This is a genomic window from Shewanella sp. SP2S2-6 (genome assembly GCF_031931965.1).
GTDB lineage: Bacteria > Pseudomonadota > Gammaproteobacteria > Enterobacterales > Shewanellaceae > Shewanella > Shewanella baltica.
Genome location: NZ_JAUOEQ010000025.1, coordinates 1 through 57,671, shown reverse-complemented (window position 1 = coordinate 57,671; position 57,671 = coordinate 1). Strand labels below are relative to the sequence as shown.

General features: G+C 48.5%; 50 protein-coding genes, 1 rRNA gene and 2 pseudogenes (1 of these 53 running past the window's edge). 31 read left to right on the top strand and 22 right to left on the bottom strand.

The features are described from left to right. Both Q4Q57_RS15985 and Q4Q57_RS15980 read left to right on the top strand, forming a co-directional pair. Nucleotides 1–4,519, top strand: the 3' portion of a protein-coding gene (locus Q4Q57_RS15985) for a VCBS domain-containing protein (RefSeq protein WP_311891355.1). It extends 12,551 nt beyond the left edge of the window; 4,519 of the gene's 17,070 nt are visible here — the last part of the coding sequence; its start codon lies off the left edge, out of view; its stop codon occupies nt 4,517–4,519. 259 nt (nt 4,520–4,778) lie between these two features. Beyond that, nucleotides 4,779–5,939, top strand: coding sequence for a putative sulfate/molybdate transporter (locus Q4Q57_RS15980; protein ID WP_311891353.1), 1,161 nt, complete (start codon nt 4,779–4,781; stop codon nt 5,937–5,939). Nucleotides 5,940–6,059: 120 nt separating this feature from the next. Here Q4Q57_RS15980 and Q4Q57_RS15975 read toward each other — a convergent pair whose 3' ends face one another. The 3 genes from Q4Q57_RS15975 to Q4Q57_RS15965 are packed head-to-tail and all read right to left on the bottom strand — an operon-like array spanning nt 6,060 to nt 8,823. Continuing rightward, nucleotides 6,060–7,052, bottom strand: coding sequence for a polysaccharide deacetylase family protein (locus Q4Q57_RS15975; RefSeq protein WP_006087074.1), 993 nt, complete (start codon nt 7,050–7,052; stop codon nt 6,060–6,062). Beyond that, the gene (locus Q4Q57_RS15970; protein WP_261272954.1) at nt 7,049–7,687 is read right to left on the bottom strand and encodes an ester cyclase; all 639 of its coding nucleotides are present in this window, start codon (nt 7,685–7,687) and stop codon (nt 7,049–7,051) included. The genes Q4Q57_RS15975 and Q4Q57_RS15970 overlap by 4 nt, the downstream gene beginning before the upstream one ends. Next, nucleotides 7,687–8,823, bottom strand: a complete 1,137-nt coding sequence (locus tag Q4Q57_RS15965; RefSeq protein WP_311891352.1) for an alkene reductase — start codon at nt 8,821–8,823, stop codon at nt 7,687–7,689. Before Q4Q57_RS15965 ends, Q4Q57_RS15970 begins: the two co-directional genes overlap by 1 nt. A 111-nt stretch (nt 8,824–8,934) precedes the next feature. Here Q4Q57_RS15965 and Q4Q57_RS15960 point away from each other — a divergent pair, with 111 nt between their 5' ends. Beyond that, on the top strand, nt 8,935–9,846 hold the full coding sequence (locus Q4Q57_RS15960; protein ID WP_311891351.1) for a LysR family transcriptional regulator: 912 nt from the start codon (nt 8,935–8,937) through the stop codon (nt 9,844–9,846). A gap of 35 nt (nt 9,847–9,881) precedes the next feature. Here the strand turns inward: Q4Q57_RS15960 and Q4Q57_RS15955 are convergent, their stop codons facing one another. Beyond that, on the bottom strand, nt 9,882–11,693 hold the full coding sequence (locus Q4Q57_RS15955; RefSeq protein ID WP_311891350.1) for a PhnD/SsuA/transferrin family substrate-binding protein: 1,812 nt from the start codon (nt 11,691–11,693) through the stop codon (nt 9,882–9,884). Between the two features lie 206 nt (nt 11,694–11,899). Here Q4Q57_RS15955 and Q4Q57_RS15950 point away from each other — a divergent pair, with 206 nt between their 5' ends. From Q4Q57_RS15950 to Q4Q57_RS15915, 8 genes are all read left to right on the top strand, one after another. After that, nucleotides 11,900–12,502 carry a response regulator gene (locus tag Q4Q57_RS15950; protein WP_311891349.1) on the top strand — a complete coding sequence of 201 codons (603 nt, stop codon included), beginning with the start codon at nt 11,900–11,902 and terminating at the stop codon, nt 12,500–12,502. Between the two features lie 414 nt (nt 12,503–12,916). Beyond that, entirely contained in the window at nt 12,917–13,192 is a 276-nt protein-coding gene (locus tag Q4Q57_RS15945; protein ID WP_259541889.1) for a hypothetical protein, read from the top strand. A gap of 15 nt (nt 13,193–13,207) precedes the next feature. Further along, the gene (locus tag Q4Q57_RS15940; protein ID WP_311891348.1) at nt 13,208–13,759 is read left to right on the top strand and encodes a dihydrofolate reductase family protein; all 552 of its coding nucleotides are present in this window, start codon (nt 13,208–13,210) and stop codon (nt 13,757–13,759) included. A gap of 180 nt (nt 13,760–13,939) precedes the next feature. Further along, nucleotides 13,940–14,515, top strand: a complete 576-nt coding sequence (locus tag Q4Q57_RS15935; protein ID WP_263256006.1) for a type II secretion system protein — start codon at nt 13,940–13,942, stop codon at nt 14,513–14,515. Between the two features lie 146 nt (nt 14,516–14,661). Then, nucleotides 14,662–15,186, top strand: coding sequence for an ATP-dependent protease subunit HslV (hslV, locus tag Q4Q57_RS15930; protein ID WP_006083300.1), 525 nt, complete (start codon nt 14,662–14,664; stop codon nt 15,184–15,186). Between the two features lie 19 nt (nt 15,187–15,205). Next, a complete protein-coding gene (gene hslU, locus Q4Q57_RS15925; protein WP_105251238.1) occupies nt 15,206–16,534 on the top strand; it encodes an HslU--HslV peptidase ATPase subunit in 1,329 nt (442 codons plus the stop codon). Between the two features lie 194 nt (nt 16,535–16,728). After that, nucleotides 16,729–17,115, top strand: a complete 387-nt coding sequence (locus tag Q4Q57_RS15920; protein ID WP_063883307.1) for a gamma-butyrobetaine hydroxylase-like domain-containing protein — start codon at nt 16,729–16,731, stop codon at nt 17,113–17,115. 119 nt (nt 17,116–17,234) lie between these two features. After that, nucleotides 17,235–17,819 (top strand): DUF4375 domain-containing protein, encoded by a 585-nt coding sequence (locus Q4Q57_RS15915; protein WP_311891347.1) that lies wholly within the window; start codon nt 17,235–17,237, stop codon nt 17,817–17,819. Between the two features lie 34 nt (nt 17,820–17,853). Here the strand turns inward: Q4Q57_RS15915 and Q4Q57_RS15910 are convergent, their stop codons facing one another. After that, nucleotides 17,854–18,330, bottom strand: a complete 477-nt coding sequence (locus Q4Q57_RS15910; protein WP_311891346.1) for a hypothetical protein — start codon at nt 18,328–18,330, stop codon at nt 17,854–17,856. Between the two features lie 520 nt (nt 18,331–18,850). On the opposite strand from Q4Q57_RS15910, the gene Q4Q57_RS15905 reads away from it, so the two are divergent. From Q4Q57_RS15905 to Q4Q57_RS15895, 3 genes are all read left to right on the top strand, one after another. Then, the gene (locus tag Q4Q57_RS15905; RefSeq protein ID WP_311891345.1) at nt 18,851–20,416 is read left to right on the top strand and encodes a cryptochrome/photolyase family protein; all 1,566 of its coding nucleotides are present in this window, start codon (nt 18,851–18,853) and stop codon (nt 20,414–20,416) included. Between the two features lie 144 nt (nt 20,417–20,560). Then, nucleotides 20,561–21,268, top strand: a complete 708-nt coding sequence (locus tag Q4Q57_RS15900) for an SDR family oxidoreductase (RefSeq protein ID WP_311891344.1) — start codon at nt 20,561–20,563, stop codon at nt 21,266–21,268. A gap of 612 nt (nt 21,269–21,880) precedes the next feature. Further along, entirely contained in the window at nt 21,881–24,217 is a 2,337-nt protein-coding gene (locus Q4Q57_RS15895) for a M4 family metallopeptidase (protein WP_311891343.1), read from the top strand. 210 nt (nt 24,218–24,427) lie between these two features. On the opposite strand, the pseudogene Q4Q57_RS15890 reads toward Q4Q57_RS15895, so the two are convergent. The 5 genes and pseudogenes from Q4Q57_RS15890 to Q4Q57_RS15870 all read right to left on the bottom strand — a co-directional run. After that, nucleotides 24,428–24,526, bottom strand: a pseudogene (locus tag Q4Q57_RS15890) (helix-turn-helix domain-containing protein); the annotation flags it as partial. Nucleotides 24,527–24,533: 7 nt separating this feature from the next. Next, a pseudogene (locus Q4Q57_RS22115) lies at nt 24,534–24,632 on the bottom strand (helix-turn-helix domain-containing protein); the annotation flags it as partial. Between the two features lie 7 nt (nt 24,633–24,639). Continuing rightward, entirely contained in the window at nt 24,640–25,191 is a 552-nt protein-coding gene (locus Q4Q57_RS15880) for a response regulator transcription factor (RefSeq protein WP_220591845.1), read from the bottom strand. After that, nucleotides 25,188–26,498 carry a sensor histidine kinase gene (locus Q4Q57_RS15875; RefSeq protein WP_012196589.1) on the bottom strand — a complete coding sequence of 437 codons (1,311 nt, stop codon included), beginning with the start codon at nt 26,496–26,498 and terminating at the stop codon, nt 25,188–25,190. The genes Q4Q57_RS15880 and Q4Q57_RS15875 overlap by 4 nt, the downstream gene beginning before the upstream one ends. Before the next feature lie 8 nt (nt 26,499–26,506). After that, nucleotides 26,507–27,421, bottom strand: coding sequence for a dTDP-4-dehydrorhamnose reductase family protein (locus Q4Q57_RS15870; RefSeq protein ID WP_259567003.1), 915 nt, complete (start codon nt 27,419–27,421; stop codon nt 26,507–26,509). Nucleotides 27,422–27,599: 178 nt separating this feature from the next. On the opposite strand from Q4Q57_RS15870, the gene Q4Q57_RS15865 reads away from it, so the two are divergent. After that, nucleotides 27,600–29,450 carry an alkaline phosphatase D family protein gene (locus Q4Q57_RS15865; RefSeq protein WP_311891354.1) on the top strand — a complete coding sequence of 617 codons (1,851 nt, stop codon included), beginning with the start codon at nt 27,600–27,602 and terminating at the stop codon, nt 29,448–29,450. A gap of 4 nt (nt 29,451–29,454) precedes the next feature. Here Q4Q57_RS15865 and Q4Q57_RS15860 read toward each other — a convergent pair whose 3' ends face one another. From Q4Q57_RS15860 to Q4Q57_RS15830, 7 genes are all read right to left on the bottom strand, one after another. Continuing rightward, nucleotides 29,455–29,844: a hypothetical protein gene (locus Q4Q57_RS15860; protein ID WP_311891342.1), complete on the bottom strand. Its 390-nt coding sequence runs from the start codon at nt 29,842–29,844 to the stop codon at nt 29,455–29,457. Between the two features lie 160 nt (nt 29,845–30,004). After that, complete coding sequence (locus Q4Q57_RS15855) at nt 30,005–31,060, bottom strand: HlyD family secretion protein (protein WP_311891341.1); 1,056 nt, start codon at nt 31,058–31,060, stop codon at nt 30,005–30,007. Beyond that, the gene (locus Q4Q57_RS15850) at nt 31,060–32,388 is read right to left on the bottom strand and encodes a glycosyltransferase (RefSeq protein ID WP_311891340.1); all 1,329 of its coding nucleotides are present in this window, start codon (nt 32,386–32,388) and stop codon (nt 31,060–31,062) included. Before Q4Q57_RS15850 ends, Q4Q57_RS15855 begins: the two co-directional genes overlap by 1 nt. A 2-nt stretch (nt 32,389–32,390) precedes the next feature. Further along, entirely contained in the window at nt 32,391–33,779 is a 1,389-nt protein-coding gene (locus Q4Q57_RS15845; RefSeq protein ID WP_220591840.1) for a hypothetical protein, read from the bottom strand. Nucleotides 33,780–34,134: 355 nt separating this feature from the next. Further along, the gene (locus Q4Q57_RS15840) at nt 34,135–35,046 is read right to left on the bottom strand and encodes a pseudouridine synthase (protein WP_311891339.1); all 912 of its coding nucleotides are present in this window, start codon (nt 35,044–35,046) and stop codon (nt 34,135–34,137) included. Nucleotides 35,047–35,099: 53 nt separating this feature from the next. Next, nucleotides 35,100–35,675: an LON peptidase substrate-binding domain-containing protein gene (locus tag Q4Q57_RS15835; protein ID WP_106649247.1), complete on the bottom strand. Its 576-nt coding sequence runs from the start codon at nt 35,673–35,675 to the stop codon at nt 35,100–35,102. A gap of 200 nt (nt 35,676–35,875) precedes the next feature. Continuing rightward, nucleotides 35,876–36,931 carry a hypothetical protein gene (locus Q4Q57_RS15830; protein ID WP_012196582.1) on the bottom strand — a complete coding sequence of 352 codons (1,056 nt, stop codon included), beginning with the start codon at nt 36,929–36,931 and terminating at the stop codon, nt 35,876–35,878. A 317-nt stretch (nt 36,932–37,248) separates the two neighbouring features. On the opposite strand from Q4Q57_RS15830, the gene Q4Q57_RS15825 reads away from it, so the two are divergent. The 4 genes from Q4Q57_RS15825 (at nt 37,249) to Q4Q57_RS15810 (ending at nt 42,140) form a co-directional block, all read left to right on the top strand. Then, a complete protein-coding gene (locus Q4Q57_RS15825) occupies nt 37,249–39,642 on the top strand; it encodes a TonB-dependent receptor (protein ID WP_311891338.1) in 2,394 nt (797 codons plus the stop codon). Nucleotides 39,643–39,790: 148 nt separating this feature from the next. Then, on the top strand, nt 39,791–40,252 hold the full coding sequence (locus Q4Q57_RS15820; protein ID WP_006087102.1) for a YhcH/YjgK/YiaL family protein: 462 nt from the start codon (nt 39,791–39,793) through the stop codon (nt 40,250–40,252). A gap of 143 nt (nt 40,253–40,395) precedes the next feature. Further along, on the top strand, nt 40,396–41,316 hold the full coding sequence (locus Q4Q57_RS15815; RefSeq protein ID WP_006083317.1) for a manganese-dependent inorganic pyrophosphatase: 921 nt from the start codon (nt 40,396–40,398) through the stop codon (nt 41,314–41,316). Between the two features lie 209 nt (nt 41,317–41,525). After that, entirely contained in the window at nt 41,526–42,140 is a 615-nt protein-coding gene (locus Q4Q57_RS15810) for a DedA family protein (protein ID WP_259214080.1), read from the top strand. Nucleotides 42,141–42,184: 44 nt separating this feature from the next. Here Q4Q57_RS15810 and Q4Q57_RS15805 read toward each other — a convergent pair whose 3' ends face one another. The 4 genes from Q4Q57_RS15805 to Q4Q57_RS15790 form a co-directional block, all read right to left on the bottom strand. Next, the gene (locus Q4Q57_RS15805) at nt 42,185–43,651 is read right to left on the bottom strand and encodes a thioesterase (RefSeq protein WP_311891337.1); all 1,467 of its coding nucleotides are present in this window, start codon (nt 43,649–43,651) and stop codon (nt 42,185–42,187) included. Nucleotides 43,652–43,793: 142 nt separating this feature from the next. Then, complete coding sequence (locus tag Q4Q57_RS15800) at nt 43,794–44,834, bottom strand: MJ1255/VC2487 family glycosyltransferase (protein WP_311891336.1); 1,041 nt, start codon at nt 44,832–44,834, stop codon at nt 43,794–43,796. Between the two features lie 75 nt (nt 44,835–44,909). Then, nucleotides 44,910–45,422, bottom strand: coding sequence for a phosphatase PAP2 family protein (locus Q4Q57_RS15795; RefSeq protein ID WP_311891335.1), 513 nt, complete (start codon nt 45,420–45,422; stop codon nt 44,910–44,912). Between the two features lie 413 nt (nt 45,423–45,835). Further along, a complete protein-coding gene (locus Q4Q57_RS15790; protein WP_006083323.1) occupies nt 45,836–46,084 on the bottom strand; it encodes a YgjV family protein in 249 nt (82 codons plus the stop codon). 324 nt (nt 46,085–46,408) lie between these two features. Here Q4Q57_RS15790 and rraA point away from each other — a divergent pair, with 324 nt between their 5' ends. The 12 genes from rraA (at nt 46,409) to hemB (ending at nt 57,210) form a co-directional block, all read left to right on the top strand. After that, on the top strand, nt 46,409–46,894 hold the full coding sequence (gene rraA, locus Q4Q57_RS15785) for a ribonuclease E activity regulator RraA (RefSeq protein WP_006083324.1): 486 nt from the start codon (nt 46,409–46,411) through the stop codon (nt 46,892–46,894). A 129-nt stretch (nt 46,895–47,023) separates the two neighbouring features. Beyond that, complete coding sequence (locus Q4Q57_RS15780) at nt 47,024–48,088, top strand: formimidoylglutamase (protein ID WP_311891334.1); 1,065 nt, start codon at nt 47,024–47,026, stop codon at nt 48,086–48,088. Nucleotides 48,089–48,333: 245 nt separating this feature from the next. Further along, nucleotides 48,334–49,089 carry a bifunctional demethylmenaquinone methyltransferase/2-methoxy-6-polyprenyl-1,4-benzoquinol methylase UbiE gene (gene ubiE, locus Q4Q57_RS15775; protein WP_311891333.1) on the top strand — a complete coding sequence of 252 codons (756 nt, stop codon included), beginning with the start codon at nt 48,334–48,336 and terminating at the stop codon, nt 49,087–49,089. Then, complete coding sequence (locus Q4Q57_RS15770) at nt 49,089–49,709, top strand: SCP2 domain-containing protein (RefSeq protein ID WP_006083327.1); 621 nt, start codon at nt 49,089–49,091, stop codon at nt 49,707–49,709. Before ubiE ends, Q4Q57_RS15770 begins: the two co-directional genes overlap by 1 nt. After that, entirely contained in the window at nt 49,706–51,355 is a 1,650-nt protein-coding gene (gene ubiB, locus Q4Q57_RS15765) for a ubiquinone biosynthesis regulatory protein kinase UbiB (protein WP_311891332.1), read from the top strand. The genes Q4Q57_RS15770 and ubiB overlap by 4 nt, the downstream gene beginning before the upstream one ends. 59 nt (nt 51,356–51,414) lie before the next feature. Next, a complete protein-coding gene (gene tatA, locus Q4Q57_RS15760) occupies nt 51,415–51,654 on the top strand; it encodes a Sec-independent protein translocase subunit TatA (protein ID WP_006083329.1) in 240 nt (79 codons plus the stop codon). A gap of 6 nt (nt 51,655–51,660) precedes the next feature. After that, nucleotides 51,661–52,176 (top strand): Sec-independent protein translocase protein TatB, encoded by a 516-nt coding sequence (gene tatB, locus Q4Q57_RS15755; protein WP_311891331.1) that lies wholly within the window; start codon nt 51,661–51,663, stop codon nt 52,174–52,176. A 3-nt stretch (nt 52,177–52,179) separates the two neighbouring features. Further along, complete coding sequence (tatC, locus tag Q4Q57_RS15750) at nt 52,180–52,935, top strand: twin-arginine translocase subunit TatC (protein ID WP_006083331.1); 756 nt, start codon at nt 52,180–52,182, stop codon at nt 52,933–52,935. 45 nt (nt 52,936–52,980) lie between these two features. Further along, complete coding sequence (locus Q4Q57_RS15745) at nt 52,981–53,511, top strand: hypothetical protein (protein ID WP_311891330.1); 531 nt, start codon at nt 52,981–52,983, stop codon at nt 53,509–53,511. Next, entirely contained in the window at nt 53,511–54,314 is an 804-nt protein-coding gene (locus tag Q4Q57_RS15740) for a TatD family hydrolase (RefSeq protein ID WP_006087114.1), read from the top strand. Before Q4Q57_RS15745 ends, Q4Q57_RS15740 begins: the two co-directional genes overlap by 1 nt. After that, nucleotides 54,307–56,193, top strand: a complete 1,887-nt coding sequence (locus Q4Q57_RS15735; RefSeq protein ID WP_311891329.1) for a diguanylate cyclase — start codon at nt 54,307–54,309, stop codon at nt 56,191–56,193. The genes Q4Q57_RS15740 and Q4Q57_RS15735 overlap by 8 nt, the downstream gene beginning before the upstream one ends. Before the next feature lie 9 nt (nt 56,194–56,202). Next, nucleotides 56,203–57,210 carry a porphobilinogen synthase gene (hemB, locus tag Q4Q57_RS15730; protein ID WP_006087116.1) on the top strand — a complete coding sequence of 336 codons (1,008 nt, stop codon included), beginning with the start codon at nt 56,203–56,205 and terminating at the stop codon, nt 57,208–57,210. A 229-nt stretch (nt 57,211–57,439) separates the two neighbouring features. Here the strand turns inward: hemB and rrf are convergent. After that, a 5S ribosomal RNA gene (rrf, locus tag Q4Q57_RS15725) occupies nt 57,440–57,555 on the bottom strand. Nucleotides 57,556–57,671: the final 116 nt, after the last annotated feature.

The window sequence follows — 57,671 nt, the reverse complement described above, 5'->3', positions numbered from 1 at the left end:
CAGCGCCGAAGAAGGCGCCACCCACCAAATCGCCACCTCGGCCGAGCTCTTGCTGCCGCTGAGCTTCGAGCGCTTGTCCACGGCGGAAGACACGCCGCGCAGCTTCAGCGAACGCGAGCTGCTGCAGTTGGCCGGCGCGGTACCGGCCCCGGGTCAGCACCTGAGCCTCAGCGATGTGCAAGTGGACCCGGCCTTTGGCCAGATCACGCACAACGCCGATGGCAGCTGGACCTTCACCCCGGCGGCCAATGTGTCGGCGGACCAGGTGGCGCTGAACCTCACCGTGGCTGGCGGCGCGCAGCCGCAGCAGGTCGCCTTGCCGCTGCAGATCACTGCCGTGACCGACGCGCCGGTCGCGGGCATGCTGTCCATCCATCCCGACATCAGTAGCCAGAATCCCGGCAGCGCCGGCTGGGCTTACCTTGATCCGACCCAGGTAGGCTGGCATACCGACCACCATGAGGGGGTGTACATCGGCACGGCCACCCGTTACGGCGGCGCCGACAGCCACAGTCTGCTGGAGCTGTCGGGCCTGGCCTCGTCGCCCATGAATTTCTACCGCACCCTGAACACCCAGGCCGGGCAGACCCTAGTCTTCAGCTTTGACCTGACCGGGCGCCCGGGACGGCCTGCGGCGACCATCGAGGTCTTGTTCGAGGGCAAGGTCATCGACACCCTGACGCCGGGCAACCAGGCCTACGACATGCAGCGGCATGAGTATGTCCTGACGGCCACGGGACCTGACTCGCGCCTGGAGCTGCGGCCCAGCGGCCAGGGCGATGCGCGGGCCTTATTCGACAACCTTCAGATCAGTCCGCCGCCCCAGGTGGCGCTTGTGAACCATGCGCTGCATCTGGATGTGGGTCAGGCCTTCCACCTGGCCGACACCGACGGCAGCGAAACCATCAGCTACCTGATCAATGGTCTGCCGGTGGGCTTCACGCTCAGCGATGGCAGCCACAGTGTCACCGTCACGACGGCCGGGCAGGTGATCGACACGGCAGGCTGGCAGATGGATGCCGTGACCGTAGAGGCGCCCAAGGATTTCGAAGGCCTGATCGACCTGAAAATCAGCGCACGCACCGAAGAAAGCGCCACGCACCAGACCGTCACCTCGGCCGAACTGCCGCTGCCGCTGAGCTTCGAGCGCCTGTCCACGGCGGAAGACACGCCCCGCAGCTTCAGCGAACACGAGCTGCTGCAGCTGGCTGGCGTAGTCCCGGCCGCAGGCGAGCATCTGAGCCTCAGCGATGTGCAGGTGGACCCGGCCTTCGGCCATGTCACGCACAACGCCGATGGCAGCTGGACCTTCACGCCCGTCGCCAATGTCTCGGCCGACCAGCTAGCGCTCACGCTGACGGTCACCGGCGGCAGCCAGCCGATCAGCAGCACGCTGCCGCTCAGCATCACGCCGGTCAATGACGCGCCGGTGCTGGCTGCACAGACGCAGGCCGTGACCGAAGACGGCACCCGACTCACCGGCCACATGGTCGCCACCGACCCCGATGCTGGCGACACGCAAACTTTCAGCCTGGCTAACGCGGTCGATGGCTTCACATTAAATGCCGATGGCAGCTACAGCTTCGACCCCGGCCATGCCAGCTACCAGCATCTGGCTGCGGGCCAGACGCAGGATGTGGTCATTCCTGTCACCGTGACCGACAGCGCGGGTGCCACCAGCACGCAGAACCTGACGATTACCGTCAAGGGCAGCAATGACGGCCCGCTGGTGACCGACGGCACGGCGGCTACGGCTGCCGATCTGGGCGCCATCAATGAAGACGCACCGCGCGTGTTCACCGAAGCCGAGCTGCTGCAGGCGGTGGGCGCCAGCGATGCGGACGACGGCAGCAGCCTGCACATCGTGGCCGGCTCGCTGACCAGCACGCACGGTAGCTTCACCGGCGACGCCACGCACGGTTACACCTTCACCCCGGCCGCCAACTTCAGCGGCCAGGATGTGGACCTGAAGTTCAGCGTCAGCGACGGGACGGTGAGCCGCGATGCCTTTGCCACGCTGGACATCACGCCGGTAGCGGATGCGCCGGTCCGGGGCGGGCTCTCGATCACCACCGACTTCAACAACGTCGATGTGGGGGCGGGCGGCTGGAAGCTGTCCGACCCAACCCCGCTGGGTTGGCACAGCTCTGAAGCCAGCGGTGTGGAAATTGGCCAGGAGCGGCTCTACGGCGGCAGCGGCAACAACCAGATCCTCAGCCTGACCGCGAGCTGGAGCAGCAACATCTACCGCGACCTGGCCACCCAGGCCGGTCAGACGGTGCATGTGGGCTTTGATCTCTCGGCCCGCCCAGGCTTTGCAATGACGCCGGTCGAGGTCTTGTGGGAAGGCAAGGTGGTCGACACCATCAGCCCGACTGCCGGCACCTACGCCATGCAGCACCATGCCTACGATCTGGTGGCCACCGGCGGCAATTCGCGCCTGGAGTTCCGCGCCACGGGGCAGGGCGAGGCGCGTGCCCTGTTCGACAACATCCAGATCGGTACCCCCGACCACCTGACGCTGGGCGATCACGACATCCTGCTCAAGCCCTATCTCGGCTACCAGCTGGCGGATACCGATGGCAGCGAGACGCTGAGCTACGCCATCCATGGCCTCCCGGTTGGCTTCACGCTGACCGATGGCAGCCACAGCGCCACGGTCGCTACAGCCGGGCAGGTGATCGAGACCACAGGCTGGGACCAGGATGCGCTGGCCCTGCGGGCGCCGCATGACTTCCAGGGCGATGTCAGCATCCAGGTGACCGCTCGTGCGGAAGAAGGCGGTAATCACCAGACCGCCAGCGCAGCGGACCTCACCCTGTATCTCAGCGGGGTACCCGTCAGCCATGCGGCGCTGATCGGCGGCGACACCGCCGTCACGGTGACGGAAGATCAGCAGGTCAATTCGCAGGGCAATCTCGAGCACTTTGGCCAGCTCAGCATCGTCGACCCGGATGCGGGCCAGGCCCAGTTTGTTCCGCAAAACGCGGTGGTCGCCAAGTACGGCCACTACACCATTGATCAGAATGGCTACTGGCTGTACGAAGCCGACAACAAGCTAGCGGCGATCCAGCAGCTCAAGACCGGCGAGCACCTGACCGACACCTTCACCGTGCACAGCGCCGATGGCACGGCGCAGACCATCACCGTGACCATCCAGGGCCAGGACGATGCCCCGGCTTTTGTGCCCCATGGCGGCCCGACGCAATCGGACGATGCCTACAGCCAGATCGGCCATGCGTTTGAATGGATGAGCCATCCGAATTTCAAGTACCTCGCCAGCATGATGCTCCAAGGTGCCGACACGTACCCGTTCGAGCGGGCCCTGGTCATCATCAAGAACGCGGGCATTTCCTTCATTTCGCCCGATGGCAGTGTCGCGAAGGCCTTTGGTCCCCATGGCGGCACCCTGACCGAAGTCCCGATCAGCGAAATGATCGCCTGGCACGCCAAGGGCGCCGGGTATCAGGTGGTGTTCACCGACGCAAAAGCCAGTGAAGTGGGTGTCTACGCCTATAACAATGGCAACCCCGGAATGCTCTCGGGCCGCTATCCGTATACGGATTTTGTGCTTCACCCGGAAGAAAGCGCGGTTCACCTGACGCCGGTCATGCATGACGTGGCGGCCGCCAGCGGTGGCGCTGCCGTGCAGGGTTCCGGCTTCATGCCGCCGGCCATTGCGCCGCTTGAGTTCGACAGCGCCCATGTGCTGGAGGACAACGGCCAGCAGATTTCCGGTTTCATCGAGGTGCAGGACGCCGACGCCGGCCAATCGGTGATGAAGCCGCAGACCGACACCGCCACCCACTACGGCCGCTTCAGCATCGACGTCAACGGCGACTGGATTTACCAACTCGACAACAGCCGTCCCGAAGTGCAGCAGCTGGGCGATGGCCAGACCCTGGTTGACACCATCACCGTGCATAGCGAAGACGGCAAGGCGCATGAGGTGTCAATTACTATCCACGACCAGAATGATGGTGCAGTGATCGCAGGAGCCGACAGTGGCAGTGTGGTCGAGGACAATCACGTTATAGCAGCTGGCGCGATCGTGGCTAAAGGCGAGCTTACCGTGACGGATGCCATAACAGGTAATAACGACCAGCCTCTCCCTTCGAATACCGCCAAGGGAGATATAGGGAACCTCAGCGAGCTGTCGTTATCTTCTAGTCATGGCACTCCTCTCACGACAACGGATGCACACTTTGCAGCCCAAGCTTCACCGGTTGATCACTACCTGCAAATGTTAGGACTTAGCCCAACGACAGTGAGCCTATCTCCTTCTGTGCCAGTGGAATTATTGCCTACGCTATCCTCAAGCAATCACTTCAATGATATTGATGCACCGATGCACGCTATCCCTGAGGTGAACCATTTTGAAAACCCATTATTAGATAATGAAAAGGAGCAACATAAAGATCGTCATTTCGACCTATTTGATGTAACAGAACTTCACACGAATCCGAATGACGATGACCTATTACATTCAGCACTCAACGACATGCACAACCAAATGTAATCAGGAGGAAGTGACTACGTTTCACTCAATCCTTTAGCTGACCATAACTTATCCGCAATAGACCATAGGGAGTTACCTATGGTCTATTGGGTTAAAAGCCTATAACTGACATTTAGGCCAAGGCAACATGCGGTGGGTAGCCAAAATGTCTACCCGCTTAAAAATAATACAGAAAATTGCTCCCTACAGCCCCCTTAAACCCTTAAAAATCTGGCATTTATTTTGCCTAGTGAGTATATGTTCAATTGCGGCAACCTTTATGATCCCGGGCAAAACCCCAACAAATCTCATCACTCAACCTATCAATCGTTTACTCGGTGAAACCAGTGGCGCCTTCGCCGACTTAGGTACTTTTTTGCCTTTAGTATTAGGGCTGATTGCCCTCAATCAATTTTCGCCCCAAGGGATATTTTTGGGGTTTGGTCTATTCGCCATTCTAAGCGCGCTGTTTTATCGCCGCCCCATTCCCATACAACCGATGAAAGTCATTGCGGCCCTCGTCATAGCCCAAGGCTTAACGCCAGGAATGCTCCAAGCCAGTGCCATGTTGATGGGCGTAATCCTGCTAATATTGGCCTTTAGCGGCGCCATTACTTGGTTAGCCAAACAGTTATCCCAAGCTGTGAGTGTCGGCATTCAATTAGCGATTGGTCTGCAACTCATGTGGATGGGCGCTAAGATGATGAGTGAGTTTTGGCTGCTTGGGGTGGGCGCTTTTATCCTGTTATTTATCAGTAAGTTTTTACCGCTGCGTTATCTTGCCATGCCCTTAGTCATAGCGGCAGGGATGATTTGGCAGGCCAATACACAAACTAATCTAGCCACTAACTTTGATATCCAAGCCATGACAGCGCCATTTCAGTTAGCTTGGCCGACCTCTATTGAGTGGACTTCCGCCGCCATTTTATTAGTGCTACCACAACTGGCATTAACCTTAACCAATGCGGTGATTGCCACCTCTGTAATGGCACAGGAGAAGTTCCCCGAAGATGCCGCCAAACTCACGCCCAAAAACTTCGCCATAAGCTCAGGGCTTGCCAACTTGCTGCTCGCGCCCTTTGGCGCCTCGGCCATGTGCCACGGCGCAGGCGGATTAGCAGTGCAATACCATTTTGGTGCCCGCACTTATCTGGCGCCGTTAATTTTTGGCAGTACGTGCGTAGTGATAGCCCTATGCTGGGGCACCAATATCGCTTGGCTGTTAAGCCTTATCCCTATGGCTATTCTCGGCAGCTTACTCACCACGGCGGGGCTGCAACTCGCCTGGTCAAAACGCTTAATCGATGGTAAGCCCTTCTGTATCTTTGTGATTTTATCAACCGCTGTGACTTGCCTTGCCATCAACGCCGCTGCGGGACTTGCCGTGGGGATCATTCTGGAGCAAGGTCGCCGCACTTGGGCCATGTTCGCCACGCGTTAATCGCTTCCGACCCGCAGTAATAAGGTTCCCAAAATCAAACAGCGCGTTAAACAACGCGCTTTTTGTTAACCATTCAAACCTCTTCCAACTGCCATCAACGAGAGCAAGAGTTATAGCAGGCTAAAAGGTTCTTGCAGGATTGGTCGGTGTGTCCTTTTGCGCCAGCGCCCATTTAGCAATGGCATCTTTACGCATAAAGCCTACGTTAGTGTGACCTTTAGCGTACTGAATAAACTTATCTAAAGCGGTCACCAATCCAGGAGCGCCACCAATACGGTCATGCACACTGATCGACATCATCCGTCGCTGCGTCGAACCTTCTTGATAGAGCATATCGAACTCATCCTTTAGTTCCTGCAAAAAGGCCGCGGCAGTCATAGCAGTATTGCCACCAAAACGGCCGATATCATTGTTACGTAAAGTGTAAGGCACAACTGCAAAGGGCTTATTTCCTACAGGGATAATTGAAGGCTCGTCCCGCGATAGGTCATCGATGTGATAAATAAAACCTAAGTCCTGCAAAATATTGAGGGTTTGAGTGCTGTGGCGCATCCAAAAGGCATTAAAACCTAAGGGGCGCTGACCTGTGATCCTTTGCAGCGTCTCAATACTCGCCACATAGGAGGCGCGTTCCTCTGCTGGCGACATGCTGTATTGTGGCGTCCATGTTTGTCCGTGGCCCGAAATCTCATGCCCCTCATCTGCAACTTGTTTGGCAAGTTGAGGATGTAGCTCAGCGGCGCGCCCAACCATGTGAGAAGTCACCTTGATATTGTGCTTACGCCACAGACGCAGCAGCCTTGGAATGCCTTCGTTCATACCGTAGTCGTACCAAGTCGGGGTGATGGTATCTGGATAGCCCTTTTCCATCGGCGGAAACGGCCCTTCGGCATTTTTATCTTGAGCACCTGCTTCAAACTGCATTGAGATTGAAATCACTAACTGCTCACCACTTGGCCAAAATATTTTGTTCATACCACTGCCACCTGAACTTTTGGAGTCATTTTCTAAGGTATCTAATGAGGGTAAACCAATAGCAAGCGCCGTTTGGCTTAGGCCGAACCCAGCAGCGATGGCGCCACCTGCCATTAAAAATCGTCGACGTTGATTCATGATTGAGTCCCTGCAGCTAATTGAGAAAATAGCGTTTGATAATCTTCGAGGTGCCAGTTATCTGTGATGAAACCATCCCGTACTCTATACATGTCAACAGCACGAAAATCGATTTTCTGCCCCTGGCCTTGTTGCTCACCAAAGACACCAGTAAAACGGCCATTAAAACGCAGCCGCACCACTGCACGATCGCCAACTATTAGCAAATGCTCAACTGAAACAGAGAGATCGGGGACCGCTGCCCTAAATGCCTTTGAGGCTTCGAGTGGCCCCGTGATTCCCTGTGCGCGGCCAGCGGGCAGAGTACGGTCGATAAACCCAGTCGCCAATGCGCCGTGGGCAAAACTTGCATCGCCCGTGTGCCAAAAACTGGCATATAACAAAGCGGCGCGGGCGATAGCTTGTACCTGCGGTGATTCATCAGAAATTGTTTCCATTGCCGCCACTTTTGGCACTAACGCCGCTCGCACTTTAGCACTATCCTGTGTTGTTGCCCCTTGAGCGGCTAACGCATCCATGCTCAGACTGGCTAAGCTAAAACCCACAATTACGATACCAATAACGCCTGAAAACCATAAGCTTAGACTGAGCCATGCGGGATATCGCTGCACAGATAAACGGTTAACCCTATCCATTATGCCACCTCATCGTCATCCGAACGGATGACGGCTCTCAATGCTTCGTTGTGTGTAGGATAATCGGTATAACCCGCCGCACTGCCGCCAAACAAGGGCCCTTTGTCGAATGCAGATAAAGGCAATTGATGCATTAAACGGTAAGGCAAATCAGGATTCGCAATAAAAGGTCGACCGAAGGCAACTAAGTCCGCATAACCGTTATCAATCACTTCATTGGCACGCGCCACATCATAGCGACCCGCAACAATAATGCTGTCCTTAAAGACTCTGCGCAGCTCGACTCTAAAGGATTCTGGCACCTTGGGCGCATCATCCCAATCCGCCTCTGAAAGATGTAAATAGGCCACGCCCAATGCCGATAAATGCTTAGCCGCTAACAGAATAGTGTCTACAATTTCAGGACACGCCATATCTTTAAACGTCACGTAAGGGGCGAGGCGAACCCCGACTTTATTGGCACCAATTTTCGCACTCACGGCTTGGACAATTTCGAGTAAAAAACGAATGCGATTTTCCTGAGAACCGCCGTAGGTATCGGTTCTGTGGTTTGAATTGGTGCGTAAAAACTGGTCAATCAGATAACCATTGCCGCCGTGAATTTCGATGCCATCAAAACCCGCCGCAACCGCATTCACTGCCGCCTGTGCAAAATCGGCCACAACGCGGTCGATATCCGCTTGCACCATAGCCCTAGGTTCTGGGCAATCCACCATTTGTCCTTCAGGATGGGCTTCATCCACAATCCATACTTTAGTGCCAACGGGCGCAATGGCCGATGGCGCAATCGGGGCATTACCCTGCTGAAAAATCGGGTGTGATACCCGGCCAACATGCCAAATTTGATTAAAGATTTTACCACCAGCCTGATGCACTGCCGCTGTGACTTTTTTCCAACCCTCAATTTGCTCCGCGGTATACACGCCCGGCGTAAATGAATAGCCTTGGCTGTCATCGGAGATTTGTGTCGCTTCTGTGATGATTAACCCCGCCGAGGCACGCTGGGCATAATATTGCGCCATCAGGTCATTAGGAATATTGCCTGGCTGCATGGTACGCGCCCGAGTCATAGGGGCCATCACAATGCGATTGTTTAGCGCCAGTGACGCTAATTTGTAAGACATGAATAAACTCATACACACTCCGAACCAGAAATTAAGATGAAACATCAGTGGTGCAATTGTGCATTAGTTAATCTATATTGATAATCAGGCTATTATTAAAATCATTTTCAAAAATAATTTGATATGTATCATTTAAACGATCTGCAATTAGCGCTGCGTATCGCAGCCTTAGAGAGTCTCTCGGCAGCCAGTAAAGAAATAGGCATGACGCCGGCAGCGGCAAGTGCCGCGCTGCAAAGATTAGAGAAAAAGCTAGGATGTCAGCTATTTGCTCGCTCGACGCGGCGCTTACAGCTCACAGAAGAAGGGCGGATTTTTCTCGATTCTGCGAAACCCGCACTGGCGATTCTCGAAACCGCCAGCGCCAATTTAGCCGAACACAGGGGTGAGCTTAAGGGCGAAGTACGCCTCGCCTTGCCTTCGGATATTGGTCGCAGCCAGATCCGTGCTTGGCTCGATGAATTGATGGACAGCGCCCCAGAACTGACAGTGCAGCTGTATTTTGGCGATCATATGACAGACTTAATAGACCAAAATATCCATTTGGCTTTGCGCTATGGCCAGCTTGACGACTCAAATCTGAAAAGGCGTCAGCTAGCCATGACCCCAAGAGTACTGGTCGCCTCACCCGCTTATTTGGCACAACACGGCACACCAAGCACACTAAATGAACTCAGCCAACATGCTGTGCTGATTTTAAATCGCGGCGGTGAGCCGTGGCAGAAATGGAAATTCAGCCATAACGGCGCGCCAGTTGAAATCGAAGTCAGGGGTAAACGTTTCTGTAACGATGGCGCAGTGATCCGCGACTGGGCACTCTCAAGTCGTGGGATTGCCTATAAGAGTTGGCTCGATGTGGCGCAAGATGTGACCGAAGGCAGACTCAACCTAGTGCTAGCCGATAAAATAGCCCCGCCTATCCCACTGCAATTGGTATACCTACAAACCGATTATCCCAGCCATAAGATCCGTCGCACCATAGAGTTTTTAGTAGAAAAGCTCAGCCAGTTTTCCCAAAACTATCCACTGCCCTAATACAATTGATCTGCAGCTAAGTGAAGCTAAGCACATTACCCCTTAGGTAAGACCACAGTCACCACACAGCCCTGTTGCCAAGGTAGTAAAGCTTGCGTGGATTGCTGACAGTTTTCAATTTGAATGCTGCCGTGATGGCGGGTAACCACATCCTTACAGATGGCTAAGCCAAGCCCTAAGCCCGCATCTTTGGTTGAGGCAAAAGATGCCATTAACTCACTCGCCTGCCCTTGTAACCCTTCGCCATTATCAATCACTAATACTTTGATTTCATGCGGTTGAAAATAGATATCGATCCATAATTGCCGCACCCGATTATCGCCGCAGGCCTCTAGCGCATCTAAACTATTTTTCACGAGATTGACCCACATTTGACTTAAGCCAACGCTATCACCCATCAGCTCAAAGGGCTCGCCCTGCACTCGCACATTCACTTGCACATTGGCCCGATCTAACTCGCGCCGCAGTAAAGCTAACGCCTCCTTCACCACCAGCACGATATCTAACGGCTCAGTCTTGGCCTGACGCCGCTTGAGTAAACCGCGAATACGGTGCACAACCGCACCCGCGCGAATCGACTGCGCATTAATTTTACCGAGTACATCATAGAGTTCCGGATTATCTTGCCCAAGCCTTTCCAATTGCAGCATGGCGCCTTCGCTGTATTGGGTAATCGCCGCTATGGGTTGATTGAGTTCGTGCGCAAGACCCGCGCCAATTTCCCCCAGAATTGCCGCACTTTGCAGCCGCTCAAGCTGCAATGCCTTGTCCTTTAATTGGCGCTCAGTGCTGACTAAAAACTCACTTTTCTGGCGAAATTTATATTCAAGCCACAGGTGATAAATGGTGGAAATAATGAAAATTAACAACAGTGCGCCGCCCCACTCTTTATTTTTTGCCATCCATTTATATACAGTTTGATAGAGTGGCGGCGATGCACCTTGCAGTTGCAACTCCTTGAATAACTCAATCACTTTCAACTGACTCACCGGTGCCGTCCAGCCCAAGGTATCGGCGGTAATGGCAGCGACATGGTCGGCGGGTAAATCGAATAAGGCGCGGGTAATCGCCATCGTCAGCTTAGGGGCAACCGTATCCGCCGCTGCGAATGACCAGTTGGGGTATAACTGAGTGCTGACCTCGCAATCATATCCTGAAGGGCTAGTCGGATGGATAACCCGATAATCGGCCTGATTAACGAGACCCGTTGCGATCATTTCCTCTAAAGTGCAAAAGGGTGCAATGGCGGCGTCGGCACTGCCGTCGCGCACTTGGTAAATAAGCGGTTCTAACGGGAAACCGAGAAAGCGCACTTGCCCAAAAAACTGTTCGGGTAAAAAGCCCATTTTATGCAGCAACCCCATAGCCGCCTGATACCCGCCTAATGCCTGCGGATCACTGGCGACCACATTGCGCCCACGCAAATCCTGCAGGGTGCGGATAGGGCTATCAGCGCGGACAATAATGGTCGCGCCTATGGTAAAAGTACTGCCCTGATGCTTGCGGCTTTTCATTGTCGCGAGCCAAGACAGCGGAAAGTTATTGCTTAGATGCAGATATTGCCCGGGGTTGGTGACGATAAACTGCAAATCATGGCCGAGTAACTGACTACGCATACCATTAAAGTCGACGGGCACCACTTCAAAATGGCTATTGGGCACTTGTTCAGTCAAGTAATCCATCATAGGTTGCCATCGCTGCTTGGCCTGTAATACGCCGTGGTTGGCCAACACTCCGACTCTAAAATGGTTCACTTCTGTCTCTTCGTTGGCATAGGACGGATTCAGCCCAATTACACTTAGGCATAATCCCATCACTACCGCTTTACACCAAGAGCCCGTCGCCATCGCCGCTATTACCCTGTCTTATATGCTATTAAACGACTTTAACTCGCAGATAAAAATCAAGCTGTGAAATGCCGCCAAACTCTGGTTTCTGCCCTAAGATAATCGGCTAATTTAGTGATGAACCTCCCAAGACCTAGGCTTAAAATTGAGCCTGACACAGACGCGGCTTAAGCTGATATAGCTCTCCCGCCTCCACAAGGAAATCCATGTCTACAAAATTGCCGCTGTATTTAGTCGATGACGATGAAGCGATTCTGGATTCGCTGGGTTTTATGCTCGGGCAATTTGGCTACCAAGTGCAAACCTTCAACAGCGGCCGCGACTTCCTTACGCACTGTGCATTATCGCAGGCGGGCTGCGTGATTTTAGATAGCCGAATGCCGGAGATCACCGGCCAAGAAGTGCAGCAAAAACTGCTCGAAACCCACAGTCCGCTTGGCGTCATCTTTCTCACTGGCCACGGCGACTTACCTATGGCGCTGAGCGCCTTTCGTAAGGGAGCCTGCGACTTTTTTCAAAAACCTGTGTCCGGCAAGGCATTAGTGCAAGCGATAGAAAAAGCACAGCGTGAAAGCCAGGCGGCCTTCGAGCAGCAAAGTCTGCAACATAAGTTTGACCAACTGACCGAGCGCGAACAGCAAGTGTTAGCCCATGTGATCCAAGGCATGACCAATAAGCAAATCTCGGAGGCTATATTTTTATCTCTGCGTACGATTGAAGTACACCGCGCAAAAATCATGAAAAAACTCGAAGTGAATAATATGGCAGAGTTAGTGCAGCACTTAGGGAATCTACATTCAGCCTTATAAGTCAGTGACCCATAGTCGCTAAACAACCGCGACGCCTTCTCGCCACGCATAAGGATTTAACCGTTAAACCCTTTTTACCCAGACCATTCAAGATACCGTAACTACACAGTTTTCATCCTACCTGCGACAAGCTGTCGCAGTTTGTGCATTTGGCTTTGTTAAATATCGTATCAGCCCGCACAATCACGCCATAGGTTCCTTCCTTTGTGCCCCGCAGGCGCTCAAGAAATCCACTGCTTTTTGAACCTCCACCCGAGGGTAACTATGCCCTCGGGGATTTTTTCTCCCATCCGCGAATGCCTTACTCCGAGATAACAACCAAAGTGGAAATTGAACGATCCAGTTCTCGCTCAGCCTGCAAAGCAGTTATATACTTTCCAACCGTCTTAAATAACAAGAATCATGGAAGAGCGAATGTTCAAACCTTTAATATTACTCAGTTTTAGCGCCTTAGCCTTGACATGCATGAGTGGCTGCGTTGGGCCGCTTAATTCAAAATGTGATACAAATTCCCCCTACAGCAAACAAGAATGCAATGCAGCCGATGCCGCTGTTTATGTTGCAGCCGCCATATTAGAAGGCCCAGATAAAGGTCAAACGTGTAACGATATGTCGGGCAAAGCAAAACAAGACTGCTTCGCTCAGCAACAGGCACTAAAAGAATCATTAGAGAAACACGCTCGAAAATAGCATTAAGGAAGATGAATGAAAGCCTCCGTTTTTATTGCCGCGACCCTCGACGGCTATATTGCCACTCCCGATGGGGATATCGACTTTTTAAACCAGCATCCTAGTACTAATCCCGATGAAGATTTTGGTTACCATGCTTTTATCGACACTGTCGATGCGATAGTGATGGGACGTAAAAGCTTTGAAAAAGTCCTCTCCTTCGATTGTGATTGGCCCTATGTGAATATCCCAGTATTTGTATTAAGCCGCAGCGGTGTAACTGTGCCATCGGCGTTAAGTGAGCACGTACAAGTGCTAAATGGCGATGCAGCAAGCATTAGCGAGCAACTCAAAACCCGTGGCTTTAAGCATCTCTATATCGATGGCGGCCAAACAATCCAAGGCTTTTTAGCGGCAGGGCTAATTCAGGAACTCACGCTCACTCGCATCCCCACTTTACTGGGTAAAGGTATTCCACTCTTTGGCGACTTAGCTCAAGCGATTCAATTAATGCCAATTCACACGCAGCAGTACGACAATGGCTACGTACAAACCCTCTATCGTGTTATAGACAAAACGGCTTTATAAGCCGTTTACATTCGGCAGATGGCATTGAAAGATGAAGTGATGGCTTGCCATTTTGCGGCTTGCCATCTTACTGTAAAGCCATGTAACAACAATGTTAAACAACTAAATATTATCAATGACTTACTGATTGCAAATCAAAGTTCCGTTAGAATATTGTCCTCTAACAGATAGGTGAGCAATATGAGTCGTTTGCAGTCATCGAAGGGCTTTACATTAATTGAGCTGGTTGTGGTCATTATCATCCTTGGGATCTTGGCCGTCGTCGCAGCACCACGGTTTTTAAACCTAGGCCAAGATGCCCACGATGCCAGAGCCAAAACCGCATTTGCGGCCTTTACCTCTGGTGTTAAGCTTTATCACAGTTGCTGGCTTGCGGGCGGTCACTCTGGTTATACCCAAGATCTCGCCTGTTATGGTGACGGAAAACTCGACTCGACCACCACAGGATTTCCACTGGGAATAGAGACTGCAACCGCTGATGCCGGTGCTAAATTGCAGGGCGATTATTGTGGTCAGTTATGGCAAGGTCTTTTGGCTAATAATGAATTTGTCATTGCCGATCAATACTCTTGGCGCACAGTTCCCAATGTCGACATTGTTTACTGGTATGGTGCCGTCGACATTACCGATCCCAATGCTTACTGCATTTTCAACTATGTCTCTGACGATCGCAGCTTCGGCAGTGAAAACTGGGATCTTAAATACTATCCCTTCGATGGCCGCACTATTGTAGGTCGATCCACACTTTCCCAATAAGCGCTTATTATTGCTAAAGGAGCGCGAAAGTTCGCAAACTCCTTTGGCTTTTCTCGCTATAACTTGAATTATTGTCATCTATCCCCATATCTACTCCATCATCCACCGCATGATTTGTCATTGCGGGCCAGAGAAGAGGATTCATTGTGACCACTATCGTATCAGTACGCCGTAATAATCAAGTTGTCATCGCCGGCGATGGCCAAGTCTCCCTAGGCAATACCGTAATGAAAGGTAACGCCAAAAAAGTGCGTCGCTTATATCACAACAAGGTACTGGCAGGTTTTGCAGGCGGCACCGCCGATGCTTTCACCCTATTCGAGCGTTTTGAGGCCAAACTCGAAATGCACCAAGGCCATTTATTGCGCTCGGCCGTTGAGCTCGCCAAAGATTGGCGTACCGACCGTATGCTGCGCAAACTCGAAGCCCTACTCGTCGTGGCCGATGCCGAAACCTCGCTGATCATCACAGGTAACGGTGATGTCGTTCAGCCAGAACACGACTTAGTCGCCATTGGTTCAGGCGGCAACTATGCCCAAGCGGCAGCCCTTGCGCTATTGCAAAATACCGAGCTGTCGGCCTTAGAAATCGCTGAAAAATCCCTGACCATTGCCGCGGATATCTGCGTATTCACCAATCAATTCAAAACGATTGAAGAACTCAATTACTAAACAGCCCGTGAGGAATATTATGTCTGAAATGACCCCCCGTGAGATTGTCCACGAGCTGGATGCACACATTATTGGCCAACAAAAGGCCAAACGTTCTGTTGCTGTCGCCCTGCGTAACCGCTGGCGCCGGATGCAACTTGACGCGGATTTCCGTCAAGAAGTCACCCCAAAAAATATTCTGATGATTGGCCCAACGGGCGTTGGTAAAACTGAAATTGCCCGCCGTTTAGCCAAACTGGCGAACGCGCCTTTTATCAAGGTCGAAGCGACTAAATACACAGAAGTGGGTTATGTCGGTAAGGAAGTCGAGCAAATCATCCGCGACTTGACCGATATCGCCATCAAGCTGACCCGTGAACAGCAAATGGGCAAATGTCGCCAACGCGCCGAAGAAAATGCCGAAGAGCGCATTCTCGATGCCCTGTTGCCTAAGCCAAAAAACGACTGGGAAAGCACTGAAACCGATTCCAACTCAAATACCCGTCAAGTCTTCCGCAAAAAACTACGCGAAGGCCAATTAGACGATAAAGAAATCGATATCGATGTGGCCCAACCGCAAATTGGTGTTGAAATCATGTCGCCTCCAGGCATGGAAGAAATGACCAACCAGCTGCAAAGTCTGTTTAAAAACATGGGCCAAGCACCAGCAAAACGTCGCAAGATGAAGATCAAAGAAGCCTTTAAGCTATTGATCGAAGAAGAAGCCGCCAAACTGGTCAATCAAGAAGATTTAAAAGAACAAGCCATTGAAATGGTTGAGCAACACGGCATAGTGTTCCTCGACGAAATCGACAAAATCTGTAAGCGCGGCGAAACCTCAGGCCCAGACGTTTCCCGTGAAGGCGTGCAACGTGACTTACTGCCGCTCATCGAAGGCTGCACTGTTACCACAAAACACGGCATGGTAAAAACCGACCACATACTGTTTATCGCCTCTGGCGCATTCCAGATGTCTAAACCGTCGGATTTAATTCCTGAATTACAGGGTCGTTTACCGATCCGTGTCGAGCTAGATGCATTATCAGCCAATGATTTTAAACGCATTTTAACCGAGCCACACGCCTCGCTCACCGAGCAATATATCGCGCTGATGGGCACAGAAGGCGTGAAAGTTGAATTCAGCGAATCGGGTATCGACAGCATTGCGAAAGCCGCATGGCAAGTAAACGAGCGCACCGAAAACATCGGCGCCCGTCGTTTACACACTGTGATGGAAAGGCTGATGGAAGATATCTCCTACGAGGCATCGGAAAAATCGGGCTCCGCCTTTGTTATCGACGCCGACTATGTCAGCGCCCACTTAGACAACTTAGTCCAAGACGAAGATCTCAGCCGCTTTATCCTCTAGTACTAAACCGTTCACCGCCAAGCTCAAACGACTTGGCGGTAAACGACTCAAATGCAAAAGTGTGACTTAAACGAAAAAGCCTGAGCAAGGCTCTCGCTTACCCTTTGTATCCTTGGCCGCGAGTGGTTACATTAGTCAGGTGTTATTTTAATGAGTCGTTATCCTATCCTTAGCATTTTCTTGGTAGCCAACCTATGACCACAGCAACGCCCAATGTCACCGATCTTAAACTGAAACGTAAATCGCGCATTCTAGAAATCAGTTTCGACAATGGTGAGCAATATCAGCTCAGCTGCGAGATGCTCAGAGTCTACTCGCCCTCAGCCGAAGTGCATGGTCACGGCAACCCCAAGCTGGTCACCCACAAGAAAAACGTCAACATCAGTGCCATAGAACCCGTCGGTAATTACGCAGTGAAAATCGTCTTCGATGACGGCCACGACACAGGCCTATTCTCGTGGAAAGTACTCTACGATCTCGCCACCCACCAAGTGGATCTATGGGAAAAATACCTCGCCCGCCTACGCGCCGAAAAAGCCTCACGCGAACCGCTGATTGCGATGAACATAAAGTACAACTAGTACGTTAGGTAAATGGACACTTAATTGTGGGATGTAAACTCTAGAAACAGAGAATTTAACAATGGGTAGCTTGTGAAGCTGTGACTTCTCTTACTGACTTGAGTATCAAAGGAAAGACCATGTCGGAAAAAATCCCCTGCCAAGAATGTAAAACCTTAATCCTTCCGAGTACCGCCGAGAAAAATGAGGGTTTATGCATGCCCTGCAAAAATGGCATACGTGCAAATCTCGAGCGTGCGAAGGAATACTACCAACAAGAGCGTGAACTCGATAAAACCTGTCCCTTTCGAGCCTTTTGGCGAGATCTTGTTGTAAGGGTACATAACAAAGATCAAGGTTTTTATACGCTTAGACCAGAGGAACAAAACTACTATGCGGTGAACTGCTTATCTGGCGAAGTCTATAATGGTGGATTTATTCAGTATTTCGACAACTCTTCAGGTGAGCATTACGCCTTTGCTGAACGTGGACTTATCCAAATGGGAGCAAGCCACTCGTTAAACTTACTACACCAAGCAAAACAGGCCGTGTTTGGCGAAAAGCCAGTACCAATAGACAGAGATCGTCGTTTAGCCGCAACCGATAACCAAGACCTGTACAGCGTACTCGATAAGCTCGATGACGAGTTTTATAAAGATCTAGATGATCTCGATGCCAAGCTTGAAAGCTACGCCCTTGATTACGGACTGGTAAATAAGACTTAACTGGCGATTGTCGGTAATCACTTACAGATAAAAGCTATCCTTGGCAGAAATAAGCATAATTGAGCCTATCTTGCTGACCCCATACCGCAGTCCAGCCATTCACATCACTCATGTAAGCGAAATAAATAGACTGCGTTTTAAGACAAACATCTTGAAATGGCGCTTTATTCTTATTAATAAAATGCGCCGACCTAACCAGCACATCGGCACAAACGTCTTCATCCTCCACTAGCCAAATAAAATCATCACGCCATTCATCCAGTACTATCGCTGCCTCTGGGGAATAGAGTCTCAACTTATCTTGAGCGAGTACCATTTGCTCTGGAGTCACAGAACATGAAACCGCCAACTTATCGAATACACCTGAACCGCCAGCCCAAAAAGACAAATCAAATTCCAACCTATCCTCTAGCGGCGTAAAACCCAATAAATTTTCAATAATCATCAAACTTTTAGCTAAATCGGCATCTGGCCTTTGGTAACGCTTTTCAATCCCATCATATTCCCGCATACAAACTAAGCTCCTGCTGCGTTAAGTGACGCATTAAAATTGAGTAACATACTATAAAATAATGAAAAAGATAGGACAGGCAAAATTTTTTGAGATTAGAAGCTAACACCGAAACTTCAGGAGTTCACCTTCCCCTGCGAAGTTGTCGAAATACGCAGATAAAAATGCCGTGGCGACATCATGGATGATGGCGCAGGCTCGGAGGGACAAGGATGTCCCATCTGAGCCGTTAGGCAATTTTTATTGGAGTATGAGACCAGTAACTAATGCATGTAACTTCGCTAGGGGCGTCTTGGAGAATCCAAGGAGGATAGGACGAGCAGTCCTCCTTGGTCGGGTGTGGGGTGAAGCCCCACGACTTTGCTTTAAATAACTTAATCCGATTAAATGTTCAAAGAAGTTAACCAATCCCAAATCACAGCGATAAAACTTCCCCCTGTAGAGCTACCTTCAGATTGATCCCAATCCCCCATTTAACCGTAACCCTCAATTGAAAATTGTCATTCAACGAGTCCACTTAATGCAATTACAGCAATTCCATACAGTCAGGTTAATTTTAGGCGATCAACTCAATGCCCAGCATTCTTGGTTTAAACGCGTTGATGATCAAGTACTGTATGTGATTGCAGAACTGCACCAAGAAAACACTTATGTGACGCATCATGTGCAAAAGATATGTGCCTTCTTTGCGGCAATGGCGCAATTTGCCCAAGAGCTGCGGGCGCAAGGGCATCAAGTGCTCTATCTCACCCTTGATGACACCTTCAATAACACTCAGGGCTATAGCGATCTACTGGGGCTCATTCAACATCAAGTGACGCAGGTTGGCGCGATCAAGTTTGAATACCAAAGGCCAGATGAATACCGCCTGCTTGAGCAATTGAGTCAGCTTAAACTCAACACCGCCGTGGTGAACTGTGTCGATACAGAACACTTTATATTGCCGTTTGACGAAATCGATACGCAGTTCCCCGTCGGCAAACACATTATGATGGAGCACTTTTATCGCCGTATGCGTAAACGCTTCAACATCTTGATGCAAGAAGGAAAGCCACTCGGCGGGCAATGGAACTTTGATGCAAGCAACCGTCAAAAGCTTAAACCTCAGGATATAAAAGTCTTGCCTGAGCCATTAATGTTTAGCCTCGATGTGACGGAAATTCTCGCTAGGCTTGAGGGTCACCAAATCCCAACCATGGGTCGCATTGATGGGCCATTGCTGTGGCCTATAAACCGTGCGCAAAGCCTCGAATTATTAGCGTATTTTTGTCAGGTTTGCTTGCCTTCCTTTGGCCGCTTTCAAGATGCCATGACAGCGCAACATCATGCCAAGTGGAGCTTGTACCATAGTCGGCTATCCTTCAGCCTTAACAGTAAATTAATCAGTCCATTAGAAGTCATCAATGCGGCCATCGAAAGTTATCAAACAGATGCTGAAATTGATATCGCCCAAGTCGAAGGATTTGTGCGGCAGATATTAGGTTGGCGAGAATACGTTCGCGGCATTTACTGGGCCAATATGCCGCAGTACGCCAGCACTAACGCGCTCAATGCCCATAGGACGCTGCCCGATTATTTTTGGCATGGCGACACTAAAATGAACTGCATGCGACAAGCGTTATCCCAATCATTAGATTTTGCCTACGCCCATCATATTCAGCGCTTAATGGTGATCGGCAATTTCTGTCTATTAACCGAAATCGAGCCAAATCAAGTCGATGAGTGGTATTTAGGCGTGTATGTTGACGCCATCGAATGGGTTGAAATGCCTAACACTCGCGGCATGGCCTTGTTTGCCGACGGCGGTATTGTCGGTACTAAACCCTACGCCGCTAGCGGTTCCTACATCAATAAAATGAGTGATTACTGCAGCGGCTGTCATTACAAGATAAAAGAGCGCAGCGGCGCACTCGCCTGCCCGTTCAATAGCTTTTATTGGCGCTTTATGGACAAACACCGCGATCGATTGTCGCAGAACCCAAGGATCGGCATGCTATACCAAACTTGGGACAAAATGGACGAGTCCGTAAGGCACGCCATATTAGCCACGGCCGAACACAATCTTGTTCATCTAAACCGTTTATAGCTGAACCATTAGCACTGAGTGTTAGTGCTTAGCATTTGTACTGATTGTTAGTACTTAGCATTAGTGGGCCTAAGCGTGACTCTTGGATATAGAGAGTTTGATATGAAACGTTTGATATAGAGATTTGGATAGGGAGAATTTGCCATGAAAGTACTTATCGTCGGCGGGAGTGGGGGTATTGGTCAAGCTATGGTTAAGCAAGTCCAAGAGGCATATCCCGACGCCACTGTGCATGCCACCTACAGGCATCATCTTCCCCAAGACAGGCAGAATAATATCCAATGGTATCAGTTAGATGTGACCAATGAGGTCGAGATTAAACAGCTGAGCGAACAACTCACTGAATTAGATTGGATTATTAACTGTGTCGGGATTTTACACACCCAAGATAAAGGGCCAGAAAAAAGCCTACAATCACTGGACATCGACTTTTTCCAGCACAATTTAACGCTAAATACCCTGCCCAGCGTCATGCTGGCGAAGCACTTCTGCCATGCCTTAAAACAAAGTGACTCGGCAAGATTTGCCGTGATATCGGCGAAAGTCGGCAGCATTACCGATAACAGATTAGGTGGCTGGTACAGCTATCGCGCCTCAAAAGCTGCGCTGAATATGTTTCTCAAAACACTATCGATTGAGTGGCAACGAACCATGAAACACTGCGTAGTATTATCCCTACATCCGGGCACCACAGATACGCCATTATCTCAACCCTTTCAACAGAGTGTGCCTAAAAGCAAACTGTTTACACCTGAGTATGTCGCCAACTGCTTGCTGCCGATCATTGCCAATGCCACTCCGGCACAAACAGGGTGCTTTTTCGCCTACGATGGCACTGAGTTACCTTGGTGAAATAAGCTGAACAGTAAGCCAAGTCGCGCGATGCGTACGGGCTCTTGCAACGTACATATTTCAAAGGCCATCTTTCAAATGGCTCTTGCAAAGTACATTTTTCAAAATGAATCCGGCAAAGCGATGGATCTTTGCCCTTAAAAAAGGGTTATGCCCAAAAGCACCACTAATCCTTAAAGCCACCCGCTCAAAAATCACCCGCCTAGAAACAACCCGCTTAACCTCGCCAACAATTCCAACCTAACCCAATGAAAATTCATCAATAAAGTACTTTTTACGACTCACAAAACCCGCCATTTGACTAGGCTAAATCGCTATTACCCAAAAGTCCTAATTCAAATTTAAAAGCACCTAAATGAATGCTGAAGATAGTTCCTTTGTACGATTGTTAACACTTTTACATTTAAATAACATCTAAGGTCATGCGGTTATTCACGCTTTGCACAGAATAAAAATCTGAGAATTTCCGCCTGAGCAACAGCTCATTCTATTCGGCCATGGCAGAGGGATGCCGACGACCCTGTAGAAATTACAATAAAAAAACGCTCGCCCGAGCCAGTTAAGCAGTATGGCATTCCAACGTTAATGACAAACGGAAAAAGGATTTTAAGCATGATGCTAAACAAAAAACTGTCGCTACTCTTCATTGCTGTGTCGGCTACGTTAGGCACATCAGCATTTGCTGCTGATGTTGTCGATGTCGGCACACTCAGAAGCGCGTCTTCAAGCAATAACTTAGTGTCTCAGTTCAACTTAGACGCAGGTAGCCAACTCAAAGTCGAGAAAAAACTCGACCTAGGTCAAGGCAAGCAGAAACAACGTTTACAACAATATTTCCATGACGTGCCTGTTTATGGTTTCTCTGTTGCAACGTCACAATCGAGCATGGGCTTCTACAGCGACATGTCTGGCCGCGTATTAAAAAATATTGAAAAGTCGGCTGATTTTGTCAAACCCACTTTAACGGCTAACAAAGCGTTAGACATTGCGATTCGTGGTAAGTCTGAGAAAGCTGTTGCAGGCCTAAAAGCTGAAAACAAACAAGCTAAATTATGGCTTTACCTTGATGATGCGGCTAAAACTCGCCTCGTTTATGTGACGTCTTTTGTGGTATATGACGATGAGCCAAGCCGTCCATTCACTATGATTGACGCACACTCAGGTGAAGTGCTCAAGCGTTGGGAAGGGATTAACCACGCCGCGAGCGGTACAGGTCCAGGCGGTAACATTAAGACTGGCCAATACGAATACGGTACGGATTTTTCTTACTTAGACGTTGAAGTGAGCGGTGACACGTGCACCATGAACTCACCTAACGTGAAAACCGTTAACTTAAACGGTGCCACATCAGGCGCAACTGCCTTCTCTTATACTTGCCCACGCAATACCGTTAAAGAGATCAACGGTGCTTACTCGCCATTAAACGATGCGCACTACTTCGGTAACGTGATCTACAACATGTATAGCGAGTGGTACAACACTGCGCCGTTAACTTTCCAGTTAACCATGCGGGTTCACTACAGCAGCAACTACGAAAACGCCTTCTGGGACGGCAGTGCTATGACCTTCGGTGATGGCGCAACGACCTTCTATCCATTAGTGAGCTTAGATGTCTCGGCACACGAAGTGAGCCATGGTTTCACTGAGCAAAACTCAGGCCTGATTTACGATGCTCAATCTGGTGGCATGAACGAAGCCTTCTCAGATATGGCGGGTGAAGCTGCTGAATTTTACATGCACGGCACGAACGACTGGTTAGTCGGCGCAGATATCTTTAAAGGCAATGGCGCACTGCGTTACATGGCAGATCCAACCTTAGACGGAATCTCAATCGGCCATATCGACGATTACTATGATGGTATCGACGTACACCACAGTTCAGGTGTCTTCAACAAAGCCTTCTACACACTCGCAAACTTACCGGGCTGGGATACACGCACTGCATTCCAAACATTTGTGGTTGCTAACCAATTATATTGGACGGCTGACAGCTTGTTCTGGCAAGGCGCTTGTGGCGTTAAATCTGCGGCGACTGACTTAGGCTTAAGTGCTGACGATGTGGTTACTGCGTTTGCCGCTGTGGGTATCACACCTTGTGAAACGCCACCACCACCGCCACCACCAGAAGCGACTGAACTCGCGAACGGTGTCGCAGTGACGGGTTTAGCGGGTGCGTCAGGTAGCAAACAGTACTACAAACTCGACGTAGCAAGCGGTGCAACCAACCTGAGTTTTAATATGTCAGGCGGCACGGGTGATGCGGACATGTATGTTAAATTCGGCCAAGCTCCTACCTCTAGTAGCTATGATTGCCGTCCATACAAAGCCGGTAATGCCGAAAGCTGCCCTATCGATCCAGCCCAAACAGGAACTTATTGGGTCATGGTCAGTGGCTATAGCAGCTACACAGGTGTGAGCCTAGTGGGTGCTTATGACGGTGGCGATGAGATACCAAACCAAGATCCAACAGCGGGCTTTACTGCAAGCTTTGCCAACGGTAACGGTAGCTTCACTAGCACCAGTACTGACAGCGACGGTGATGTCGTTGCATGGAGCTGGAGTTTCGGTGATGGCACAACTGCTTCAGGCGCAAGTGTAAATCATCAGTATGCTCAGTCAGGCAACTACACAGTGACACTGACAGTGACTGACAACGATGGCGCAACAGCAAGCACTTCTGAAGAATTTGCGGTTGAAGTACCAGAAGTGGCGTTAGAAATGACAGTGAAAAACGCTAACAAATCTCGTCGCGGTAGCATTCGTGTTGCACTCGCATGGGAAGGCCATAACGCTGATGAGTACACTATCTTCCGTAACGGCGTTGCGGTTGGTACTTCAAGCAATTCATCGTTTATTGACCGTTTCACTGACCTAGCTGGCACTAGCTTCAGCTATAAAGTGTGTGAAACTAACGGCCCTTGCTCAAACGAAGAAACCGTTAACTTTTAATCGCATAAGATAATCGTATCGTGGCGCTAGCGTAAAATCCTAGCGCCGACTCATCGATAAACTTCTCGTTTCTTGTTAATGCCACTCAGTCTTTTTTGAGTGGCATTTTTTATGCGCAAATGCGGTGCACTAAGCCAGCCTCAATCCCGTCAGCATCCTTATTTCATGTGCTTGAGTCAGCGTCACTGACCAGCATGCGAGAATAAAGCGTTAATTCAAATGGCCACTTTCACCCACAGGTTTTTTGAGTAACTTACGTTGTAAGGTACAGCGATGCATCCCCAATTGTCGGGCGGTAGCGGACACATTGCCTTGGTTACTTCAAATGTCCACTTTCACCCACAGGTTTTTTGAGTAACTTACGTTGTAAGGTGCGGCGATGCATCCCCAATTGTCGGGCGGTGGCGGACACATTGCCTTGGTTACTTCAAATGGCCACTTTCACCCACAGGTTTTTTGAGTAACTTACGTTGTAAGGTGCGGCGATGCATTCCCAATTGTCGGGCGGTAGCGGACACATTGCCTTGGTTAGCATTAAGCACTTGCTGAATATGCTCCCACTCCAAACGCTTAGGATTGAGGGGCGAGTCATCGACTTCATCTTCTTGAAGGGTATGGGAATGCCCTTGCATTTCCAGCGCGGCGAGTAAGGTTTGAGTATCAACAGGTTTAGCTAAATAATTATCGGCGCCGAGGCGAATCGCTTCCACCGCAGTGGCAATACTGGCGTAGCCGGTGAGCAACACCATGGTCACCTTAGGCAGCAGGTTACGTAGCGGCACAATTAACCCTAAGCCATTGGCTTCGGCCAGCTTCATGTCTAACAGGATATGGCTAGGGCGAAACTCCCGCGCCACCAGCAGAGCATCGCTGGCATCATGGGTTAGGCGGCACTCAAAACCGTGACGCGTAAGCCGTCGGCCTAAAATACTCGCCAGAGAAAGGTCATCCTCGACGATTAACAAACGTTTCATGATCTGACTCCGCCAGCGGCCTGAATGTTGGGCGATAAAGATGCCGCTTTGTCCTTTAGAATCGTAAAGCGAATTTGTGCCACAGTTCCGCCTTGGGGATGATTGGCCAGAATCAATTCTGCGCCCAAACGCTCTAGACTGGCGTGACTGAGTAGCAGCGCAACACCTAAGCCCTTGGGACTATCAATTAATAAGGTGCCCAATTGCGGCAATAAAGAGGGCGCTATGCCTGCGCCATAATCACGGATCTGCAAATAGATCTGATCTTCACTTGGCACGATATCTAAGCTGATATCCACCTGCGGCGCACCTAGGGTTTCGACACTGGCGCGGGCAGCATTTTCAATCAAAGCCATGATGGCAGGTGTTAGACTCATATCAGTCAGAATGCTTTGCTCTGCCAGTTGCTCAGGCGCACAGGTAAACAGCCAGTTCAGTTCGGTCTGCGGCATGAGCAGTAAGGTTTTCTGCTTTAAACTGTCCACCAGCTCAGCGATCTTTTGTGGCCGCTGGCGGCGATCGCGGATCGACTCTGTCGCTAATCGCAGCTCGGCGAGCGTATGTTCACAGCGGCCTAACGCAGTCTCCATCTCCACAACCGTTATCGAAGTGCCGCTCATATCTTCTTTTACTTCATCGAGTAACAACCTCAGGCTTGAGAGCGGTGTGGCCAATTGATGCGCCATCTGCGCCGATGCAGTGCCTAGTGCCAAGAGTTGTTCCTGACGCAATTGCCCTTCACGCATATAAGCTAACTGCGCATCTTGGCGGCGCATACGTTTAGTAATCAGCGCCACGCTGGTTGTCATCACCAAAGCTGAAATCACAAAGTTAAACCACATGCCTAAATAGTGGGAGCTCATGTCCATACCATGGTGCTGCATGGGGGATTCGGGCACAGTAAAAATCATCAAGCTGTAGGCTAAGGTTGAAATAGCCGTCAACGCCCAAGGTGCCCAGATTGGCAAAGTCACAGCCGCAAGTGCAATCGGCAGCAGTAATAACGAGATAAACGCATTAGTCGCGCCGCCGGAAAAGTGCAGCCAAGAGATCCAAAATAGTGTGTCTAAACTGAGCGCGATAAAGAGGCCACGCTCCTTGGCAAACAAAGGTTTACGTAAGGCTAATGTGAGTGACAGGTATAACACCTCCAGCACTAACACATGCACTAACGGCTCCATTTGCAGGCTAAGACCAAAGGTGTCGGCGGCAAACATGGTTAAGCCAATTTGCAGCAGCAATCCTAAGGTTCGCAGTAATGCGACTTGGTCGGCGGCCTGTAGACTGGTCCCTAAGATCTTAGCCATAGCCATTCCTACAGTGTGAGTCCGAGTGCGGCCAGTGCGCCACTCGATTGCGTTAATGCTTGGCGTGCACCCGTGGCGAAATCAATGTCGGAGCGAATACCGAGCGCCGCTAAACGTGCACAACTCAAGCTACAGTCCCTTGGCCGTTTGGCATTATCCGTCGGTGTCGACTCAGGCGTTAAGTGTGCCGTGCTGAGTTGTAAAATCTCCCCTAAGGTCAACAGCATCTGATACTTAGTCATAGTCTCTGCGGCGCTAAAGTGATAAATCCCCTGCACGATAGGCGCTTCAATATGCTGTGCAATCATCTTGTCTATGGCTTGGGCAATATCGGCGGTCGAGGTTGGACTTCGCACGGCCCAATGATCGACACCCTGAGCCCGACGATCAATCAATTGGTTAACCAGCACTAGCACAGCAGATTCACTCAGCTTCTCTACTTGGCCGTAAAGGATTGGCAAGCGTAGCACGGCAAAATCAGCACTCGTGTTAAGCACTATTTCTTCGCCCTTTAGCTTAGATTCACCATAAAAATTAACAGGATGAGTGGCAGCATCTTCGGCGTACTTAGGCTGAGTGCCATCGAACACATAGTCGGTGGAGATATAGATAAGCCAAGCATTATTGGCCTTAGCTGCCATAGCGAGGGCTTGGCTGGCGGTTAAGTTAAGTGCCAATGCCGCCTGCGGATTTTGCTCCGACACATCGGGGCGACGCTCGGCGGCGCAGTGCACTATGACTTGCGGTTGCTCGCGGGCGATAAATGCCTCGACAGCCAAAGGGGCTGTCAGATCGAGTTTATGCACTCGCTCACTTGCGCGGCTAAAACCTGTGGCCACAACCTCATGTCCCGTTAATTCAAGCTGTTTTACAACAGCTCGGCCGAGTAGCCCAGTCGCGCCAGTTACCATGATCTTAGCCATATTGCCCCATTCAGTTTCAACTCATGTGTATGACTGACAATTCTAAAAGCTTTTCATATTCAACGCACTTGTTTACTCTTTTAAACCAAACTTACTTAGGGTTAACTCACTTGAGATTAACCTGAGCACCAATAGGCTGAATTTGAGTCCGACACTTCCTCTGATATTGGCAGGCCCTATGCTGCGCCACTGCGATGCCACACATTTTACCTTGTGGTTTGTGAGTCGTGAGCCATTAACTGATCTTACGTTGCGCCTAGGTGAACATGAGGTTCCGTTGCAGGATGCCGATGTGCACTATGTGCCACTCGGGCAGCACGCCCATCAATATCTGATCATGCTGTCGCGACCAGAGTTACTCACGCCGAATCGAGTCACAAATTACCAAGTATCCGCCGCCCAACATGGGGATATTTTTGCCAACATCAGTCAGCTGAACTATGGCGATGCCTCATCGCCAAGTGTGCGTTTTATCCCAGAATTAACCCAAGTATTTCATGGTTCTTGCCGCAATCCGCATCACCACAGTGACGATGCGCTCGTCGCCGCAGATACCTATTTAGCCAAGAGAATCGACACGGGTGTAGCGGACGATCGCCCCGCTCTTATCGTGATGAGTGGCGATCAAGTTTATATCGATGATGTGGCAGGCCCCATGTTAAACGCCATAGGACAAGTCATCGACTTGCTTGGCCTTCAGCATGAGCAATTTGAAGGGGCGAACATAGCCAGTAGTGAAACACTGCATTATCAACCGGCCGATTTGTATCAGCGCCATAAAAACCTGCTGCCGCACACTCAATATCCCGCCAAAACCGCACTATGGCGTTGGTATCGCAATCACCCGATTTTCACTTCCTCCATCGCTGAGAATCATCTTGTCAGCCTGAATGAAATCATCGCCTTGTATTTACTTACTTGGTCGCCAGAGCTGTGGGAATTAGTCAATATCCCCAAGGATGTTGATGGCTTAATACCCGCCAATAACGCCCGCTGGCAGAATGAATGGCAACATTTGCTCGGCTTTAAAGCTGGGCTGACGCAGGTGAGGCGCTTTATGGCGCACATTCCCGTTTACATGATGTTTGACGACCACGACGTCACCGACGACTGGAACCTCACCGCCAAATGGGAACTCGCTGCCTACGAGCATGCATTTTCAAAACGCATTATAGGTAATGCCCTGATTGGCTATACCTTATTCCAAGGGCTTGGCAATGCGCCCGATAAATTTGCTGATGAAATCCGCCCGCTGCTCGATGCTTTTTTTGTACAGCCACAGAGTGAAAGTCAGGATCTACTCATCGACGAATTACTTAAATTTGAGCAATGGCATTACACCTTAGCGACCTCGCCCAAACTTGTGGTGCTCGATACCCGCACTCGCCGCTGGCGCAGTGAATCCAATCTCGCAAAACCTTCCGGCTTAATGGATTGGGAGGCGTTAATGGATTTGCAGCAAGAATTGCTCGGCCAGTCGAAGGTCATTATTGTCTCTCCTGCCCCTATGTTTGGGGTCAAACTGATTGAGGCTGTGCAGCGTACAGCCACGCTGATGGGCGCTTCTTTGTTGGTGGACGCCGAAAACTGGATGGCCCACCCCGGTGCCGCCAACGCGCTACTGAGTATTTTTATGCACCGTAAAACCCCAGAGGAATTTGTGATCCTCTCCGGCGATGTGCATTACTCCTTTAGTTACGACATTAGTATTCGTTTTAGACGCAGTAGCCCTAACATCTACCAAATCACCTGCAGCGGCATTAAAAATCACTTCCCCGAGAAGTTGTTACCGATTTTCGATAAACTCAATGGCTGGTTTTACGGCCACTTTTCGCCACTGAATTTACTGACAAAACGAAAACGTATGTCGCTGCGCGGCAGAAGACCGAATGGTGCGCCGAGCAAACGTTTAGTGAATAAAAGCGGTATTGGGATTTTGGAACTTGCGGATGATGGTGCGCCAACAAAAATTGCAGTTTTACATGGTGATATGAGCGAAACCTTGTTCGAACCTCCAAAACAGGAATAACAAATTAAACGGGTTTATTATGTTTAACCGTCTCAGGCTGAGTGGCGCCCGAACCCGAATCCAGCGGTGGAATATTTTTAGATAATACCTCATCGGTTTCGACTTTCTTCGGCTGTACTTGATTGAAAATCAACGCCTCTGGCTGCGGCTTACCTGCTGGTTTCTCATGTACCATTTGATCCCAAATCACCTTCGAGTCTTGGTCCACATCATCAGCCTCAACGACCGATGCAGCAGACGAACTCGGTTTCTTCGGTTCAATCACCGCAGCCCCCTTACGGATCTCAGCGGCAATATCCTTCAAATAAGGTTGTTTCGTCCAGTCGCCAACAAACATGGCTGCCACTAATACCGCAGCGCAAAGTAAGATAGAGATCATCGCAGATTTAGTCATTTTACAATCCTAATAGGCTGATAAAACGCAGTCATGATAAATTAGATTGCACTTATCATAACCACACAAAAACCAATTAGACCAGTGCTGGACTTTATACCCTGCTAGCAATGAGTATCAAAACCTGTACACAGCAGGCATTTGGCGCATTAAGCTCACGCTACCAAACATAATCGAAACTGACTTCAACAGGTACCCCTTCAATAGAAACAGGTAAAACCATTTCAGGTTTTAAAGTAATCTGCAGCACAGGCTTTTCTCCATCAAAGGGACCAGAAAGCTGCTTAGGTAAACGCCCAACTAACTCAGTTGGTTCGGAAATGCTCGCTCTAAAACGGTCACCATTTGCTAAAGTAATTGTCGCTTGCTGGCCTATCCTTGTGTAATCCAAATATTTAGGTTCGAGAAATGCTAAAACAACTGGACTCTCTCGACCTGCAAGTAAAGCTAATGGACGGTCCTCAACAATATGCTCTCCAGATTGCACCAGAATATCCACGACTCGAGTTGCCGTTAACGCCCTGATTTGTAATTGTGATTGCTGCGCCTTAAGCCGAGCTAGTTGTAACTCAATATTGCGACGGGACTGGGTGACCACACCAGCACTCAACTCCACGAGCTGCTTTTGCTTGGCCTGCATTAAATCAACCTTAGCTTGCTCCAATGCCATTTTGGAGGCGGTATGAGCTTGTAGTACTGTCGCCATATCAGAGGTTGGTACAACTCCCTTTTTCTGAAAATTCTCATAACTTTTCAACAAAATGTCCTGCCGAGTAACGCCCTCGCTGGCGACGTCAATACGAATTTGTAATTGCGCCAAAATCACTGAATTTAAGCTTAGGTCCTCAATATTAAGTTGGGCTAACTGCCTTTCTAACTCACCTATTTGGGCATTCAGTTGCGGATCTGTGATTGAGAGGATTGGCGTTCCGACATTCAGCGTATCACCAGGCTTTACCTCAATAGCACTGACATCGCCAGTACTCGGAGCTCGCACTTCTAATGGCTCAGTCGTTACTATGCCACTCGCCAACACAAATAAATGTGGTCGCAACAAAATCCAACCGACAATGGCAACTGGCGCAATAACTAACAATAACAATAAATACCAACGCCCTTTGAATCCACTACGCTTAGCGGCAGCATAGCGCACTCCAATACCCTTATCTTCAGTCGGATTTTGCGCCTTGTCACTGGCTTGATAACTCACTTTCATTAAAACTTTCTCCCGCGTTTTAACACCCACCAAGGCGCCATTGAACTTTCTTCATGTGAACGTCGAACCATTTCGTTTAACAAGGCAAACAGACACACCATTCGCATAAACAGTGCATAAAAAGGATATAACGGTAGCCAAACAGCTAAGCGTAAATCTTGAGGAATTCGCTCAGATATCGCCAATAGAACCATTGAATAAAAGAAAGCTAAAATGACCAAATAGAAGCCGTAAATCGTTAATGCAATAGACAAAATAAACTGCCATGGAAAACTAACAACAATACCAATCCCATAGAAAACGATCACAAAGGGCATTAATACGTTCTGTAAAAAACCGTAGAGCAAGGTAAATACAAAAGTACCGCTACCCAATAGTTTGGGTGTAAATGCTGGCCAGTGTTTACGAAAATATAAAAACAATAAATCGCCATCCCAACGTAGCCTTTGCCAGACTAAGGTTTTTAGATCCGCAGGGGCATCCGTATGGCCAATAGCCAGTGTCGCAAAAGGGATCCGCCAATCAGGATGTCGTTTAAAGTACTGTTTTATTCTTATGGTTAAATCAAGATCTTCTGCAGTGTGAGTGTCCCAGCCACCAATTTGGATTAAAAAGGTTCGTCTGAAAGCGCCAAAAGCACCAGAAATATTGTTCAGCAAATTCCACTGCCCTAACCCTGTTTTACCACCTTGCATTGAGATCAAGTATTCAATAGCTTGCATCCGAGTAAATATGGATTCACTCACATTCCGCACTCGCAACGCTCCACCCACAGCGGGCACATTCGGGTCTTCAAAATGTGGCACTATCTGCGACACCATATCGTTATCAAAGGAAGTATCAGCATCGGCATTGATCACTATCTCACCCGTCGCTGTCGCCAATCCCGCATTTAATGTCGAGACTCGTCCACCCCGCTGCCACTTAGGCAGCACAATTACAGTGCGATTATAAGTTTGGCACGCCTTAGCCGCGGCCATTGCAACACGGTAAGTCAATCCATTTTGGACAGCCCCATCAACCACAGCAATGATCTCTATCTCACCGTCATAAACTTGCTCGATAAAAGAATCAATCGTTGACTTCACCGCCTCACCTTCGGCATAACAGGTAATCACACAGGACACTTTAGGTCTAAACAGCGACTGCTTAGGCACCTGCATAAAGCTGGTATAAAAGAAACGTAAAATGCCTGTCACTACGAGTAGCATTAAGGGGACTTCATATAACAATATCAACGGCACCAACCACACAAAGAACGTTAAGTGCTGTGCAAGTTGATGCCAGATATCCAGCAACATATAAGTGATGGTATTGAATTCACTCATCATCACATTGGCTTAGCTTGTAGGAGTTGATCGGTAAGCCACTCACCAACATTGTCACCAATATTGGCTGGTAGGCTAATTGCCTTAACGCTTAATTCGATTTTCGAGGAGGATTGCAGCTCTTTCAAATCAAAAAGCTTGTTATAAATACTCTTTAACTGCTTGATTTCTGTCATAGGCAACAGCATTAACAGCCCATCTTGAGTGTAATTACTGCATGCATCAGTCACCCGGATCACACTGCGTAAACGCTCTTGTAGTGCGTCCAGTTGAGCAAAACCTTTAGCCTCACCCTCTGCACTTAAAAACTCAGCCACATTAAGCATTTGCACCGACAAAATGGAATGTGTCTGATGATGACGTTTTGCCAGTTTGTTCTGCCAATCAAGTAACCAATAGAACTGCTCACTGACCATCTGTTCACCCGGCGCTAAACTGAAAAGCGATTGCGCTCTTCCTTGGCGCACTAAACCGCGTCCATGGGGCGTCAATTTGTAACTGTACACATTGCGTACATGTAAAGAATCAAGCTGACTACTTACCTTACAATGCAAACACTCGGCCTTAACCACGGCATCGACAAATAAAGTTTGGCATGAATGACAGTGATGATTTTCTATTGGTCTATCATAATCAACACCTATGTGTCGTAGGTTTTGCAAGCAATTTGGACAACTCAAGGTATTGAGTTTTCGAAACAATGCTTGATCACCAACATGACCGCAATTAAAACAATGCAAACTACTTTGCTGCTCAGTATCAATACTGTGGCATTGCGGACAAACATCAATGTAATTTAAATGACCCGAATGGCAGCTTGGGCAAAATCGTAAACGATTTGATAGTGTAGATTTCTCAATCCAATTATTTTTTTGTAAATCACTCAGCCAAGCGAAACTTTCCTCAGGACTCACACCCCAAGCATTCAATAAAGGATAATCATATAAATAGCGGCGCGCGGGGACAGAATGAGGTTCAAGAATCGCGTCACAATGACACCACAAATAACATAATAATTTATGTACAATATCATCTTGAAAATTGAGTTTGATTTGCTGTTTTTTTAACTTATACGACTGATATTGCTCTTTATAATCTTCTCGCCATATTCCATTTCCGAGAAAAGGTGATAATGGGCTTTCGCGGGAGACCCAGATTAAGCTCAATGCAGTAAGCTCATGCTGCCTCAACATCATAAGCCACTTATCTTGCTCTTCAGCTTGTACCGATAATACGATTACCTCAGGGATTCGCCCATTACCAATCAAAGCCTCTACTGAGGTAAATTGCTCAAACCAAGGGTGCCAATCAGCATTTTGATAGCGACCAATCCAGACAAAGTAATCATGGGGTAAATCGACACTCAAATTACTAAGAATGACTTCTTTCATATCAATATCCTACATAGATTGTGAGCTTGTCTCAGAGAGTTTAAAGACAGTTCAAAAACAACATCCATGTAATAAACTAATACCTTATTACTCTAGACCAAAAATTATAAATAACAGCTAATTTAGGACTAAATTAATAATCAGTTAAGCATTATAAACAGAAGTTAAATATTATTGTGGTTAAATCTAATACATTATAAATGCTAATTTATAATGTATTATTTTACAGCAGGTTAACTATCACAGGCGAAACAACACATTTACACACATGTTATATCATGCGCTTTCAATTAGCGGATTTGTTGACAATAAGATAAATATAAACATTAAAAAAGAAATGATATTGATTCTGTAACTAAAAACCCTCACATTGCACGTCGTGATGGATCCCGCTCACAGGATCGATAAAACGTAAACGCTGTGCCATCAATTTTAGGGGGGCCTCAAATTTATCCGGTCCTTTGGGTAATAAGCTTGGATAAAATCTGTCGTTTAACAGTGGCATACCTAAGCTTTGCATATGCACCCGCAACTGGTGGGTTTTGCCGGTAATTGGGCTCAGGTGGAACAAACCAAGATCGCCATTAATGGCTACTAGGCTGATTTCGGAATGGGTATTCGGCTCGCCTTCTACTATTTTCATGGTAAAACTCGGGTCGCTCGGCTGCATGCGGTTTTTTACCGTCCAATGCAGGGGTAACGTTAAGCTTCCCTGTTGATATTGTTCAATAATCTCAGGTGTCAGCTTGGCAATCGCTTGATAGTCTTTACGAATAGCATCGTCGATAAATAATTGATGATAAAGGGCGCGGGTTTCGGGCGCGACTGTCATCAAGATCACCCCTGCGGTTTCACGGTCAAGCCTATGAGCAGGCGCGATAGTGTCTATGCCGGTGCGTAATCTCAGTCTATGTACCAGACATTCGTTCACATAATTGCCGCTTGGGGTCACAGGTAAAAAGTGTGGTTTATAGGCCAAAATAACGTTGTCATCTTGGAATAGGATCTGTTCTTCGAAGGGAATTTTCGCTTCGACTGGCACTTCACGGTAGTAATACACCCGCGCAGCTGGACGATACTCGGTGTCCAAGGCGATCAAACTGCCGTCGCGCCAATGCACTTTTCCGTCAAGGATCCGCTGACGCCATACATCTTCACCTATGCGGGCAAAATGCTGTGCAAGAAAGGCAAACACTGTGGGTATATCTGTGACATTCACAGGAAGCACTATGTAAGAAGGTTGGGCGGCGCGGGCAGATGCTGTCATATCACAAAAAAAGCGGCTATAGAAAGCCGCTATTCTAGCCTTTTTGTGGTTTTTCAGTCCACATGGGACTTGATAAGTTGCAGCACGAAGTCCAAGGTTTTGTGGCAATCGGGCTGATTAACTAACACTAATTTGTCTTTATTATACATAGGTAAAACCTCGAGCCAGCGCTGGCTTACCCAAGCCGCATCTTCCAAATGCACTTGAGAATAGAGCTCAAACAGATCGGGATTCACCTCATAAAACTGCTCTAATGCAGCGCTTATTAGCTCAAATTCACCTTTAATCGGCTCTTCTTGCCAGTTACGGCAGGGTAAAGTACGCGCCATCCACAACTTATCTTTGGCCTGCGCCGCCGAGAGGATGCTGACGCGCTGGCGCCCTTCGAGCACTAGGCTGAGTGAATCGTCTTCTAGCTGATTAAAATCGATAATGTCGCACTGGGTAGCGGTGGGGTAACAGGGCGGACTGCCGCGGGGTCGAATGGTGGCAAAAGCGAGCGCATATTTTCCCTTGAAGACATCGGCCACCATGCGCAGATGACCGGGGTCGACTACACGAACCTCTACCCGTCCCTGTGGCAGCAACAAGGCATCGCGCATGAGTAACGCCATTTCTCGTGTTTGCATAGCAACCTCCTGCCCCTCAAATAGAAGGAAACGAATATCAATGCATTCGTATTCCTTATTACCTTAGAGTGTAGCAGGTGGAATAATTTCCTTCCTGAAGCCGTTGAGTGCAAAAATAAATTGGCGACCAAACTAGGCTAAATCAGGGCATTTCAAACCAGCCATTTTAAACCCCGTTTTCTGGACCACCGCACTTAAAACTAAAAGCGCTCTAGTCGCTCCAGCACATTTCCCTTAGCAACAACCTCGGCAAACTCCTCGGCCAGACGTTCACTCAAGGCCACCGCTGTTCGCCAGTATTGCATCCGCTGCGCCGTATCCAGTTGTTTAAAATCTTCGCGGTCGGGGATTTTACCAAAGGGCAATGAAGCCACAAATTCAGCCGATGGTGCTAACACGAGTGCATTGTGATAATTGGCTCGACCTTGGCGCCACTTCAAGGATTTATCGAACCATCCTGGGCTGATCGTTGGATAAAAATGTGGATACAGCGTCAACCCCGTAGCGTGGGATAAAGGCAAATCGAAGTGATAGTCGGTAATGCCACCATCGTAATATTGCCCATCGGCAACGCCCTCAATTTGCGGTACGGGGGCTAGCAATAATGGAATTGATCCCGTTGCTAACATCACAGCATCGACATTGGCCTCGGTTAACTCGGCCTGCTGACTAGGTAAGTCATTGAGTTGCAAAAAGGGAGAGGCTGCAGCTTGTTGGCTAAAGACCACACGTTCAAAATGCCAGCCTAAACTTCGGCGGCTGACTAAGTTAGTCGCCGCCGTTATCGCCAGCCCCACAACGAGTGGCAGCTTTGCCGTTAAACGATTTAAATGTTTGCCGCGGCACACTACTAAATGACTGTGGATATGAGCGTTGTTGACTATCTCACTACTGCCTCTGGCGCCTAAAATCCCCTGCACTACGCCTTTAACTTGTGCACTGACTTCCTGCGGAGTTGGCATACTGTCGTAACGCTGACCAATATAAAAATCCTCTAAGCGACCATAGGCTGCGAGAGGATCTTGCTGCGCCAAGCAGGCTAAACGCCACGCCCCTGAAGACGCGCCAAGCGTATAAAGCGGTGTTTGTCTGTTTTTGAAAAACTCAGAAAACAGATACTTATCTAGCCCTGCGATACCAAGCCATTTAGGTCCACCGGAGGCGGCAAGTAGCTGGGTAAAATGTTCAGATTTAAGGCCTTGTTCTGCCAAGGTATTAAATGCTGTTGCTCCCGCGAGAAATCGTAACGCTGACAAATCTGTGTTCCTTCAAGCCAGTGCCATTAAAATGAAATAACGCATTAAACCACGATGGCGCACGTCAATAAACAATTCATATCATCGACTTAACTCGCCAAAACACCCAAAGCACATCTGCCGATAACAAGGTTTAATCCATATATTCAACTGCATTTTAAACATTAACTAGAACACTCGGCTCTGAGTTAGCACATTTATGTCTAGATGTAACAATTGTTACAGTGATAACCTTCTCCACATTGAATTGTTACGTTATCTTTAATCTGCACTCCTAAGTTCGAGTATCGGGTTACAAACATCATTGAGAGGTTTTTATGCGCCTAGGGATTATCGCATTGGCAGTGTCATCTATACTCGCCATTCCAGCTGTTCAAGCCGAAGAGCAACAGCCTGGCTTCGAGAAAATCGAAATCATAGGTTCACGCATAGCACTGCGCACGGCAACTGACAGTGTTGCCCCTGTAGACATTATCACTGCCGAGCAGCTCGAATCGACCGGTATGACTGAAACCGCTAAAGCACTGCAATTTGCCGCCCCAAGCTACAGCTTCCCATTCTCCTCAGTGACTGACGGTTCAGATGCGGTGCGCCCCGCGAGTTTGCGCGGCCTGTCACCCGACCACACCTTAGTACTCGTTAACGGCAAACGTCGTCACGGCTCAGCGCTAGTGCATTTAAGTGGCACTGTGGGTAAAGGTTCATCTAACGTAGACTTAAACGCTATCCCTATGACGGCGATTAAGCGCATCGAAATTTTGCGTGATGGTGCCTCGGCACAATATGGCTCGGATGCAATTGCCGGCGTCATCAACGTGGTACTAAAGGACAGCGATCAAGGTGGTAGCCTCTCGGCTCAAGCAGGACAAACCTACATAGGTGATGGCGAGCAATGGCGTGTGGGTGTAAACCACGGCATCAGTTTAAGTAACGATGGCTTTGTGAATGTATCCCTAGAAGCCCACCATAAAGACAGCACTAACCGCGCTGGATTGGACCCTCGTCAACAGTATGAAAAATTACCCGATGGCTCAGCCGATCCACGCGAAGCCACATTTAACCGTAAGAGCCACCAGGTCGGCGATGCCGAATATGACAACTTAGGTCTATTCATCAACGCTGCCCAGCCCATCACAAAAGATGGCAAACTCTATGCGTTTGGTGGCATCAGCCAACGTGAAACTAAGTCAGGTGCCTTTTACCGCCGCGCACTCGACGCCCGTAACTTAACCGAAATCTATCCAGATGGTTTCTTACCACAAATCAATCCTAAAATTATCGATGCTTCCTTAGTGCTGGGGTATGAATTTAGCCTAGGCGAGTGGAATATCGATACTTCGGCTGGCCATGGCGAAAACTCATTTAACTACAATATTGTTAATACCTTAAACGCCTCTTTAGGCCCAGATAGCCCAACCGAGTTTGACGCGGGCACACTCACGACCCGTGAAACCAATCTTAATCTCGATGCCTCGCGCTACTTTGCCTTTGCCAATGACTCTGAAATCTTGTTTGCGACGGGTGTGTCGTGGCGCCAAAACGGCTATCAAATTGAAGCGGGCGAAACGGGTTCATACATCAATGGGGGTTACGACAACCGCGCTGCGGGTAGCCAAGGTTTCACCGGTTTTACCCCTGAGTCGCAAGTGGATGAAACCCGTGATAACACTGGCGTTTATATGGAACTCGAGAACCAGTTAACCAATGAGTTTTACTGGGCGGCGGCGCTGCGTTATGAAAACTATTCTGACTTTGGTGGCAACACCAGTTGGAAGTTAGCGGGCCGTTACGATTTCACCGATAACTTGGCCCTGCGCGGTACCATCAACACTGGCTTTAGAGCGCCGAGCGTACAACAACTGTACTTCAGCAATATCTCGACGCTGTTTAATCCCGATCCTGTGACTGGTCAGCTGGTGCCTATTGAGTCAGGCACTTTTAACACCCTATCGCCAGTGACCAAAGCACTGGGTATTAATGAGTTAGATCCCGAACTATCCCAATCATTTAGCTTAGGCTTGGTGTACACCAATGACACGGGCTTAGCACTGACATTAGATGCCTATCAAATCTCCATCGATGATCGCATTATTCTGTCGAGCTCAGTGACGCCTAATGATTCGCCCGCCGTAGCGGCGGCGCTGGCGGGCACCAATGCGGAATCTGCGCGCTTCTTTATCAACGCCGTCGATACCCGCACCCGTGGCGTTGACCTTGTAGTGAGCCAAGATTTTGATATCGGCTCATGGGGTGATTTACGGGCTAACTTAGCCTATGCCTACAATAAGACTGAAATCCAAGATATTAATTTCCCAGAGATTTTAGACGGACTCGGCCCTAAACTATTCGATAGCATTGAACAAACTCGCATGACCTCGGCGACACCGCATAACACGGGTAATTTGGGCTTGACCCATGAGCTAGGCGACTTTAAGACCAATATTCGCCTCAGCTACTTTGGTGATTACACTGTCGGCTATTCAACGGGCGATGTGAATTACAGCGATCAATGGGTGATGGATCTGTCGGTGAGATACGCGGCAACCGATGCGCTAAGTTTCACCGCTGGGGTACAAAACCTGTTTGATGTGTATCCAGAAAAACGCCCTGATGACAATAACTTCGGAGGCATCTTCGTCTACCCATTAACCAACACCCCGTTTGGTTTTAATGGTGGCTATTACTTCTTAGAAGCTAAATACACTTACTAAGCGCGTCTTAGCGAACAAAGTGACACTTGATATAAAAACAGGCCATGCTACGGCCTGTTTTTTATGTCTAAAGCTTATGTCCTAACGGCGACTATCTGATTATAATCTTTACAATTCACTCATTCACATCCGCCATGTAGAGTAACCGATGATCGTCGATACCTTAGCAAACCGCCATATTTATCAATCCCTAAGCCCTCGGCTTGCCACAGCATTAGAACATCTTGCCACCACAGACTTTAGTCAGCTGCCCGTGGGCAATTATCCCCTCGATGGCGACAACATTTTTGTGATAGTCAACGACTATCACACTAAGCATAAATCGACAGAACCCTTTGAAGTGCATCAAAAATATATCGATGTGCAATATGTGTTCAGCGGTGAAGAAGAGTTTGGTTATTTGCCACTAGCGGGCCAAACACCCTCAAAGCCCTATTTTGACAAACACGATTACGCCGAGTTTGATTACGAGACAAACAAAGCCAATGCCTCTTATGTGCAACTCAAAGCGGGTATGTTTGCGCTATTTTTTCCCGGTGACATGCATATGCCTGGCACGGGCGATATCGCCACAGCAGTGCGTAAAGTCGTGATAAAAGTAAAGATCTAACCCTTAAGCCATCTTTACCAAATCTCAGCTCGGGATTTTTAGCGTTATAGCGTCTTAAGCGCGCAGTGATATGCGCTTTGGCTATTTCCGATCCGAGCCAAATATTGCTAAAATTGCCACAAATTTAAAGGAGAGTCCCTGAAATGCCTATTTACGTTGTCGGTCACAAGATCCCCGATTCTGATTCAATCTGCGGTGCTATCGCGTTAGCCTATTTAAAAAACCAAATCGGTGAAGAAGCCATTGCCGCACGTTTAGGTGAATTGTCACCCGAAACCGCTTTTATTCTGGAACGTTTCGGCTTCGAAGCACCGGAATACAAAACCAGCTACGCTGGCGAGCAAGTGTATATCGTTGACCATTCAGAACTGACTCAAGCACCGGATGATATCGCCCAAGCGACCATCGTCGGGATTGTCGATCACCACAAGCTTGGCGATCTGACCACAGATACCCCGTTAGAATGCTGGATCCGCCCAGTAGGTTGCAGCAACACAGTGATCAAGATGATGTTCGACTTTTACCAAGTCGCTATCCCTAAAAATATCGCTGGCATCATGATGTGCGCCATTCTGAGCGATACCGTGATTTTCAAATCACCGACTTGTACCACTGCCGATATTCGCTGTGTTGAAGCCTTAGCTGAAATCGCTGGTGTTGAAGATTTCAAAGAACTGGGCATGGAAATGTTCAAAGTGAAATCAGCCGTACAAGGCACGCCAGCACGCGACCTCGTTATGCGCGACTTTAAAGACTTCAACATGAACGGTAACTTAGTCGGTATCGGCCAGTTAGAAGTGATCGACCTGTCAGTATTTGACGATATCAAGGCCGAGTTAGAAGCCGATATCAAAGCACTGAAAGTGGAAGGCAATCGCCACAGCGTATTGTTACTGCTGACTGACATTATGAAAGAAGGCTCAGAGCTGTTAATCGTGTCTGACGATAGCGACCTGACCCAACGCGCCTACGGTAAAGATACCGTCGATGGCAAAGTCTGGTTAGACGGCGTATTAAGCCGTAAAAAACAAGTCGTTCCACAGCTACAAGCGGCATTCGCATAGTCGCTTTTTCGTCGCGACGGTAGCACCGATATTAAGGCCGAACTGAGTTCGGCCTTTTTATATTCCAGGTAAAAACTGAACCCCTGCCTTACGCCTATTCACCGCCACCAACTAAAACTGGCATGAAACTTTGCTCATAAATCTATCCAGCCAGAGAAGTTGGCGAGTATGATGGGCCAATCGTCACACTGATTTGATCACTTTCATCCATGCCAGAAGCGCTACAACATATCATCACCGAACTCACCCCTTGGCTGCAGCAATACGGCTATGTGCTGCTATTTATCGCGATTGCTGTCGAGGGTTTTGGCATTCCAGCGCCGGGGCAATCCTTATTGATTGTCGCCAGTTTATTAGCTGCTGCAGGGCAAATGTCACTGCCATTGGTGATGATCGTCGCAGCTTGCGCTGCACTCTGCGGTAACAGCTTGGGATATTTTATCGGCTGGCGCTTTGGTGATGTGTTGCTTAAGAAGGGCTGGATAAAACCGCAATTGGAAGACAAAATCCATGGCGTTATTGGCCAATATGGCATTGCCGCTTTAGTGCTGAGTCGTTTTGTTGAGGGATTAAAACAATTTATGTTTATCGGCTGTGGCTTGGCTAAAATGCCGCTAAAGCAATTTGTAATAGGTAATGCCCTAGCCACCAGCATTTGGGTGGCACTTTTTGGGTTAGGCCCAGTGTTAATCCGCGATGAAATTGCTCCTATGCTGGCATTTTACCACCAGCACAAATACCCCACATGGGCCATTGTCAGCCTAATACTCGCGGCGCTAATCACTTTTACTTGGCGCAGGTGGCAAACCAAAAATCCGCAGTAAGCGATTTAGGATCTATTCTTCCGATTCCTTTTGGATTACCTAAATCACTTTATGCCTTCAGTCTCAACCTTAGGTTGAGGCTCTGCGCCGTCATTTGGCTTAGCCTCAGGTTTTGATTCTAGTTCTGGCGCTTTGATTGGCGCGTGCGGTACCTCAGTAACGGCAGACTTATCTTGTTCCTGTGATACGTTTGGTTCCTGCAATGGTGCGTTGACCTCAGGCGTCGGTGAACCTTGTTCTTCAGGTAAGGGCTCGACAATCATCACCGGCTCTTGTGGCACAGGCGCTTCACCTTGTGTGGATGTTGCAGCTTCTGACTCTGGCGCTAAAGTACCGAGATCTTGGTTTGCGGGACTTTCCACTGCATGTTTAGGTAATTGATTTCGATACAAATCAATCATACTCATCACTTCAGACAAAGCTTTGGCATGATCCGGCGTCAGAATACCATTGTGTCCTGAAACGATTTCATCCGACACCGCCAGCACCCACACGGCCTGCATATTGGCATCGGGACAGGTTTGCACACTGCGGCGAGCCTGCAGACGAGCGCGAATTTTCCAACCAGAATGGGGCAAGGTCATCATACAGCCAGGAATTTGATCGTGCGCCATCAAAGCCGACGGCATCTTCATTGGCGTAGTACAATTACCACCTGAGCATTTGTCGATATCGTGGGTAATCGCCCAAGAATTACCGACAGCACGCTCGCCATCCTTGATGTAATTAAAGGCTTCTTTCACCGCAAAATCGCCCTTCGACTGCAATACCACCATACTCGGTTTTTGCCTATCTAAGCTCACCAAGGTATCGAGTGGCTGATACTCCTTCGCGGGCACGGCAGGATTTAACAGTAAGAATAAATTGGGATTATCCTGCTGATGATCGATAGCCGCCTTGATGCGATCTTTGCTGGCATGCAAAACAACCGCCCCGCCAAGACTATGACCAATCACGGTATAACGCAGTAGTTTATGCTCGGCTACTAAGCCATCGAGCTTATCAAGCAGTTGGGATAAACCTAATTGACCTATGCGTTTAGCAACCCGTTTACGCTGTAAAATGGTAGGAAAATCTAAGGGTTCAATCCAGCTTTTCGCATCATCTGAGCCATCAATCCAAAAGGGATCGTATTTATCGCCGCGCCAGCCAATATACAAACCCAATAAGTTGCGCTGCGTATCGGACGCCGCCATCTGCTGATAAAATTGCTCGAAGGCGATAAAGTTTTCATCTTTAGGCTCTGCACTATGGTGCCAGCCGTGGACAAAGATCAATAGTTCAGGGATCTGTGCAGGCTCTGGCTGAGATATGCGCGCCTCTAGACCTTGCCATTGCCTTTCGTCATGGGGCTGACCTTGATCGTTAAACTCAATCACATGGAAGTTTTGCTTCGCGATATCTGGGCCGGGAATGTGGTAAGCCTGATCTGGAATAAAAGGGAGTAAGACACAAAGCGACAACAACATTAAAAACAGTAACTTGTACTGGGTAAACTTTTTCAGGCTCATTTATAACAACATAATTAACGGCCAAGCTAGGCCAAAATAGACGTGCTGAAAGGGGCTAACAGCAAAAGTGCCGAAATTATACGCTAACCCCATTGACCCAGCTAGTGCCTAAATTGCTTTTCGCCACAGCTTATGAGCTGATTTAACGCCAAGTATCAGGCAGCGTAACTTGGCTCCACAGCTCTTTACATAGCGGCTGACTATCGTGCCAATCGCCGCCATCAATCCATTTAACCAGCGCATCCCCAACCTGAGGATAGGCAATCGGATTAGGTGATGCCGTTTTCAGCCAGCGCTTAACGACGTTCACATCGAGACTCATCATGCTATCTGCGGCCGCCAAGAGTTGCAGCGCCGCCACATTCGATAATTGCTCAAACTGGCCAATCAGTGGTTTCACTAACAACTTTTTACCTAAGGTTAATGCTTCGCTGGCAAGCTCAAAGCCCGCATTGCCGATAACACCACCGCAGCTGGCAAGATGTTGCTTAAAGCCCTCACGATTAAAGCCGTGCCACTTAATGTGTTCCGCAATTTGTCCCTTAGGCTGTTGGCTGTGGTACACCAAAAACTGATAGTCACTGAAATGCGACAGGAAACGAGCAATCACATCCGCATCCTCAAATGGCAAATACACTAAGATTTGATGCGTGTGTTCGAATGGGCTGGCATCCACTTCGACAAAAGGCGGCAAGATAGGGAAACCAAAGTGATGCCAATGGCACCCCAGCGCGATATCCACAGGGGCGAAGTAATTGAGCAGCATTTCATTAAACCAAGTGCTACCGAGTTTTGGCACAGGATGAGTCAACGCCGCCTGATGGCTAATGCCAATCGATGGCACGCCTTGGCGCCGCGCCGCCCAAGCCGATACTGGCTCAAAGTCGTTGAGCACAAGATCGTAGCAACTGAGATCTAAGGCTTTAATATCTTTAAATAACGACAATGACAGATTCTGCCGAACCGTTTGCGGCACATTCACGCGCCCGGAGTGAGTCGCAAACGTCATGCCCGCTTGTACGCGATAATCACCAAAGCATTCCATATCGAAAAACTGATCTGGCTTACGCCCCGAAAATAAAAAGTCCACTTCAATATCTTGTTTCATCAGTGCTTTAGCCATGACGCGTGCACGACTTAAGTGGCCATTCCCTGTGCCTTGAACTCCGTAGAGTATTCGCATTACGTATCCTTAAACTGATGAGTGAAGGAGAATTCCAACTAATGAGATGAAATGATTAACGTGCGCTTGCTTGAATTAAATCACCGGATGGACCAGTAATACTGCCCCCATCCCCAATGAGGCTCCCGCCAAAATATCTAAGGGATAATGCACGCCGAGTGCAATACGTGAGCCCCCGATGCTAAAAGCCCATAAAAACGCGATAGGAGCCGCAACGGGATAAACTTGCGCCACACTCGTTGCCATCACAAAGGCTGCGGCCGTATGACCCGACGGTAAACTGAAGCGATCAGATGGCTCAAAACCACTCTCAAATCCCATAAGCGCATGGCAAGGTCGTGTACGGCGAATGCTATTTTTCAGCAGTAAATACAGCGGCAACTCCACCAAAAAACTCGCTAACATCAAGTTGAATAAGGCCTGCCCTTGAGCGTGAGTCAGCATCAAGCCCACTGACAAATATAAATACACATGCCCATCGCCACTCGCCGATACCCGCTTTGCATGGGCATATAAACCATGACGTTGGGTAAAACTCACGATATGGCAAAACATTCGCTTATCTAAGTCTGCAACGTAACTCAACATAAAACAGGCTCCTTGCTGGCATGCCAGCGAGTTTTACTGCGATGTTAATCTGTGCATTCTCTCGACGACGCTTAGAGTGCTTGGTATCACGCAACCGACTCACCAAGGCCCTACTCACGATTGAATTCGTTATTTACCGTTTGCTGGCTAATTTAAAGTTTGCTAATGGTCAAACCCGAGTCGAATTAGCTAAAGCACTATTAGATAACTTGAGACTAAGAAAGACCTGTGACGGCTAAGTGACATCTGCTCGAAGGTTTTATGACAAGAAGCATGTCTTGGGCTTTGATCTAGAAGGATTCTAGGGACATTATGCTGGAGCTAAAGGATTTTTTCAGTTATAGCGATAGGACTGAGACAGGATATTGTGTTGCTCTAAATGTGAATCCCAAGAGCAACACAATCAAATAAACTTAGGCTGCGGCGGGAGTATTCGCCTTAGCGCGGTAAATTTTCGTCAAATGGTAAATATTAATACAAGCAACAAACGCATTCATGCCAGCCACTGGCCAAGCAGAAATAAACACCCCATAAACAACAAATAGGGTACATCCCACAAAATTCAACCATCGCAACCAAATGATATTCTTCATCATTAGAGAGATCGCCACCATTACAGAGGCAAAATAACCAATAATTTCAATCGTATTTACAGCTTCCATAGGCACCTCTCGAAGGCCCTCTACCGTCCATAAGCGTAACGGGGGGTCCATGCCCCTAAAGCAAATTAAGTTAAGTAAGTTAATTTAAACTTGGGATATAATACCAAAGCACGCAACAGAGTTGTAATAAAAAACCGTTATTTAATGACTAATATCAAGTTTTACCGCATAACTTCTAAAGTGCGACGAAAATTTACTACAGATGTGTTAACAGCCCAATGGCAACAATACCGTGATTGATAACACTTTTCTTTTCAAGAATCCCTTTTATACTGGCGTAAACTCGCTAAACTGTACGCAACGCGGATCAATAGGAGTGTAAATATGGAATACAACACCTCAGAATTATGTGACATGTACTTAGATGTCGTAGATGTAGTCGAGCCCATGTTCAGTAACTACGGTGGTTGTAGCTCTTTTGGCGGTTCTATTAGCACCATCAAGTGCTTTGAAGACAACGGCCTAATCACCGAAGTCCTACAAGAGGATGGTCAAGGTAAAGTCTTACTCGTTGATGGCGGTGGCTCATTACGCCGTGCGCTGATCGATGGTGCTATCGCTGAACTTGCGGTTAGCAACAACTGGGAAGGCATTATCGTTTACGGTTCTGTACGCGATGTGGATGCATTGGAAGAGTTAGACATTGGTATTCAGGCTCTTGCCTCAATTCCAGTGGGTGCTGATGGCAATTCAGTGGGCGAAGTGGAAATTCCGGTCAATTTTGGCGGTGTGACTTTCTTACCCGGCGATCACATTTATGCTGATAACACAGGTGTGATTTTATCACCTGAACCACTCGACATTGAGTAATCTCACTGTTCAGCCAAGAAAGCCAGCTAAGCTGGCTTTTTTATTCACTATTTTCAGCGTTTCCCCATTGAATCCTCGCGCCACACTGGCCACAATAGCTCGACTCCGGCCGAATAAGAATATCAATCTATGCCTGAATTTATTCCCTTTACCCATACAGATATTGCCTCATTAGTCAGCCCAAGAACCGGCGAAACTAAGTTAGGCCAATGCGTCCATCTGGCTAATCACGAACACACGTTAGAGACCATACTCGCCACAGCCAAAGCCCACGGGGCAAACTTTGCCATTTTCGGCGTTGGCGAAGATATCGGCCCGCGCGCCAATTTGGGCCGCGGCGGCGCGACCGATGCGTTCACAACCTGTATGCGCCAATGGCTCAATCTGCAATCTAATCGCTTTCTTTCCGGTGCCGAATGCCTAGTATTAGGCCAAGTGAACACCGCCGATCTGCAGCAACAAACCGCGGGTAATACAACAGCTAACACTAACGTCACCTTAGATGAATTACGCGATGCGGTGGAGCAACTCGATGAGCGCGTTATCCGCATCGTGAGTGCAATTTTAAAGGCGGGTTTAGAACCCATACTTATCGGCGGCGGCCACAACAATGCCTATGGTTTATTAATGGCGACCTACAGCCACTACCAACGCCAAGTTGCGGCGGTAAATCTTGACCCTCATTCGGATTTTCGTCTACTCGAAGGTCGTCACAGCGGCAATGGTTTTAGTTACGCAGCCGATCGCGGCGCCTTAGGTTGCTACCATGTACTGGGTTTACATGAGTTAAAAAACAGTGAAGCCAACCTAAGCCAACTCAGCGAATTTGGTGGTACTTGGCATAGCTTGCAACAAATTTGGGTACGCCGCGAAATCAGCCTTAACCAAGCCTTGCTTGAGATCGCCGCCAAATTGAATGACACAGGTTTGCCCGTAGGGCTGGAGCTCGACGTCGACGCTATCGCTAAAATGCCCAGTAGCGCCTCAACGGCAGCGGGTGTGCCATTGCTAGATGCGGCGCATTATGTCAGTTATATCGCCCGCCACTGCCCTTGTGCTTATTTGCATTTAGCCGAGGCTGCACCAAGTTGCCACGAAGCGGGAATTGAAGCCGGATTTAGGGATGTTGGCCAAAGCCTCAGCGAGCTTATCTACGCTTATGTGCAGGCTCGGATGCAGTTTTTGGCGCAATGAGCGCCATCAGTTATAGCCAACTGGGCGCTAAGCTATTCACCAAATCCTGATATTGTGGTCTAATGCCAGTCCATTTTACGTGGTCGACAAGCACTGAATCCTACGACTGCTAGGGAGTGCCTCAAGCTAAGGCATTGTAGTTAGTTTACTAGCTCGATCACAGAGTGATAGATCAAAGATTCAGCAAATGCAGGCGATGGCTTACACTCGCAACCAATACATTGCAAAACAATAGGAACACATTGATGTCTGAGGGCGAATCTAAAAGTACCCACTTTGGTTACAAAACCGTAGAGGCCGATAAAAAGGCCGAACTCGTTGCCGGCGTGTTTCATTCTGTTGCCGCTAAGTACGACATAATGAACGATGTGATGTCCTTCGGCATTCACCGTTTTTGGAAGCGTTACACCATTGAAGTATCTGGCGCACGCCCTGGCATGAAAGTGCTCGATTTGGCTGGTGGCACCGGCGACTTAACCGCAAAATTCTCTCACTTAGTGGGCGATAAAGGTGAAGTGGTTTTAGCGGACATTAACGATTCCATGTTGAAAGTCGGTCGAACTAAGTTGCGCGACAAGGGCATAGTCAACAATGTCAGTTATGTGCAAGCCAACGCCGAAGCACTGCCGTTTCCCGATAGCCACTTCGACATCATTACCATCGCCTTTGGTCTGCGTAACGTGACCGATAAAGATGCGGCGCTGCGTTCGATGAACCGCGTGCTTAAGCCAGGTGGCAAGTTATTAGTGCTTGAGTTCTCTAAGCCTCAGCATGAAATCATGCGCAAAGTGTATGATTTATATAGCTTCAAAGTCTTACCTAAGATGGGCGAACTCATCACTAAAGATGCCGACAGCTACGAGTATCTGGCCGAATCGATTCGTATGCATCCAGATCAAGATACATTAAAGCAAATGATGGTAGATGCAGGCTTCGAGCAAGTCGACTACACCAACATGACCGACGGCATTGTCGCATTGCACCGTGGTTATAAATTCTAATGATGCCGCAAGAAGTTGTGCTGCTGGTCTGCGCCGCAATTGAAACGGGCCTGAAAAAACTTCAGGCTCAAGCGGGTGACGACTATTCGCGCCAGCGCCAGTTGCATGGCAAAGTGTTCCGCATCCAATTATCGCAGCTCAGCTGGCCACTCTATTTGGTGTTTGCCAAAGAGATCCAAGTACTGAGCCGCTATGAAGGCGATGTCGATGTCAGTCTGCATGCCGATGCGACCACGCTTTATCGCGTGTCCGAAGGCGCAAACCTGACTGAACTTATCAAGCAAGATAAGCTCAAGCTTGAGGGCGATCTCAATTTATTACAAAGCTTTAGCCAATATCTACGCGGCATCGAGTTTGATTTTGCCGAGCCAATTTCGCGTTATTTAGGCGATGGTCCCACTCACAAACTCATCAGCACTGGCCATCAGGCAAAGGGTTTTGCACTCGAAGTGTTGCGTAAAACGCGCTCCCACTTAGGGCAACTCGCCGTTGAAGAGTATCGCCTCGCACCGCACCCAATTGAGTTACTTCATTTTCGCGATCAAATGGATGATTTAGTTGCCGATACCCGCGCGATTGAACAACGGATTGCCCAATTAAGAGACCAAATTAAGCCATGACCCTTGCCAGTATCCGCCGCGGTTACCATGTCATCAAGACCTTGCTTCAGTACGGGTTAGATGACGTATTGCCGCCAAAGATGACACCTTGGTACTTTAAACTCGCCCGTAATAGTCTGTTCTGGATCCGCAATAAGCATAAAAATAAGCTCGGTGGCGAACGCTTAAAATTGGCGATGCAGGAACTGGGCCCCGTTTATATCAAGCTTGGGCAAATGCTCTCGACCCGCCGCGATTTACTCAGCGATGAATGGGCCAGTGAATTAGCCATGCTACAGGACAAAGTGCCGCCCTTTGATGGTGCGCTCGCCCGCCAAGCGATTGAAGCTGAACTAAAAGCGCCAATTGAATCCCTATTCGATGACTTTAATGAAATACCATTGGCATCAGCCTCTATTTCGCAGGTGCATACCGCGACCCTGAAATCTAACGGCAAAGACGTCGTACTTAAGGTGTTACGACCGAATGTAGAAGCTAAAATTCAGGCCGATCTGCAGTTGATGTCGCAAACAGCCAAGGTCATCGATTATCTCCTCGGTGAAGGTAATCGCCTGCGCCCTGCTGAAGTGATTGAAGACTACCGCGTGACCATTTTAGGCGAGTTAAACCTTAAGCTCGAAGCCTTAAATGCAGTCAAGCTACGCAATAACTTCCTCGACTCAGATGCGCTCTATGTGCCTTATGTGTATGAAGAGTTTTGCTATCCGCGCCTAATGGTGATGGAGCGCATTTACGGAATTTCGGTCTCGGATATTGCCGCCCTTAAAGCGCAAGGCACCAACTTTAAGTTATTGGCTGAGCGTGGTGTAGAGCTGTTTTTCACTCAAGTGTTCCGTGATAACTTTTTCCATGCCGACATGCATCCGGGCAATATCTTTATTTCCCGCGATCATCCCGAGAACCCTTACTACATTGGCCTCGATTGCGGCATCATGGGCACACTCAGCGAAGTGGATAAACGCTATCTCGCCGAGAATTTCCTCGCCTTCTTTAATCGCGATTATCACCGAATTGCCCAGCTCTACATTGAATCAGGCTGGGTGTCTGAAAAAACCGATCTACAAGCCTTTGAACAGGCGATTAAAGTGGTGTGTGAACCTATGTTCAACAAGCCGCTCGATGAGATCTCCTTTGGCCATGTGTTGCTGGAACTATTCCGCACCGCACGCCACTTCGATATCGTGGTACAGCCGCAATTAGTATTGCTAGAAAAAACCTTACTCTATATCGAAGGCTTAGGTCGTCAGCTGTATCCGCAGTTGGATTTATGGCAAACCGCTAAACCGTTTTTAGAGCAGTGGATGGCCGACCAAGTGGGTCCTAAGGCTATGTTTAAAAAGGTATCCACAAAACTGCCATATTGGGCTGATAAACTACCAGAATTCCCTGAACTGATTTACGATAACCTTAAGTTAGGCAGGAAATTGCTGAGTTCTCAGCAACAAATGCTAGATAAATATTTGAAATACCAGCAGCAGGCTCACAAGAGTAACTACTTGCTTATCACTTCTGCAGTTTTATTGATCTGTGGCACGTTATTGATCAATAGAGACGCTACACTATGGACCCCTTATGTTTGTCTAGTTTCAGGCATTATATTGTGGTTTGTCGGATGGCGATCTAGGCCAAAGAATCGCAAATTTTAGCTAGCACTAATTAATCATAGGTTCATAATAGAACCGATATCAATTAAGAGGATACCTTCATGGGTGGTATTAGTATTTGGCAACTTCTTATCGTTGCATTAATCGTTGTCTTGTTGTTTGGAACTAAAAAATTACGCTCTTTGGGCGGTGATTTAGGTGGTGCGGTGAAAGGCTTCAAAAACGCCATGTCTTCAGAAGAAGATAAAAAGGCATTAGAAGACACCGAAGCGGCTAAAACAGCACAAACGACTCAACAGGCGACTGAAAAGAAACCTGAGTCTAACAAAGAACAGGCGTAACTCTTTATGTTTGACGGTATCGGCTTTATGGAGCTGCTGCTGATCGGTGTTTTGGGGCTAGTGGTTCTTGGCCCCGAACGTCTACCGGTTGCGGTACGTTCGGTAACGAGTTGGATCCGTGCGATGAAACGCATGGCAAACTCGGTAAAAGAAGAACTTGAGCAGGAGTTAAAGATCGAGCAGTTGCATGCCGATCTAAAAAAAGCTGAGAGCAAAGGTTTATCTAACCTCTCGCCGGAACTCAAAGAGTCTATTGAACAACTAAAGCAAGCGGCACAGTCAGTGAACCGTCCTTATCAAGTTCAGGACCCGGTAAAAGACACGCCTGCGTCAGAGAATCAAATACATTCTCCAGTTGCGAGCACAGTTCAAACTGGCCCAGTTCAAACTAGTTCAGCTCAAGCGAGCCCAGCTAATCCGACTGCCACAGTAGAGGCGAGTCCAACATCGGCATCTCCCACTACGCCAAATGAGCCAACTCAGGGCGCGGATACCCGTTCTAACCCGAAAGCCAACGGATAATTCATGTCGCAACAGCAGCCACTTATCAGCCATTTGCTTGAACTTAGGTCCAAGCTGCTAAAATCCATTGCCAGCGTGTTATTAGTGTTCATTTGCAGCGTGTACTGGGCAAATGACATTTACCATTATATGGCAATACCTTTAATGCAATCTTTACCCCTTGGTGGCAGCATGATTGCGACTGATGTCGCAGCCCCTTTCTTCGCGCCTTTTAAATTGACCCTGGTATTATCGTTTTTTGTGGCTGTGCCCTATGTGTTGTTCCAGATCTGGTCCTTTGTCGCACCGGGTTTATACAAACATGAAAAACGTTTAGTTATGCCACTGCTATTTAGCAGTACCTTATTGTTTTATCTCGGTATCGCCTTCGCTTATTACATAGTATTCCCCGTCGTTTTTGGCTTCTTTGCTAACAATGCGCCAGAGGGCGTTCAAGTTGCGACCGACATTACCAGTTACCTTAACTTCATTCTGAAGCTGTTCTTTGCCTTTGGTCTATCCTTTGAAATCCCTATCGCCGTTGTTTTACTTTGCTGGGCGGGCGTGACAACACCTGAAGAACTTAAGCAAAAACGTCCTTATATCGTCGTAGGCGCCTTTGTGGTGGGCATGCTGTTAACCCCACCCGATGTAATTTCCCAGACTATGCTTGCCGTACCAATGCTGTTATTGTTCGAAGGCGGTTTATTAGCTGCTCGTTTCTACAGTAAGCAAGGTGACGACGAGTCAGACGAAGATAGCGAACAAACAAACGACTAACGTCCTCGATGGCGTTAGGGGAATAATATAATAAGGAACATTCTCATGCGCTTAACTCTTATGGCAGCAGCAATTATGCTGGTATCAGTCCAAGCAAATGCCAGCATTGAACAACAGTTAACCCAATGTGCAGCAACAGCCGATAAACTCGACCGCTTGATTTGCTATGACAAGCTAGCAGAAAACGTCAAAAGCGTAACGCCTGCTTTAGCGAGCACTCAAGCCGCGCCTGCGACTGTAGCAACAACCGTTGCAGCCCCGACTGCTGTAGCAGTAGCGGCCACCGCGCCCCAAGCACCAGCCGCTAATATTGTCGATGACTTTGGGATGGAAGCTAAGCGCGTTCAAGAAAATACGGTCGATAAGATTTATCTTGAAGTACAGTCTATTACTGAAGATCCCTACGGTGCTATCAAGGTGACATTCACTAACGGTCAGGTATGGAAACAAACCGACGGCCGTAAGTTCAACTTAAAGCAAGGCGAAAAAGTCTACATTGAAAAAGCAGCCCTAGGCTCTTTCTTAATGGGCACTGATGAGCGCAATGCCAAGGCACGGGTAAAACGCCTAAACTAATGCCCTCATACATAGATATCGCTGTCAATTTACTTGGCAGCGCACTCGAGCCAGACACAGCATCGATAATACAAGCGGCGGCGGACCAAGGGGTTTCGCCGTTAATTGTTATTGGCAGCGATTTAACTGAAAGTGCAGCTGCCATCGCGATTTGCCAACAATATCCCAATCAACTTTATTGCACTGCTGGCGTACACCCTCACCATGCCAGTGGCTGGCAAGCTGACTCAAGCAAGCAACAAGCCGAACTCTGCCAAGCACCGCAAGTGGTTGCCGTTGGCGAATGTGGCTTAGACTACAATCGTGATTTCTCTCCTCGCCCCATCCAGCGCCAAGCATTTATTGCCCAACTCGCCTTAGCCGTTGAACTGCAAATGCCCGTACTGATGCACGAGCGCGAAGCTCACGAAGACTTTATTGCTATCCTGCGGGAATATCGCCCACAGCTTAGTGGCGCGCTTTTACATTGTTTCACTGGCACTCACGCCCAAATGGAAGCCTATATCGACCTCGATTTGCATTTAGGCATTACAGGCTGGGTTTGCGATGAAAGACGTGGCCAAGAGTTAGCGCAACTCGTGCCATTTATTCCGCAGAACCGCATTTTAATCGAAACCGATAGCCCGTACTTATTGCCTCGCAGCATGAGGCCTAAGCCTAAATCGAGTAAGAACAAGCCCGAATATCTCCCCTACATCGCGAGTTATATTGCAAACTTGCGCGGTGAAAATGCTGATGAGTTTGCAGCGCGTTGCTACCAGAATAGCGTAGCTTTTTTTAATTTGGACCGAGTCCATGCTTAAACGAAACTCGTCACTCATACTCTTGCTGTGGCTATGGATGTGTTCAACACCTTCATTCGCAACCCTATTAAGCATTGATGAATCAACGGCGACACCGTTAAACCTTACGCCTTGGTTGATGGTGAGCCACCCCACTTCGGCGAAGGAATTTACCGAGATCCAAGCCTTGCCAAAAACGGATTGGCATAACTTCACCAATAAAGACATTCAAAAACTCAGCGGCCATGATTTTTGGCTGAGTTTCAGCTTAACCAGCCCAGACGATGCACTTTCACGTATTTTAGCGTTAGATAACCCCTTGTTAGACAAAGTGACTATCTACCATTTAGTCAATAATAAGCTCGCTAATACTGTGCTTATGGGCGACACCTTTCCCTATAACGAACGGCCATTTTTGAGCAATATCTTCCTGTATCCTTTTAAGCTCAACATGGATGATACCCATACTTTTTATTTGCATATTCAGACCGAAGGCAGCGCTGCGGTATCGTTGAATCTCTGGTCATCTAACGACTTAGCCCAGATTGCCGAATCCACCGCCGTCGAACATGGTTTCCAACTCGGCATACTGGCCGCGATTGGTATCTTTAGCCTCTTTATTGCCATTGCATCGGGCTCATTTAGTTACAGCTATTATTCCGGCTACGTGCTTAGCATGACCTTGCTCGTCGCTACCATCAACGGTTTTGCCTTTCGATTCCTCTGGCCAAATTGGCCGATATTACAGCAAGTTATGGTGCCATTTTTACTGCCAATCGTTATGGCGTTTGCGCTGATGTTTACCGAAAAAATATTACAGCTTAAATATTTAAACCGCCGCATGCTGCTAACTTGTCGCTATAGCGCTGTCTATATCCTATGTATTGGACTCGCCACGCCTTTTATCCAATATGGAACGGCGCTCTATATCGAGATCATTTCCGTTGCAGTGCTCAGCCTAGTACTGATGGTCTTTGCCATTACTCAGGCGATCAATGGCCATAAACTGGCACGTATGTACACTATTGGCTGGGTGAGTATGCTGACAGGAGCTTGCATCAGTAGCTTGTTGTATCTCAGCGTGATTGACCTCAATTTAAAACCGCAAACGCCTGTCATGCTCGGCCTGACGTTTGAAATCATCTTTATGTCTCTGGTGCTTGCCATCCGCTATAACGATGAACGCAAAGCTAAGCTACGTATTCAGCAAGAGGCCTTGAGGCAAGCACAGAAAATTCGCAGTGCGCGGGAAGAAGCCCTAAAAGCAGAAGCCGAGAGCAATGAGAAACTCGAGCAAATGGTGCAAGAGCGCACCTTAGAACTTGAAATCACCCTCAGAGAATTGCATGAGGTGAACCAAAAGCTAACCGAACAAAGCACTATCGACAGTTTAACTGGTGTTAAAAACCGCAGTGCTTTCGATAAACGTTTGATCGCTGAAAGCCGGATCAGCCGCAGGCAAGAAACACCCATAGCCCTGTTGATGCTTGATATCGATCGCTTCAAGCTGATCAACGATAGATTCGGCCATCTTGCAGGCGATGAAGCCTTACGAACCATTGCCCAAACATTACAGCAACATTTAAAGCGGCCAACGGATCTCGTATCACGTTATGGAGGCGAGGAGTTTGCTATCATCCTGCCTAATACAGCAGAAGATGGTGCACTCCAAGTCGCTGAAACGATAAGAGACGCAGTTGCCTCTCTCCATTTCGAATGGGAAGGTGTAGCGATACCTTTGACTATCAGTATCGGAGTCAGTGCCGATATCGTCACTAACGATCAGCACAGCACCAAATTATTAGAACAAGCGGATAAAGCCCTCTACCAAGCGAAAAATGGTGGACGTAATCAAGTCAGCTTATTTTCATCAGTTCAAGCAGGACCAGTACCTAATTAGGAGTCAAATGTGAATATCATTACCAGTGCCTTCCCTCAGCGTAGAATGCGCCGCATGCGTAAACATGATTTTAGCCGTCGTCTTATGGCCGAAAATCAACTAACGGTCAATGACTTGATTTATCCCATGTTTGTTCTAGAGGGCACCAATCGCAGTGAAAAGATCGCCTCTATGCCAGGTATTGAACGTTACTCAATCGATTTACTACTAAAAGAAGCCGAAGAACTGGTTGAGTTAGGCATCCCATTAATTGCGCTATTCCCTGTGACGCCTGCAGAGAAAAAGACCCTAATGGCAGAAGAAGCTTATAACGCCGATGCCTTAGTGCAACGCGCTGTACGTGAGCTAAAAAAAGCCTTTCCACAGCTTGGCATCATGACAGACGTAGCATTGGACCCCTTCACCACTCATGGTCAAGACGGCATCATAGATGAGACTGGGTACATCCTAAACGACATCACTACCGAGATTTTAGTGAAGCAAGCATTGTCACACGCCGAAGCCGGTGCAGACATAGTTGCACCGTCAGACATGATGGATGGCCGCATAGGCGCTATTCGCCAAGCCTTAGAAGCTGCAGGCCACGTAAACACCCAAATCATGGCTTACTCAGCAAAATACTCTTCAAGCTACTACGGCCCGTTTCGTGACGCAGTAGGCTCAGCAGGCAATCTCAAAGGCGGCAATAAACACAGCTACCAGATGGATCCAGCAAACAGTGACGAAGCTCTGCATGAAGTCGCACTCGATATTCAAGAAGGTGCCGACATGGTCATGGTTAAGCCAGGCATGCCGTATTTAGATATAGTGCATCGCGTTAAAACTGAACTTGCAGTGCCAACATTCGCCTATCAAGTCAGTGGTGAATACGCCATGCACATGGCCGCCATCCAAAATGGTTGGTTAGCCGAAAAAGCCATCGTCATGGAATCTCTACTTTGCTTTAAACGCGCAGGCGCAGACGGTATTTTAACTTACTTCGCTAAACGTGCCGCACAGTGGCTTAAAGAAGCTTAGACCTCGCGATAGCTTTGTATCAATTGAAGAAAGCAGCCTTATGGCTGCTTTTTTGTATCTGGTAATTGATAGCTATGGGGACTAAATCAGCACATTTGGTGTTATGGAGAGAATAACGGGAGAAAGACTTACTAATGAATTGAAGAACAGGCTGAATTTTACAAATTGCAGACGCAAATAAGCCAGCTTATTCAGCTGGCTTCGTTACATCTCAATGAGATAATTAGGCGCTTGGCGATGACCTACTCTCACATGGGGAGACCCCACACTACCATCGGCGCGTTTGCGTTTCACTTCTGAGTTCGGGATGGGATCAGGTGGTTCCACAAGGCTATTGTCACCAAGCAAATTCTGTTTATTACCGTGTCCATCTCTGGCTCACGCTAATAATAATTCGGAAAGCTGATTTTCTGTTGAGTCTTTAACTTTATCAAGTGTCGATATTCTGTCTAAGGCTTCTT

What these genes read in the sequence shown, in the direction of transcription:
- Q4Q57_RS15980 (WP_311891353.1), top strand. Translation starts at nt 4,779, where the DNA reads ATGATCCCGGGCAAAACCCCAACAAATCTCATCACTCAACCTATCAAT.
- Q4Q57_RS15975 (WP_006087074.1), bottom strand. Translation starts at nt 7,052, where the DNA reads ATGAATCAACGTCGACGATTTTTAATGGCAGGTGGCGCCATCGCTGCT.
- Q4Q57_RS15970 (WP_261272954.1), bottom strand. Translation starts at nt 7,687, where the DNA reads ATGGATAGGGTTAACCGTTTATCTGTGCAGCGATATCCCGCATGGCTC.
- Q4Q57_RS15965 (WP_311891352.1), bottom strand. Translation starts at nt 8,823, where the DNA reads ATGAGTTTATTCATGTCTTACAAATTAGCGTCACTGGCGCTAAACAAT.
- Q4Q57_RS15960 (WP_311891351.1), top strand. Translation starts at nt 8,935, where the DNA reads ATGTATCATTTAAACGATCTGCAATTAGCGCTGCGTATCGCAGCCTTA.
- Q4Q57_RS15955 (WP_311891350.1), bottom strand. Translation starts at nt 11,693, where the DNA reads ATGGCGACGGGCTCTTGGTGTAAAGCGGTAGTGATGGGATTATGCCTA.
- Q4Q57_RS15950 (WP_311891349.1), top strand. Translation starts at nt 11,900, where the DNA reads ATGTCTACAAAATTGCCGCTGTATTTAGTCGATGACGATGAAGCGATT.
- Q4Q57_RS15945 (WP_259541889.1), top strand. Translation starts at nt 12,917, where the DNA reads ATGTTCAAACCTTTAATATTACTCAGTTTTAGCGCCTTAGCCTTGACA.
- Q4Q57_RS15940 (WP_311891348.1), top strand. Translation starts at nt 13,208, where the DNA reads ATGAAAGCCTCCGTTTTTATTGCCGCGACCCTCGACGGCTATATTGCC.
- Q4Q57_RS15935 (WP_263256006.1), top strand. Translation starts at nt 13,940, where the DNA reads ATGAGTCGTTTGCAGTCATCGAAGGGCTTTACATTAATTGAGCTGGTT.
- hslU (WP_105251238.1), top strand. Translation starts at nt 15,206, where the DNA reads ATGTCTGAAATGACCCCCCGTGAGATTGTCCACGAGCTGGATGCACAC.
- Q4Q57_RS15920 (WP_063883307.1), top strand. Translation starts at nt 16,729, where the DNA reads ATGACCACAGCAACGCCCAATGTCACCGATCTTAAACTGAAACGTAAA.
- Q4Q57_RS15915 (WP_311891347.1), top strand. Translation starts at nt 17,235, where the DNA reads ATGTCGGAAAAAATCCCCTGCCAAGAATGTAAAACCTTAATCCTTCCG.
- Q4Q57_RS15910 (WP_311891346.1), bottom strand. Translation starts at nt 18,330, where the DNA reads ATGCGGGAATATGATGGGATTGAAAAGCGTTACCAAAGGCCAGATGCC.
- Q4Q57_RS15905 (WP_311891345.1), top strand. Translation starts at nt 18,851, where the DNA reads ATGCAATTACAGCAATTCCATACAGTCAGGTTAATTTTAGGCGATCAA.
- Q4Q57_RS15900 (WP_311891344.1), top strand. Translation starts at nt 20,561, where the DNA reads ATGAAAGTACTTATCGTCGGCGGGAGTGGGGGTATTGGTCAAGCTATG.
- Q4Q57_RS15895 (WP_311891343.1), top strand. Translation starts at nt 21,881, where the DNA reads ATGATGCTAAACAAAAAACTGTCGCTACTCTTCATTGCTGTGTCGGCT.
- Q4Q57_RS15880 (WP_220591845.1), bottom strand. Translation starts at nt 25,191, where the DNA reads ATGAAACGTTTGTTAATCGTCGAGGATGACCTTTCTCTGGCGAGTATT.
- Q4Q57_RS15875 (WP_012196589.1), bottom strand. Translation starts at nt 26,498, where the DNA reads ATGGCTAAGATCTTAGGGACCAGTCTACAGGCCGCCGACCAAGTCGCA.
- Q4Q57_RS15870 (WP_259567003.1), bottom strand. Translation starts at nt 27,421, where the DNA reads ATGGCTAAGATCATGGTAACTGGCGCGACTGGGCTACTCGGCCGAGCT.
- Q4Q57_RS15865 (WP_311891354.1), top strand. Translation starts at nt 27,600, where the DNA reads ATGCTGCGCCACTGCGATGCCACACATTTTACCTTGTGGTTTGTGAGT.
- Q4Q57_RS15860 (WP_311891342.1), bottom strand. Translation starts at nt 29,844, where the DNA reads ATGACTAAATCTGCGATGATCTCTATCTTACTTTGCGCTGCGGTATTA.
- Q4Q57_RS15855 (WP_311891341.1), bottom strand. Translation starts at nt 31,060, where the DNA reads ATGAAAGTGAGTTATCAAGCCAGTGACAAGGCGCAAAATCCGACTGAA.
- Q4Q57_RS15850 (WP_311891340.1), bottom strand. Translation starts at nt 32,388, where the DNA reads ATGAGTGAATTCAATACCATCACTTATATGTTGCTGGATATCTGGCAT.
- Q4Q57_RS15845 (WP_220591840.1), bottom strand. Translation starts at nt 33,779, where the DNA reads ATGAAAGAAGTCATTCTTAGTAATTTGAGTGTCGATTTACCCCATGAT.
- Q4Q57_RS15840 (WP_311891339.1), bottom strand. Translation starts at nt 35,046, where the DNA reads ATGACAGCATCTGCCCGCGCCGCCCAACCTTCTTACATAGTGCTTCCT.
- Q4Q57_RS15835 (WP_106649247.1), bottom strand. Translation starts at nt 35,675, where the DNA reads ATGCAAACACGAGAAATGGCGTTACTCATGCGCGATGCCTTGTTGCTG.
- Q4Q57_RS15825 (WP_311891338.1), top strand. Translation starts at nt 37,249, where the DNA reads ATGCGCCTAGGGATTATCGCATTGGCAGTGTCATCTATACTCGCCATT.
- Q4Q57_RS15820 (WP_006087102.1), top strand. Translation starts at nt 39,791, where the DNA reads ATGATCGTCGATACCTTAGCAAACCGCCATATTTATCAATCCCTAAGC.
- Q4Q57_RS15815 (WP_006083317.1), top strand. Translation starts at nt 40,396, where the DNA reads ATGCCTATTTACGTTGTCGGTCACAAGATCCCCGATTCTGATTCAATC.
- Q4Q57_RS15810 (WP_259214080.1), top strand. Translation starts at nt 41,526, where the DNA reads ATGCCAGAAGCGCTACAACATATCATCACCGAACTCACCCCTTGGCTG.
- Q4Q57_RS15805 (WP_311891337.1), bottom strand. Translation starts at nt 43,651, where the DNA reads ATGAGCCTGAAAAAGTTTACCCAGTACAAGTTACTGTTTTTAATGTTG.
- Q4Q57_RS15800 (WP_311891336.1), bottom strand. Translation starts at nt 44,834, where the DNA reads ATGCGAATACTCTACGGAGTTCAAGGCACAGGGAATGGCCACTTAAGT.
- Q4Q57_RS15795 (WP_311891335.1), bottom strand. Translation starts at nt 45,422, where the DNA reads ATGTTGAGTTACGTTGCAGACTTAGATAAGCGAATGTTTTGCCATATC.
- Q4Q57_RS15790 (WP_006083323.1), bottom strand. Translation starts at nt 46,084, where the DNA reads ATGGAAGCTGTAAATACGATTGAAATTATTGGTTATTTTGCCTCTGTA.
- rraA (WP_006083324.1), top strand. Translation starts at nt 46,409, where the DNA reads ATGGAATACAACACCTCAGAATTATGTGACATGTACTTAGATGTCGTA.
- Q4Q57_RS15780 (WP_311891334.1), top strand. Translation starts at nt 47,024, where the DNA reads ATGCCTGAATTTATTCCCTTTACCCATACAGATATTGCCTCATTAGTC.
- ubiE (WP_311891333.1), top strand. Translation starts at nt 48,334, where the DNA reads ATGTCTGAGGGCGAATCTAAAAGTACCCACTTTGGTTACAAAACCGTA.
- Q4Q57_RS15770 (WP_006083327.1), top strand. Translation starts at nt 49,089, where the DNA reads ATGATGCCGCAAGAAGTTGTGCTGCTGGTCTGCGCCGCAATTGAAACG.
- ubiB (WP_311891332.1), top strand. Translation starts at nt 49,706, where the DNA reads ATGACCCTTGCCAGTATCCGCCGCGGTTACCATGTCATCAAGACCTTG.
- tatA (WP_006083329.1), top strand. Translation starts at nt 51,415, where the DNA reads ATGGGTGGTATTAGTATTTGGCAACTTCTTATCGTTGCATTAATCGTT.
- tatB (WP_311891331.1), top strand. Translation starts at nt 51,661, where the DNA reads ATGTTTGACGGTATCGGCTTTATGGAGCTGCTGCTGATCGGTGTTTTG.
- tatC (WP_006083331.1), top strand. Translation starts at nt 52,180, where the DNA reads ATGTCGCAACAGCAGCCACTTATCAGCCATTTGCTTGAACTTAGGTCC.
- Q4Q57_RS15745 (WP_311891330.1), top strand. Translation starts at nt 52,981, where the DNA reads ATGCGCTTAACTCTTATGGCAGCAGCAATTATGCTGGTATCAGTCCAA.
- Q4Q57_RS15740 (WP_006087114.1), top strand. Translation starts at nt 53,511, where the DNA reads ATGCCCTCATACATAGATATCGCTGTCAATTTACTTGGCAGCGCACTC.
- Q4Q57_RS15735 (WP_311891329.1), top strand. Translation starts at nt 54,307, where the DNA reads ATGCTTAAACGAAACTCGTCACTCATACTCTTGCTGTGGCTATGGATG.